This is a genomic window from Mesorhizobium sp. M0048 (genome assembly GCF_040323405.1).
GTDB lineage: Bacteria > Pseudomonadota > Alphaproteobacteria > Rhizobiales > Rhizobiaceae > Mesorhizobium.
In genome coordinates, this window is the sequence record NZ_JAMYUV010000012.1 from 56230 (window position 1) to 113900 (window position 57671).

Genomic DNA, 57671 nt, shown 5'->3' on the forward strand with positions numbered 1-57671 from the left:
TTCCGCCTCCTCCGCCTCGCCTGCGGCCGGCGCCACCAGCAGCACAGCGGCGCCTAGGAGCGCGGCGATGAAGGAGCCGGCGAGGATGCCGACCTTGACCGCGTCCTGCAGGGCGGCGTCGCTGGCGAAGGCGAGCAGGCCGATGAACAGGCTCATGGTGAAACCGATGCCACAGAGCAGCGAAATGCCGACCATGTGCAGCCAGCCGGCATTGACCGGCAGATCGGCGAAGCCAAGCCGGATGGCAAGCGCGGAAGACCCGAACACGCCGACCAGCTTGCCCAAGACGAGGCCGGCGGCGACGCCGAGCGTCAGCGGCTCGGCCAGGGCGGCAGCGCTGAGACCGGCGAGCGAGACGCCGGCGTTGGCAAAGCCGAAAGTCGGGATGACGAAAAAGGCGACGACTTTGTGCAGGCCGTGTTCGAGCCGGTGCAGCGGCGAATGGTCGAGATCATGGCCGCTGCCCGGCGATATCTTCAGCGGTATGGTGAGGGCCAGCGCGACGCCGGCGAGCGTCGCATGGACGCCCGATTTGAGCACCAAAACCCACAGAACGATGCCGAGCAAAATGTACGGCAGCAGCGTCAGCACCCGCATGCGGTTGAGCACCACCAGCAGCGCGATCACGGCGAAGGCGGCGCCGAGATAGGCGAGCGAGAGGCCGCTGGTATAGAACACCGCGATGATGAGCACCGCGCCGAGATCGTCGATGATGGCAAGCGCCGTGAGGAATATCTTCAGCGAACCCGGGACGCGGCTGCCGAGCAGCGACAGCACGCCGAGCGCAAAGGCGATATCGGTGGCGGTTGGGATCGCCCAGCCGGACAGAGCGGCTGGATTGTTGCGGTTGATGGCGACGTAGACCAGTGCCGGCGCTGCCATGCCGCCGGCGGCGGCGATGCCGGGCAGCACGCGGCGCGGCCAGGTCGACAGCTGGCCGTCAAGCATTTCGCGCTTGATCTCGAGACCGACCAGCAGGAAGAACACCGCCATCAGGCCGTCATTGATCCAGTGCGAGACGCTGAGCGGTCCGAGATAGGCATGGAGGGCGGAGAAATAAGCCTCGCCCAGCGGCGAATTGGCGACGATCAGGGCCAAGGCCGCCGCAGCCATCAGGATGAGGCCGCCGGCCGCCTCGCTGTCGAGGAATTCGCGCAGCATGGAGACCAGCCGCTTTTCGTCCTGCATGTCGCCTCCGTCGTATCAGCGGCAAGGTCCGACACCGCCAAGCGATGATGCGCAAACAGCGCTGGCCGGGCAAGCCTGTAATGAGAGCCCTTTAGCGCGGCGCGCGCTTGGCGAGGATGCGTTGCAGCGTGCGGCGATGCATGTTCAGGCGGCGTGCGGTTTCCGAGACGTTGCGGTCGCACATTTCGTAGACGCGCTGGATGTGTTCCCAGCGCACGCGATCGGCCGACATTGGATTTTCTGGCGGCGCTGCGCGTTCGCCCGCGGTGCGGGTCAGGGCGGCAAAAATATCATCGGCATCGGCCGGCTTCGACAGATAGTCGATGGCGCCGAGCTTTACCGCCGTCACCGCGGTGGCGATGTTGCCATAGCCTGTAAGGATTATGGCGCGAGCATCGTCGCGCTTCTCGCGAATGGCAGCGACGACGTCGAGGCCGTTGCCGTCGGCCAGCCGCATGTCGACCACCGCATAGGCCGGCGGATTGGCGCGCGCCTTGGCAACCGCCTCCTCGACGCTCTCCGCCGTCTCGACCACGAAACCCCTGGTTTCCATGGCGCGGGCAAGCCGCGTCAGGAACGGCTTGTCGTCGTCCACGATCAGCAACGAGGTGTCCTCGCCTTCGACCATTGCGCCAATCGTTTCGTCAGTACTCATCGTGCTGAAAATCCTGCTGCCTGATTTTTACGCAAATATAGTTTCGCAACGCTATTGTCCAATTTAGGCCGTGTCGAACATGGTGGCCGAAGCCTGCTCGGGATTAAGGAAGACGCTGCGCGGCCACGATATCTGCACGATAGCGCCCTCGCCGGGCTCGCTCGAATTACGGAAATCGAGCGTCGCGCCGGAGCGTTCGAGCAAGGTCTTGGCGATGAATAGGCCGAGGCCGAGGCCGCCGCCGGCTTCGGTGCCCTGGCGGGTCGACATATAGGGTTCGCCGATACGGTCGATGATCTCCGGTGGAAAGCCCGGCCCGTCGTCGATGATCGAGAAGCTGACGGCGGCCTCGTTCCACCTCCAGCGTATGGTGACGTTCTTGCGGGCGAAGTCGACGGCGTTCTCGACCAAATTGCCGAGGCCGTAAATGACGCCCGGATTGCGCCGGCCCACCGGTTCCGGGCCGATGCGCTCGCCCGGCCGAAGCTTGATCGAAATGCCGAAATCGCGGTGCGGTGCCGTCACTTCCTCGACCAGCGAGGTCAGCGGCAGGCGCGAGAGGTGCACTTCGCTCTCGGAGGAAAGGCTGGTCAGGCGCTTCAGGATTTCGCGGCAGCGCTCGCTCTGCGAACGCAGCAGCTTCACGTCCTCGCCGTATTTCGGATCTTCGCCAAGCGCCTTCTCCATCTCCTTGGCGACAAGCGTGATGGTGGCGAGCGGCGTGCCGAGTTCGTGCGCGGCGGCCGCGGCGAGGCCGTCGAGGGCCGAGAGATGCTGTTCTCGCTGAAGCACCAATTCCGTGGCGGCAAGCGCGTTGGCAAGCAGCCGCGCCTCCTCTGCCACCCGGAAGGCATAGATCGCGGTAAAGGCGATGGAGCAGAACACCGCCATCCACATGCCGGCGACATAGATGAAGGGCATCGCCAATGGCGCCCCCTCATGCCAGGGCAGCGGCAGGTGGTAGAAGACCAGCAGCGTCGCCGCCACGATCACCAGCGCGCCGAGCAGAGCCGTCAATCGCAGCGGCAGCGACGTCGCCGAGACGACGACGGGCACGGTCATCAGCAGCGAAAACGGATTGGTAAGGCCGCCGGTCATGTAGAGCAGGCCGGCAAGCTGCAGGCTATCGAAGGTCAGGATGGCAAAGGCCGAGAACGGGGTAAGCCGATGCGCCGCCGGATAGCGGAAGGTCAGCAACAGGTTCATCCAGGCCGAACAGGCGATCAGCGCAAAACACATGCTGACCGGCAGCGGAAATTTCAGCCCGTAGGCGACGACAAGCACAGTCAGGCTCTGGCCGACAATGGCAAGCCAGCGCAGCCTGATCAGCGTGTTGAGGCGCAGCCGCTGGCTTTGCTGGAAGTCGGGCGCGTGCAGAATGTTTATCATGGCGGGATTATAGAGGGGAAACCGCTGGAGGTCTTTCCGAAAACCGGGACCACCTTCCGCTGACGCGGACCTTCGGGTTGTGATCATGGTCCGGGAAGCATCAGGTACCGCGCGGCTTCGCGCGGCTGGTGGCGGCGGCGAGAAGCGGGTTCTCCGGCCAGACATGCCTGGGATAGCGGCCACGCATCTCTGCCCGCACATCGGCCCAGGAGCCGCGCCAGAAGCCGGGCAGGTCGCGCGTCGTCTGGATCGGCCGGTGCGCCGGCGACAGCAATTCGAGGGTCAGCGGCACAGTGCCGTTGGCGATCGCCGGATGCCGGTCGAGGCCGAACAGTTCCTGCACGCGCGCCGCCAGCACCGGCCATTCGCCGTCATAGCGGATCGGTAGCCGGCTGCCCGACGGCGCGTCGAAATGGGTCGGCGCCAATGTGTCGATCTTGCGCTGCAATTCGTGCGGCACCAGCGTCATCAGGCCTTGCGAAAGCACGCTAGGATCAATCGCCGTAAAGGCTGTGGCACCGGAAAGGAATGGCAGCAGCCAGTCGTCGAGGCGCTCGACGAGCGCGGCATCGGAGACATCGGGCCATGGCGCGCCGAGGCCGCGATGCAGCCAGCCGAGCCGCTGCCGCAACGTCTCCGCCTCCCTGGTCCACGGCAACAGGGACAGACCGTGTTCGCGCAAGGCGTCGAGGATGGCGCGATCCGCGTCGGCACCGGTCGGCGCCGGCAGCATGCGTTCGGACAACGTGATGGCCCCAAGGCGAACCGTTTCGCGCACCCGCACGGCGCGCCTGTCGCGGTCGAAGCTGACCTCGCGGCGCGTCTCGATCCTTTCCGCCAGCGCGGCACGGATATCGGTCTCATCGATGGCTGCCGCCGCGGTGATGCGGGCGTTCTGCGCCTTGCCCTGCAGGTCGGCGACGACGAGCCATGTCTCGCCGGCCAGCGGATCGGAGGCGTCGAGCGTGGCGCCCGAGCCGTTGGCAAGCACGAAGCGGCCACGCTCGCCGCGCGCTTTGGCGACCCGATCCGGCCAGGCATGGATGAGGAGCGAGCCGGCAGTGCTGCCCTTCTCCTTGAGGGGAGGGTTGATCCGCGTAGCGGATCGGGGCGGGGTCGATTCGGGCACGCCATCGGCGACCCCGCCCCGTCTCCCTCGTCTCGCTGCGCTTGGCTCGTTCGCCGACCCTCCCCTGGAGGGGGACGACGAAGCCTGCTTTGCCAACCTCTCGGCCAACTGCCGGGCAGCGGTGGAACGCGGCGATCTGTCGGCGTGAAAGCGCATTAGCTGCCGTTCGAGATCGGCACCCTCGCCGCCAAGGCCACGCTCGGTCAATAGCACGGCGAGCATCGCCGCCTCGAGCGCCTGTCCGGTCCTTGCCGCCTCGGCGACCATGTGGGCGAGCCGCACCGGTAGCGCCAGCCTGCGCATCGCGGCACCGGCATCCGTCAGGCGTCCTGCTGCATCGACCGCATCGAGCGCACGCAGCAGCGCCCTCGCCTCGGTGAGCGCCGCAGCCGGCGGGGGATCGAGGAAGGACAGGCTGGTCGGATCGGCGACGCCGAACGCGGCGCAATCGAGCAACAGGCCGGAAAGATCGGCCTCGAGGATTTCCGGCGGCGTGAAGGCCGGCAGTGCCGTCGTCTGCTCGGCCCGCCACAACCGGATGGCGACGCCGGGCTGCGTGCGCCCGGCACGGCCGGCGCGCTGGTCGGCGGAAGCGCGCGAAGCACGCACCGTCTCCAGCCGCGTCAGGCCGCTCGCCGGCTCATAGCGCGGCAGCCGCGACAGGCCGGAATCGATGACGACGCGCACGCCATCGATGGTGATGGAGGTTTCGGCGATCGACGTCGCCAGCACCACCTTGCGGCGGCCGGGCGGCGCAGGCTTGATCGCCGCATCCTGCCTCTTGTTGTCGAGCATGCCGTAGAGCGGCACGATATCGGTGTCGGCACCGACCTTGCCGGCCAGCCGCTCCGCGGTGCGCTCGATCTCGCGCTGGCCGGGCAGGAAAGCGAGCACGCTGCCCACCTCCCCGGCAAGCGCCGAGCGGATCGCCCTGGCCATCGCGTCCTCGATGGCGATGCCGGCCGGCCGCTCGTCATAGCGGATGTCGACCGGAAAGGCGCGGCCTGCGCTCTCGATCACCGGCGCGCCGGACAGCAATTTTGCGACACGCGCGCCATCGAGCGTCGCCGACATCACCAGCAATCTGAGGTCGAGCCTCAGCGCACTTTGCACGTCGAGCGCCAGCGCCAGCCCGAAATCGCCGTCGAGCGAGCGTTCGTGGAACTCGTCGAACAACACCGCCGCGACACCGGGCAACTCGGGATCGTCGAGGATCATGCGGGACAGCACGCCTTCGGTGACGACGAGAATCCTGGTCTTCGCGGACGTGCGGTTTTCCATGCGCATGGCATAGCCGACAGTTTCGCCGGGCTCTTGGCCAAGCAATTCGGCCATGCGGCGGGCGGCAGCGCGGGCCGCGAGGCGGCGAGGCTCGAGCAGAATGATTTTTCCGGCGCCTAGCCATTCAGCGTCGAGCAGTGCCAGTGGAACCAAAGTCGTCTTGCCGGCGCCGGGCGGCGCCACCAGCACGGCGCTGTTACCATGGCTCAGCGCTTCATCGAGCGCCGGCAAGACAGCGGAGACCGGCAGGTCCGGCAAGAGTTTTGTGGTCATTGTGCTAATGGTGTGCAGCCAGTTGGCGCCGATCGCGTATCAGCGGTGACGGTCGCGGCGCAACCTCGGCGCCGATTCAAAGCCTGGTCCGCGAAAACGGGTTCCAGCGCACCGTGCCGAGCCGCACCTCCTCGCGCACCATCGTCAGCAGGCCGGAACCGCCGACCACGGCGAGCCCGACCAGCGACAGAAAATCCGGATATTCCCTGAAGAACAACGCACCTAGAAGCACCGCCCAGACGATCTGCGAATAATGCGTCGGCGCGATGCGGTTGGCCGGTGCGTATTTGACCGCCAGCAGATGCAGCAGCTGGCCGCCGGCGGTGAAGGCGCCGGCCAGCACCAGCCAGGCCCATTGCCTGCCATCCGGCAGCGAGAACGAGGTGGCCGCCACACCGACGCCGTTGAAGAACAGGCCGTAGCCGATCAGCACGCCGAGCATCGTCGTGCGCTTTTCCTGAGCGGCGAGCGAACGCATCAGGATGACATTGGTGGCGGCTAGGAAAGCGATGATGAACGCCGCCAGATGACCAAGATGCAACTCGCGAAAACCAGGCCTGACGACCAGCATGACCCCGGCAAAGCCAGCGACGACCGCAAGCCACCGCCAGGGGCCGACCTTCTCCTTGAGGACCAGCGTGGCCAGGATGGTGACGAACAGCGGCGCCAGGAAGATCAGCGCATAGACTTCCGCCAGCGGGATGGTGGTGAAGGCATAGACGCTGAGCACGCCCGACGCGATGCCGGCCAAGGCGCGGGCCTGTACCGCCCAGGGCCGGGTCGTGCGCCAGAAATCGCGCCAGCGCTCGCCTGGCGGCCTGGCAAAGAGCAGAAAGCAGCCGGCAAACAATGTCGAGAAGAAGCCGATCTCGAAGACGTTGAACTGCCCGCCCAGGCTTTTGACAACGGCGTCGCTGCACGAATAGCTTGCATAGGCGATGAGAGCGAGCAGAATTCCGTTGGGCACGTTTTTCCGTTTCCGGGAGAGATGAGAGTGAAGATATTGGCGCTTGGCGCGCATCCGGACGACATCGAGATCTTCATGTTCGGTACGATGGCGGCCTATGCCGCGCAAGGCGCAGAACTCTTTTTTGCCATAGCCACGGATGGCACCAGGGGCGGCTATGGCGATCCGGCCGCGCTTGCCCGCACGCGCCGCAAGGAGGCGACCGCGGCGGCCGGTCTGCTTGGCGTGACGCCGCGCTTCCTCGACTTTCCCGATGGCGCACTGGTGGCGGACGCCGCCCTGATCGGAGCGCTGAAAGCGCTGATCGGCGAGATAGGGCCGGATCTGGCGATCACCCATGCGCCGAACGACTATCATGGCGACCACCGCGCGCTGTCGGATGGCATGCGCATCGCCGCATCATTCTCGGTGCCGGTGCTGCATGCCGACACGTTCGGCGGCACCGGGTTTTCGCCAACGCATTACGTCGATACCTCCGGGCATTTCGATCTCAAGGCGGAGGCGATCCGGGCGCACCAGTCGCAGGATCCCGAGCGTTTCGTCGACGCGGCGCGCACGCAGAACGCCTTCCGCGCCGGCCAGTGCAACGGCCTAGCCGGATCATTCGCCGAGGCCTTCCGCTTCGAGCCGGTCTTCCCCTTCGCCGATATCCGCGCGCTGCTGCCGCCGGCCCCAGTGATCCGACCGGTGACGGTCAGCAACAAGACGGTGACCTAGGCAGGCCGCCGCAACTTCTCACGTTGGTTCCTATCCAGCATGCTGCGGTGCAGCAACGAATTCGCTTGCGTTGTTTAGTAAAAATTGCATCACTAAACAAATTACTAAACATCCGGGCGTTGCCGCCACTGTGTTTAGGCCCCGGAGGAGAGGGGTTTAGCGGGCTTTTGAAACCGTCATCCGGACGCGTTTCGCAAATGGGAGGAAGGCATGAAATCGACCTTTAAATTGGCGTTGGGTCTGGCCTCGGCACTCGTTGCGTCGACAGCCGTTTCGAACGTCGCGCAGGCAGAAGATCTGACGCTTTGCTGGGCAGCCTGGGACCCGGCCAACGCGCTTGTGGAATTATCCAAGGACTTCACCAAGGAAACCGGCATCGGCATGAAATTCGAATTCGTGCCGTGGACCAACTATGCCGACCGCTTTCTCAATGAGCTGAATTCGCACGGCAAGCTGTGCGACTTGATCATAGGCGACAGCCAGTGGATCGGCGGCGCCGCCGAGAACGGCCATTACGTCAAGCTGAACGACTTCTTCGACAAGGAGAAGATCAGCATGGACGATTTCGTGCCGGCGACCGTGGTCGGCTATTCGGAATGGCCGAAGAACTCGCCAAATTACTGGGCGCTGCCGGCCATGGGCGATGTCGTCGGCTGGACCTACCGCAAGGACTGGTTCTCCAAGCCGGAGCTGCAGAAGGAATTCAAGGAAAAGTATGGCTGGGATCTCGGCCCGCCGACGACCTTCGACCAGCTGAAGCAGATCGCCGAATTCTTCCAGAAACGCGAGATCGACGGCAAAACCGTCTATGGCGCGTCGATCTATACCGAGCGCGGCTCGGAAGGCATCACCATGGGCGCCATGGACGTACTCTACAGCTTCGGCTTCCAGTACGAAAACCCGAAAAAGCCCTACGAGATGGAAGGCTTCGTCAACTCCGATAAGTCGGTGAAGGGCCTGGAGTTCTACAAGGCGCTCTATGACTGCTGCACCCCTCCCGGCGCCTCGAACAGCTACATGGGCGAAGGCGTCGATGCCTTCAAATCCGGCCAGGTGGCGATGCACATGAACTTCGCCTTCACCTGGCCAGGCCTGCAGAAGGACGAGAATGTCGGCGGCGACAAGATAGGCTATTTCGTCAATCCCAAAGGTCCGGACGGCGACCAGTTCGCCCAGCTCGGCGGCCAGGGCATCTCGGTGGTCTCCTATTCCGACAAGCAGGAAGCCGCGCTCAAATACATCAAATGGTTCGCCAACAAGGACGTGCAGTCCAAATGGTGGTCGCTCGGCGGCTATTCCTGCCTCAACGCGGTCGTCAAGGACCCGGCCTTCCCGGCCAGCCAGCCCTACGCGCAGACCTTCCTCGACTCGATGGCCATCGTGAAGGACTTCTGGGCCGAGCCGAGCTATGCCCCGCTGTTGCAGGCCTCGCAGAAGCGCTTCCACGACTATGTCGTTGCCGGGCAAGGCTCGGCCAAGGATGCGCTCGACGGCCTCGTCAAGGACTGGACCGAGGTCTTCCAGGACGATGGCAAGATGTAACCGGGGCAAGATGTAACCGGCTCCTCCCGAGCCCATGACCGAACCGTCCCGTGCCGCCCTTGGCACGGGACACAGTTCAGATAAATTCCATTGTCGAGACGATCCAAGTGACCGAAGCAGGACTGACCATGCTCAATCGGACTGCGGACAGCGTTGCCCGGGCTACGCCCGAGCCGTTGGCCCGCAAGGTCCGGGGCATCAGCGACAAGGGCCTCGCCTGGCTGTTCATCTCGCCGACGATCCTGTTGCTTTTAGCCATCAACATCTTCCCGCTGTTCTGGGCGATCTATCTGTCCTTCACCAATTTTCGCGCCAATCGTCCCAATGAGGTGGTGAAGAACCTTGGGCTCGCGAACTACAAGCGCATCCTCGCCGACCAGGACATCTGGATCGCCATGCAGACGACAGCGCATTTCGTGTTCTGGACCATCCTGCTGCAGACGCTGATCGGCTTTACGCTGGCCTGGCTGATCGACCGCAAGTTCCGCGGGCACGCCTTCTGGACGACCATCATCCTGGTGCCGATGATGCTGTCGCCGGCGGTGGTCGGCAATTTCTGGCGCTTTCTCTACGAGCCGCAGATCGGGTTGTTCGCCTACGCCGTCTCGTTCGTCACCGGCATTCCGGCAACGCAGATCAGCATGCTCTCCAACGTGTCGCTGGCGCCATGGTCGATCATCATCGTCGACACCTGGATGTGGACGCCTTACGTGATGCTGATCTGCCTCGCCGGCCTGCGCTCGATCCCCGAATACATCTACGAAGCGGCCGAGGTCGACCGCGCCTCCAACTGGCGGCAGTTCTGGTCGATCACGCTGCCGATGGCGCTGCCCTTCATCATGCTGGCGGTGCTGTTCCGCGGCATCGAGAACTTCAAGATGTTCGACATGGTCAATTTGCTCACTGGCGGCGGGCCGGGATCGACCACCGAAGTGGCCTCGATCACGCTGAAGCGGCAGGCCTTCGAAAGCTGGCGGACGGGCTATTCCTCGGCCTTCGCCATCATCCTGTTCGTCGCGGTGTTCGGCCTGGCCAACATCTACGTCAAGGCACTGAACAAGGTGAAGCAGAGATGAGCCTGACGTCAGCCCATTCCGTTGTCGCACCCTCGGCCACGTCGAAGCGCGTCGCCGGCACGATCATCGTTGCCTACGCGCTGATCTCGATCGTGCCGCTGCTGTGGATCTTCGCCACCAGCTTCAAGACGCCGCCGGATTCGATCGCCTATCCGCCGAAGATCCTGTTCCAGCCGAGCCTCGAGGGCTACTGCAACTTGTTCTCGACCCGGACTCGGCAAACCCCGGAATACATCAACTCCCTGGGACCGGCGACGGGGGTCTGCGACGAGACGGTGCGCAAGCGCAATATGGTGATCGCCGGCCCGTCGAACTTCATGCCGCGCTTCGTCAATTCGCTGATCATCGCCTTCGGCTCGACGTTTTGCGCGGTGTTCCTCGGCACGCTGTCGGCCTATGGTTTTTCGCGCTTCAAGGTGCCGCTCGCCGACGACCTTCTGTTCTTCATCCTGTCGACGCGCATGATGCCGCCGATCGCGGTCGCGATTCCCATCTACCTGATGTATCGGGAGCTCGGACTGTCGGACACCGCGCTCGGCATGATCCTGCTCTACACGGCGGTCAACGTGTCGCTGGCAGTCTGGCTGCTGAAAGGCTTCATCGACGAGATCCCGCGCGAATATGAAGAGGCGGCGATGATCGACGGCTACACCAGGCTGCAGGCGTTCTGGCGCACCGTGCTGCCGCAGGCGACCACGGGCATTGCCGCGACCGCCATCTTCTGTCTGATCTTTGCCTGGAACGAATACGCCTTCGCTGCGCTGCTGACCTCGGGCACGGCGCAGACCGCGCCGCCCTTCATCCCGACCATCATCGGCGAAGGCGGCCAGGACTGGCCGGCGGTCGCGGCCGGCACGACGATCTTCCTGGTGCCGATCCTGGTCTTCACTATCCTGCTTCGCAAGCAATTGCTGCGCGGCATCACCTTCGGCGCGGTGCGCAAATGAGCCTGACCGTAAAACGCAAATCGCGCTGGCCCGTCTGGGCCAGGCGCGGACTGATGGAAAACGTCGCCACGGCGATCATCGCCATCGGCTTCCTGATGCTGTTCCAGCCCTTCGCGCTGGCGCTCTACACCTATTCGTTCGTCACCATGCTGGCCGGCACGGCGATGTTCATCATCGTCTCGAAATTTCCGGAGTAGACGATGGCTGAGATCAGGGTCGAACATCTGAGAAAGGCATTCGGCGATTTCGTCGCCGTGCAGGATTCCAACTTCGTCGTCGAGGACGGCGAATTCTTCGTCATGCTGGGGCCGTCGGGTTGCGGCAAGACGACGACGCTTCGTATGATCGCCGGGCTCGAACTGCCGACCGGCGGCAAGATCCTGCTTGGCGGCGAGGACGTCACCATGCGGCGTGCCCGCGAGCGCGACATCGCTTTTGTGTTCCAGCTGTTCGCGCTCTATCCGCACATGAATGTGAGAAAGAACATCGGTTTCCCGCTGCTGGCGCAAGGCATGCCAGGCGCTGAAATTCGGGCCAGGGTGGAAGAGACGGCGAAGCTGTTGCGGATCGACCATCTGCTCAACAAATCGGTCTCCGGGCTAGCCGGCGGCGATCGCCAGCGCGTGGCGCTCGGCCGCGCCATCGTGCGGCGGCCAAAATGTTTCCTGATGGACGAACCGCTCGGCACGCTCGACACCGAATTCCGCGATCTGATGGTCCATGAGCTGCGCGAATTGCACAACCGCATCCACGCCACCACCGTCTATGTCACGCACGACCAGATGGAAGCGATGTCGATGGCCGACAAGATCGCGGTGATGAACCATGGCGTCATCGAGCAGTTCGGCACGCCGCGTGAGATCTACGACCGGCCGGCGACGATGTTCGTCGCCGACTTCATCGGCTCGCCGCCGATGAATTTCCTCGGCTTCGACGGCGGCCTTTCAAAGGGCGCCAGGGAAGTTGTTGTGCAGGGCGCGACGGTGGCCGTGCCGGAGGTGCGCGAGGATGTCGCGCCGGCCGAGATGGCGCTTGGCATCCGACCGGAGCACATCCGCTTCGACGACGCTTCGAAGCTGCGCGGAGCTGTTTACGGCACGGAATATCTCGGCACCACCCAGATCGTGGCGGTGGAGACGGCAGACGGCATCATCAAGGCCAGGGTGCCGGCCGAAATCCGGCTCAATCCGGGCGATCATGTGGGCCTGGCGCTGAACAGCGCGCGGCTGTCGCTGTTCGCAAAAGGATCCGGCCGTGCGGTGCGCACCGAAATCCATGACTCGGCCTCCCAGGGGAGAGCGCATCATGGCTGACGTTCACATCAAAGGCGTGACAAAGGCTTTTGGCGAGCATGTCGCCGTCGACAATCTCGATTTGCATATCGCCGACGGGGAATTCGTCGTGCTGCTCGGGCCGACCGGCGCCGGCAAGACGACAACGCTCAGGCTGATCGCCGGGCTTGAGCGTCCGGAAGCGGGCTCGATCCATATTGCCGGCCACGACACGACGACGCTGTCGCCGGCCGAGCGCGACACCGCTTTCGTGTTCCAGCAATATTCGCTCTATCCGCATCTGTCGGTTTACGACAACCTCGCCTTTCCGCTGCGCTCGCCGGCGAGGAAAATGCCGGAGGATCAGATTCGCCGCCGCGTCGAGGACGTGGCCAAGATGGTGCGCATCCACCACAAGCTGAATAATCGCTCGACCAAACTCTCGGGCGGCGAAATGCAGCGCGTCGCCATCGGCCGCGCTTTGGTGCGCAAGCCGTCGATCTACCTGATGGACGAGCCGCTGTCGTCGCTCGACGCCAAGCTGCGCGCCGATCTCAGGCTCGAGCTGAAGCGTATACAGGCCGAACTCGGCGCCACCATGCTCTACGTCACCCATGACCAGATCGAAGCGATGACCATGGCCGACCGCATCGGCATCCTCGCCGACGGCGTGCTGGTCCAAATCGGTTCGCCGCGCACGATCTATTCTGAGCCGGCAAACCTTCACGTCGCGGCCAGGCTCGGCCAACCGGCAATCAATTTGTTGCCGGTCGGACTGCTGCCGGATGGCGGAGCGCCGGCGGGGACCAGGACAATCGGTGCGCGGACCGAACATCTTTCGATCGCGAAGGCGGCGAACGGCCATGCCGACGGCGTCGTCGATTGGGTCGAGCATCTCGGCGACCAGAACCATCTGCATGTGACGGTGGGGACCAGGAAGCTGGTGACGCTGACCGACCCCGACACCGACCTGGCGCAGGGCGACAGGATCATGATCCGCTATCGCTCGCCGCTGTATTTCGGCGCCGATGGGCGACGGCTGCTGTGAGCGCTGCGCGAGTGTTTTCCTGGCACCTTTCAACCGGCAATTTCGGGCACCGGAGTGGACCAATTCGATGAAGCATTTTTTCAATCGCAGGGATACGATCGTAACTGAGGCCCTGGACGGCTTTCTCGGCACGACCGGCACCGGCGATCTCGCCCGCCTCGACGGCTATCCCGAAATCAAGGTCGTCCTCCGTGCAGACTGGGACAAGAGCAAGGTCAGCATCATCTCCGGCGGCGGGGCCGGGCACGAACCCGCGCATGCCGGCTTCGTCGGCATGGGCATGCTCACGGCGGCGGTATCAGGCGAGATCTTTGCTTCGCCGAGCGTGGAAGCAGTATTGACGGCCATCCGCGCGGTGACCGGTCCCGCCGGGTGCCTGCTGATCGTCAAGAACTATACCGGCGATCGCCTCAACTTCGGCTTGGCCGCCGAGAAGGCGCGCGCCGAAGGCTTCCGCGTCGAGATGGTGATCGTCGCCGACGACATCGCCCTGCCTGATATTGCCCAGCCGCGCGGCGTTGCCGGCACCTTGTTCGTGCACAAGATCGCCGGCCACATGTCGGAAGCCGGCAACGATCTGTCGACGGTTGCCGCTGCTGCGCGGGCCGCGGCGGCGGATATCGTTTCCCTCGGCATATCGCTGTCATCCTGCTCGATCCCCGGTCAGAGCCATGACGAAAGATTTGGCGCCGACGACGCTGAACTCGGCCTCGGCATCCATGGCGAACCGGGCGTTGAGCGGATTGCGGTGCAAAGTGCCGAAAGGCTGGTTGCGATCATGTCGGAGCGCCTTGCCGCGCGGCTCGATCCCGCCAGCGACTACGCCTTGCTGATCAACAATCTCGGTTCGGTGCCACCGCTGGAAATGTTGCTTGTCGCCAATGCGGTGTTGACATCACCGCTGGCACGAAAGGTGACGCTGACGATCGGACCCGGGCAGCTTATGACCGCGCTCAACATGAACGGCTTTTCCTTGTCGCTGATCCGGCTCGATGCGCCGCGCGAAGCGGCGTTGAGGGCGCCGGTAGGCCCTCACGCCTGGCTGCCGGCAAGAGCCGTTCGCCAAGCCAGCGTCGTGCCGATGGCCAAAGCCGCCGGCCGGGGCAACGCGTCGAAAGCCAGCCCGGACGCACGCACCGAGCGGCTGGTGGTCGCCATCTGCGAACGGCTGATCTCGCTTGAAGGCGCGTTGAACGGACTGGACGCCAAGGCGGGAGACGGCGACACCGGATCGACTGTGGCGGCCGGTGCGCGCAGCGTGCTTGGCCGCCTTGCGGCGCTGCCGCTCGCCGACCCTGCCGCCACGCTGGCCGCCGTGGGCGACATCCTGAGTGCCAGCATGGGCGGCTCCAGCGGCGTGCTGTTGTCGATCTTCTTCACCGCCGCCGGGCAGGCGCTGGAGTCTGGCGAAACGCTTCCCAAGGCGCTTCTCGCCGGCCTCGATCGGATGTCCTTCTATGGTGGAGCGAGGATGGGCGATCGCACGATGGTCGATGCCTTGGAACCCGCCTTGAAGGCGCTGGATAGCGGCAGTCTGGAGGATGCGGCGGTCGCGGCGCGACGCGGCGCCGAGGCCACCGCTGCCATGCGCAAGGCCAAGGCCGGGCGGTCCGCCTATATTGGCAGCCAGCTCGACGGCGTGGTCGACCCCGGCGCCTTTGCCGTCGCCGAGGTCTTCACGGCCCTCGCTGCGTTGCTCGAACCCGCTTGACTGGGGAAAAGAATGCTTCAATTGCCGGATATGCAATTTTCTCGTACTGCCGGCAGCGTAGGGGCCAGGAGCATGGGTGATATGGCGGCAGCGGATATTTCCAGGCTGATCGAGGCGGCGGCAAACACCATCGCCGCCCATGCCGAAGAGCTGACCAGGCTCGACCAGGCCATCGGCGACGGCGACCATGGGCTCAACATGAAACGCGGCTTCGAGGCCGTGCGGGCCGAGGCCGGCGTGTTTGCGGCAAAGCCGTTGCCCGAGGCGCTGAAGGCGATCGGCACCAAACTGGTGATGACCGTCGGCGGAGCCTCCGGTCCCTTGTTCGGCACGCTGTTCATGGTGCTCGGCAAGGAGATTCCCGCGGCGCCGGATCGCGCCGATCTGGCGGCGGCCTTCGGCAAGGCGATTGAAGCAGTGGCCGCCAGAGGCAAGTCGCAGGCCGGGCAAAAAACCATGCTCGACGTGCTGCAGCCGGTGCACGAGGCCCTGCTGCAGGGAAAGGCGGCAGCGGACATCGCCGAGATCGCCGACAACGCAGCCGACGCGACTGTGCCGATGAAGGCGCTGCGTGGGCGCGCCTCCTTCCTTGGCGACCGTTCGATCGGTCATATGGATGCCGGCGCACGCTCGACCGCGCTTCTGGTGCGGGCCGTAGCCGAAGCAATCGAGAGGCGCGCATGAGCAATGTCGGCATCGTCATCGTCTCGCATTCGCCGCTGGTCGCCGAAGGCACCGCCGACATGGTGCGGCAGATGGTCGGCAACGAAGTGCCGCTTGCATGGTGCGGCGGAAACGGCCATGGCGGGCTGGGAACCAATGTCGAGGCGATCATAGGTGCCATCGACAAGGCCTGGTCGGAGGCGGGTGTCGCGATCCTCGTTGATCTCGGAGGTGCCGAGACCAATAGCGAGATGGCGATCGAGATGATCGGCGAACCACGCGCCCAGAAGATCGTCGTCTGCAATGCGCCGATCGTCGAAGGCGCGGTGATGGCGGCGACCGAGGCTTCCGGCGGCGCCTCGCTCAGGGAAGTGGTGGCGACGGCGCACGAATTGTCGCCGTCGTGAACGAACGGGAATTTTGACAAGCATGTCCGCAGCAGCCGAAGCCAGCGTCCTGATCACCCATGAGGTGGGGCTGCATGCGCGTCCTTCGGTGAAGTTCACCAAGCTTGCCAAGACGTTTTCGGCCGACGTCGAGATTGCGCTCGCCGCCAACGGGCCATGGTTCGACGCCAAGAGCATCGTCAAGGTGATGGCTGCGAAAGCGCCGAAAGGCACTGTCCTGCACATCAGAGCCAAAGGGGACGGCGCCGGCGAGGCGGTCGGAGCACTGGTCGAGCTGGTGCGCCGCGATTTCGACGAAGGCAAGGACCATGCCCGAACCGCTTAGGCTGCAGGGCATTTCGGCATCGGCCGGCTATGCCGAGGGGCCGCTGTTCGATCTGGACCAGGCTGCTGTGCGTTATGTCCGCAAGGCGACTGCCGCGGGCGAGAAGGCGGCGCTTGAGGCCGCCATCTCCATTGCCGCGGGCCGGCTCGCGACATTGATCGAAAGCAGCGACAGCGAGGCGGCCGCCATCCTCGAATTCCAGCTCGCCATGCTGGAGGACGACGCGCTGACCGGCCCGGCCTTTGCGCGAATTGCCGACGGCATGGCTGCTGATGTGGCTTGGCGAAAAGCGCTCGACGCCGAGATAGCCGGCTATGAAACATCCGAGCAGGACTATTTCCGGGCGCGCGCCGCCGACATGCGCGATATACGCGACCAGGTGCTGCGCGCGCTGACCGGGGGCGGCGACATTGCGCCGCCGGCGGGTGCGATCTTCTACGGCGAGGATATCGCACCGACGCGCTTCCTCGAAACCGACTGGAGTGCAGGCGGCGGCATAGCACTTACGGCAGGAAGTGCCGCAAGTCATGTCGCAATGCTGGCACGCTCACGCGGCGTGCCCATGGTGGTGGGGCTTGGGCTCATGGAGCGTGGGCTGGCCAGGCCAGGTGCTTCGCCGGCTCACCTTACCGGAATCGCACTGCTCGATGCCGAACATGGTGGCATCGTGTTGGCGCCTTCGAAAGCGGAGATCGCCATATTCCGGCGATCGTCGTCGTCTTTCGCGGCGCATCGCGGCAAAGCGGCAGCCTATCTGACAAGGCCGGCGGCAACGAAGACCGGCATAGGGGTCCGCGTGCAGGTGAATATCGCCGATCCGTCCGATGTCGACAGCATCGATGCTGCGGCGTGCGACGGTGTCGGGCTGATGCGGACCGAATTCCTGTTCGGCAAGACGCTGCCGGGCGAGGAGACGCAATATCGCGCCTACCGCAAAGTGCTGGAATGGGCAGGCGAGAGGCCGGTGACGATCCGTACTGTCGATGCGGGCGGCGATAAGCCTGTGCCGGGCCTCACCGTCGAAGAAGGTAATCCGTTCCTTGGCCTGCGCGGCATCAGGCTGTCGCTGATGCGTCCGGAGGTCTTTCGTGTGCAGATCCGCGCCTTGCTACGTGCCGCCATGCACGGCAATTTGAAGGTGATGTTCCCGATGATCGCCGTTCCGGAAGAGTATGAACACGCCACCGCGCTGTTCGCGGAGGAGCAGGCTGACCTTTTGGCGCGCGGCATCGCGCACAAAATGCCGCCGCTTGGCATCATGGTCGAGGTGCCGTCGGTGGCCATCGCACCGGAGGCATTCGCCAAGGCCGCCTTCTTCTCGATCGGTTCGAATGATTTGACCCAATACGTGATGGCGGCCGCGCGCGACAATGCGTCGGTCGCACATCTGAATTCCGTCAGGCACCCGGCCGTGCTCCGGCTGATCGCCTCCGTTGCGGCCTTCGGCCGCGGGCATAATATCCCGGTCAGCCTGTGTGGCGATGCCGGCGGCGACCCCGCCTCGATCCCGGCGCTGCTCGAAACCGGCCTGCGTGACCTCTCCGTCGCTCCCGCCCAACTCGCGATGGCCAAGGCGGCCATCGCGGACGTTTCGATCTAGGCCCCGGCATGGCTGACAAGGCGTCGCAATCCGGCCCCGAAGAGGCGATCCGCGCCTACAAGACGATCCTGTCGCAGGTGATCGACCAGCGCCCGTCCGGCATGCGCCAGCGCCTCGCCGACGCGCTTGGAAAACACCGCAGCTTCGTCACGCAGATTTCAAGCCCAGCCTACTCGACGCCGATCCCGTCGAAGCATTTGCCGGCTATCTTCTCCGTCTGCCATTTCAGCCCGGTCGAACGCGATCATTTCCTTGAGGCCTACCATCGGGCGCATCCGGGAAAGATGTCGCTGGCCGCAGGCATGCGCAAGACACGTCATGTCTCGCTGATCGTTCCCGATTTCGGCGACGACAAGCAGAACGCGGCGCTCGACCGGGCGGTCAACGATTTCATCCAGAAGATCACCAGCATCGCCGGCAAGGGCAGCTGACGCTGGGCTATTTCGGGAGGACAGCCATGAAGAAATTTCTGAATTCGGTCGATACGGTGCTGACCGAGAGCCTCGACGGCTTCGTTGCAGCGCATGCCGATATCCTGGCGCTTGGCGAGGAACACAAATTCATCCGCCGCAAGCTGCTCAAGCCGGGCAAGGTGGCGCTGATCTCCGGCGGCGGCTCGGGTCACGAGCCGCTGCATGGTGGGTTCGTCGGGCACGGCATGCTGGATGCCGCCTGCCCCGGCCAGGTATTCACCTCGCCGACGCCTGACCAGGTGATGGCGGCGGCCGAAGTCGTCAATACGGGCGCCGGCTGCCTGTTCATCGTCAAGAACTACGAGGGCGACGTGATGAATTTCGACATGGCCGCTGAAATGTCGGAAGGCGTGATGCAAATCGTGACCAATGACGACGTCGCGGTCGAAAACTCGTCCTACACAACCGGCCGGCGCGGCGTCGCCGGTACGCTGGTGGTCGAGAAAATCGTCGGCGCGGCGGCCGAAGAAGGCATGCCACTGGAGCCGTTGAAGGCGCTGGGCGAGCGCGTCAACGGCGCGACGCGCTCGATGGGCGTGGCGCTGACCAGTTGCACCGTGCCGGCGGCGGGCAGGCCGACCTTCGATATCGGCGACGGCGAGATGGAGTTCGGGGTCGGCATCCATGGCGAGGCCGGAAGGCGGCGTGACACATTGAAAAGCGCCGACGCCATCACCGACGAGATCTGTACCGCAATCCTGGGTGACCTGGGCGACGGTGCCAGAGGCCAGGCACTGCTCTTCGTCAACGGCTTTGGCGGCACACCGTTGATGGAGCTTTACCTGATGTACAACAGCGCCCGCAAACTCTTCGAGAAGCACGGCGTCACGGTAACCCGGTCGCTGGTCGGGTCCTATGTTACCTCCCTCGACATGGCCGGCTGTTCGATCACGCTGAGCATGCTCGACGACGAGGCGGCTGTTTGGTGGGATGCACCGGTACATACGGCCGCGCTGCGCTGGGGCATGTAGCGGCGGAGAATGCCCTAGAAATAGTCGGTGATAGGACCGACATCGGCAACGCCGCGTACCGTCAGACAGTTGCCCTCCTCACCCTGCGTAAGATAAAGAATCTGCGGGTTTGGGGAGTTCGATCATGCGTTACAATTGGGATCGGGCGCCGACGGGTTTCGAGCGCCATGGAAAGATGCTGGCAGCCGCCTTGCTGATCGTCGGCGGGGTCGGACTTATGCTCGCTGCCCTCCCGCTTTAGGGACAACAACTCGGGTAGCGGACTACTTCCGTGCGCGTTGCCTCAGTGCACCTGGCCTGTCACGGCGAGAAAACGGCGGTCACGCCCTTCAAATCCCTGGCTGAAGCGCTGCACGAGCACGACAACCACGCCCGCTTTGCCGTCTGGGGTGAAGGTGTAGGATTCCGACAGGCTATAGGAGGTCGGGCAATTCCTCGAACCGGGTACAGTCCTGTCCTCGTGCAACACCTTGATCGGATGGCCGTCCTGGCCTGCAGCGTCAGGCGAAAGCCGAGCGCCTTGCCGGTCATCTCGCCCTGCTGTGCCCCGTCGAAACTCGCTGAACAATCCGCCGTGCTATCGGCAAGAATCTGCTCGAGCTGAATGGTCGAGATGCCAAGCTCGTCATAGGTCGGCGAAAGCCATTGTTGCGAAACCTGCTCGAGGCGCGCAATGTCGTTGTAGGCGACCATGTCGTCGGGAAAGGTGAACCTGTCCAAGGCAGTCCGCTCGCCACGCGGCGCTATGTAATACTTGGCCAGCAAGGGCGCCGCCTGCTCCGCGGCCTGTGCCCTTGCCTGCGCAAGTGTCAGCGTCGAATCCTCCGTCTCGTCGACGACGAGGATCGGCTTGCCGCCGACGAACTGATCGGTGCGGGTGTCGATGATGTCGATCTCCGACCAGCCCGAATCCGAAGCACCGGCATCGAGCGTGCCGTACTGTTCGAAGGCGAAGTAGTCGCCGTCTGGCGAAAAGCCGATGACGCGCCGAGCCGCCGCGTCGCCTGCCTGAGCAGCTGAAGCGAGCACCACCGCCAGCGTCGCAACCGCGGCAAACCCAAGCTCATATCGCAATTTCATCGCGCCCTGCCCCTAATGCCGAAAATTCGAACGATACCGGCCCCCAGACCACCATGACCCGCACTTGCGGCCAAGTTAGAACGACAGCAAACGAAACGCACAAATACATGGTTACACAAACCAGCATACGCTATTTCAAGGACAGCAAACATTCCTGGGGAGGAAGCTGGATGGCGTCACGCTACCACGAGATCTATGACGGCTGGAAACGCGACCCGGAAAAGTTTTGGGCCGATGCCGCGGGCGCTATCGACTGGTTCTCGCCCTTCGAGACCGTGTTCGACGCCAATGCCGGCGTCTATGGCCGGTGGTTCAACGGCGCTTCCTGCAACACCTGCTTCAATGCCGTCGACCGCCACGTGGCGGGCGGCCGTGCCGACCAGATCGCGTTGATCCATGACAGCGCGATTTCGGGCACAATCAGAAAATTCACCTATGCCGAGTTGAGGCGCGAGGTGGTCGCGCTGACGTCGGTGCTCAAGAATCGCGGCATCCAAAAAGGCGATCGCGTCATCATCTATATGCCGATGGTACCAGAAGCAGCCTTCGCCATGCTTGCCTGTGCGCGGATCGGCGCCGTACATTCGGTGGTCTTCGGCGGCTTTGCCTCGCATGAGCTCGCCACCCGCATCGACGATGCCAAGCCGAAGCTGATCATCTCGGCGTCCTGCGGCCTGGAGCCAGGGCGCGTCGTTGCGTATAAACCGCTGCTCGACAAAGCGATCGAGATGTCGCGGCACAAGCCCGAAGCCTGCCTCATCCTGCAGCGCGACCAGCTGCGCTGCGAGCTCAGGGAAAATTACGATATCGACTATGCCGACGCCGTGGCGCGAGAGCGGGCCGCCGGCGCCAATGTCGACTGTGTCCCGCTGCTTGCCACCGATCCGCTCTACCTCATCTACACGTCGGGCACGACCGGCCAGCCGAAAGGGATCGTCCGTGACAATGGCGGCCATATGGTCGCGCTGAAATGGTCGATGGAAAACGAGTTCGGCGTCAAGCCGGGCGAAGTGTTTTGGGCGGCTTCCGATGTCGGCTGGGTGGTCGGCCATTCCTACATCGTCTACGGCCCGCTGCTGCATGGCTGCACGACCGTGCTGTTCGAGGGCAAGCCGGTCGGCACGCCCGATGCCGGCACCTATTGGCGGGTGATTGCCGAGCACGGCGTCGTCGCGCTGTTCACCGCGCCAACCGCCTTTCGCGCCATCAAGGGACAGGACCCGAAGGGCGAATTCGTCCCGAAATACGACCTGTCCAAATTCCGCACGCTGTTCCTCGCCGGCGAGCGCGCCGATCCGGAAACCATCAAATGGGCGGAGCAGAAATTGAACGTGCCGGTGATCGACCATTGGTGGCAAACCGAGACCGGCTCGCCGATGACCATCAACCCCGCCGGACTGGGCCTGCTGCCGGTCAAATACGGCTCGCCCGGCGTGCCGATGCCCGGCTATGACATCCGCGTGCTCGACGATGCCGGGCATGAGGTCAAGCGTGGTACGCTTGGCAATGTCGTGGTGAAATTGCCATTGCCCCCCGGCTGCCTGCCGACGCTGTGGGATGCCGACGAGCGGTTTCGCCAAGCCTATCTCGAGGAGTTCCCCGGCTTCTACAAAACCGCGGATGCCGGCATGATGGACGAGGACCGCTATCTCTATGTCATGGCCCGCACCGACGACATCATCAATGTCGCCGGCCACCGGCTCTCGACCGGCGCCATGGAGGAGGTGCTGGCCGCGCATCCCGACGTCGCCGAATGCGCCGTCGTCGGCATTGCCGATGCGATGAAAGGCCAGGTTCCGCTCGGCTTCGTCGTGCTGAATGCGGGCGTCGACCGCGATGCAGGGATCATCGAGAGCGAGGTGGTTACGCTGGTGCGCGAACGGATCGGCCCTGTCGCAGCTTTCAAGACGGTAGTGACGATCAAGCGCCTGCCGAAGACGCGCTCCGGCAAGATCCTGCGCGGCACCATGCAGAAGATCGCCGACAAGGAAGAATGGAGTATGCCCGCGACGATCGACGATCCCGCCATCCTCGACGAGATCACCGCCGCGCTGAAGGGCCGCGGGATCGGCCTGTAAGAACGCCGAAGCCGAGTTGCGTTCGAAGCTCCGGTATGGAACGACCGGTGCCAGACATGGTATCCACGCGCTGCGTCGCCATGTTGTTTCGAGATCGAGGCGCATTCACAGCCATACGGGACGCCATTCGTGACCTTGTTCCAGCGATCGAGAAACACCCGGACCGCGGCGCGCCAGCGGCTCGAGATCGATATCCGGGACTCAGTCGTCTACGCGATCGGCGACGTGCATGGCTGCTATAAGGAGCTTCGCTCCCTGGAGCAGAACATCCTGCTCGATTCTGCGTCTTTCGAGGGGCGCAAGCTCATCATCATGCTTGGCGACTACGTCGATCGTGGCCCGCAGTCGGCGCGCGTGCTCGATCATCTGCTGGCGCCGCCACTCCAAGGCTTCCAGCGTATCTGCCTTGCCGGTAACCACGAAGTCGTGATGCTGAACTATCTCGACGGGATCATTTCGAGAGAGTCGTGGCTGGCGATAGGCGGCCTGCAAACGCTGTTTTCCTACGGCGTCGACCCGGACCGCATGGCCGATCTCTACGGTTCAAACGAGGAGGTCGACGGGCGCATTCGGGAGATCATTCCCGCCGACCACGTCAGTTTCATGCGTGCGCTGCCGGTCATGGTCTGTTCGGCGAAATTCGTATTCGTTCATGCCGGCATCAGGCCGGGCATCGACCTCGCCGCACAAGACGAGGACGACCTGCTCAACATCCGCTCGGAGTTCTTCGAAGCCGCGCATCTTCTCGACCGCTATGTGGTGCACGGGCATACGCCGGTCGAGCTTCCGAAGCTCGAGGGACGCCGGCTTGGCATCGACACGGGCGCCTTCCAAAGCGGCCGGCTGACCGCAGTCAGGATCGCCGACAAACGCGCCAGGCTGATATTTTCCTGAGCGCGATATCCGTCGCTCAGGCGGCCGCCTTTGTGCTCGCTTCCGATTTTTCCAGATAGTAGCTCGAATATTTGTCGAAGAATCTTTCGGAGCCGCCGATCGAGCCATACTTGGCCAGTTTCTTCAATTCGACCTTGTTCAGAACCGCGCCGACGATCTTCTTGGCGATATAGGGTTCTGAGCTCAGCACGGACTGCACCATTGCCCGCGGCGTGCGTCCCCACTCGGCGACCAGCACGAAACCGTCGACAAGTGGGGCGAAGGCCTTGGCGTCGACGACTGGCCCGAGCGGCGGCAGATCGACGATGATGTATTCGAAAGTTTCCTTGGCATTGTCAATGAAGCGCCGCATGCCGGCCGAAGACAGAAGCTCGCTGGTGTGCGAAAAATGGCCACGCAGGACGGCCGGGATGATCGCCAACTTGGTCTGCCGGTCGATCTTGCCGACCGACTGCCAGGTCCGCCCGCTCACCACCGCTTCCATCAGGCCTTGCTCGGCCTCCATGCCAAGGCTGCGGCTGAGGCCGGGGTTGCGCAGGTCACCGTCGATCAGCAGCGTTTTCGATCCGTTGGCGGCAAGCAGCCCGGCAAGATTGGCGGCAACCGTCGACTTGCCTTCGCCGGGCAGCACCGAAATCACACCAATGACCCGGCTGCCCTGGCCTTCCATCACGACATCGAAGGCGATCTTGGCGTTGCGCAGCGTCTCGGAGAACATTGACGCCGGTGCATCGACGGTTACCCGCATGCGCGCACGTTTTTCGGCTGCCGACAATGTCTTGGAGGACTGGGATTTGGAGGACTTGGCAGTCCTGGTTTCGGAGGCCTTGACGTCGGGCTGACCGTCGTCGCGCTGGTCGTCCTTCCCAGCCTTGCCGATGACCGGCAGGTAGCCGAGGAATCTGAGGCCGACGCGGTCGCGCACATCCTCGCCGGTCCTGAAGAACCGTTCCCTGAATTCATTCAGGCCGCCAACCCCGGCCCCCATCATTATGCCAAGCGCCAGCGAAAGCCCCAGCACGATGGCCGTCCGCGGGGTTGCGGCCGACTGCGGCATCGTCGCATCAGAGATGACCCGGATCTTGCCTACCGGGAAGGATTGCTGCTGTGCAGCCTCCTCATAGCGGTTCAGGAATGTCTGATAGAGCGTCGAGAGCGCCGTCGCCTTCTGCTCCAGTTCACGCAGCTTGACCTGCGACTGGTTGTCGATGGAGCTCTTGCCTGCCGCCAAGGCGACATTTGCGCGGAGCGCGGTCTCGCGCGCCAGAGCGACCTCGTATTCGTTGCGGTAGCTTTCGGTGAGCTGCTTCAGCTCGCCGAAAATCTGCGCCGATATGTCGGCCTTCTCCTTGGCGAGCGCGACGGCCTGCGGATGTTGCGGGCCGAAATTGGCTTCGACATCCTGCTGCCGCTTGGCGACGGTGAGATAGCGGTTCTTGAGCGTCGTGATGACCGAGCTGCTCGGCTGGTCGTTCGATATCGCAGCGTCCTTGAACGCATTGTCCGAGCCGCTTTCGACGATCGACTTGTACTGCTGATAGCGGGCGCCGGCACGTGCGGTATCGGCCTGCGCAACGATCAGCTGGGTGTTGAGATCGGACAGTTGCTTGTCGCTGATCAGCTGGCCGTCATTGACGGCCAATCCATGTTCGGCCCTGAACTTTTCGACCGCCAGTGCGGCCGCCTGGGAGCTCTCACGAAGCTCGGTCAGCCGGCCTTGCAGCCAGACCGCCGCCCGCTCGGTCGCGTCGAAGCTGGCATCGAGCTGATCGGCGAGATAGGCGTCGGCATAGGCCTTGGTGATGGCGGTCGCAAGCGCCGGATCCGTCGCCTGGAAGGAGATGCTGATGACAAAGCTTCGGCCGATCCGCTCGGCGTCGAGTTGGTTCTGCAGTTTGAAGATTGCGTAGTCGCGGGGCGACGACGATGCGGTGATCGCGTCACGCGTCGCAGCATCAAGCTGAGTGACGTCGGTCGTGCTAGCGGCGCGCTTGGGGCGGACAGACTGGATGATACCGCGTACAAAGCCTGCGACCTTCGACAGAGCCGACGTCGGAGGGTTCATGAAAGCGTCGTTCTGATCGAGCTTCAGCTTGTCGACGACCACCCCCGCCAGCCTGGCCGACTGCAGAATTTCGATCTGGCTCAGAACGGCGGAGTCGGTCTGCATGCTGACCGACGCCGCCGAAATGTCATCGACGACCTTGTTCAATCCTTCGTCGATCAGCACGCTGCTCGTCGCCACATAGGTAGGAGGCGTCGTCTGTAAGTAGAGGACGCCGAGAAAGAGACCGATGACGGCACAGGCGGCAACCACTTTCGCCTGCCGCGCGGCCATGCCAAGCAGGCGCTCGATGTCGATGAAGTCTTCGGCGTTTGCCGCACTCGAAGCCGGCAATGGCGTCCTCTTCTCGACAGGAAAATTGGCATAGTTCATCTTCGGTCCAATTCTAGTTTGCAGGCGCTACCGCCTCGAAGGTCGGGACATAGGGTGCAAACCTTGCGCCGGACAGTGCGCGTTACGCGCGGCGCAACGGGCCTGTCCTGCGTCATCAGCCGCACCCACAATGCCTCGAAAAAATGGACATTATGCGGCTTCTTCCCGACGCTGATGCGACCGGACGAATTCCTGCAGCATATCGAAGATCGGGCCCTTCATATCCTCCCGCGCCAGCGCGAAAGCGATATTGGCCTGGATAAAGCCCTCCTTCGAACCGCAGTCGAACATGCGGCCGTCGAAAGGCTGGGCAAAGAAGGCTTGCGTCTGTGCGAGGCGCACCATCGCGTCGGTCAGCTGGATCTCGTTGCCGGCGCCGCGTTGCTGGCTGCCCAGCAGCGAGAATATCTCGGGCTGCAGGATGTAGCGGCCGTTGATGTAAAAGTTCGACGGGGCGTTGGCCGGAGCCGGCTTTTCGACCATGGCCGTCACCTCGAAGCCAGTGCCGACATCCGCGCCGCGGCCGACAATGCCGTATTTGCTGGTCTCGGTCGGGTCGCAACGCTCGACGGCGATGACGTTTGCGCCGGTCTGTGCATAAAGATCGGCGACTTCGGCGAGACAGCCGCGCCCGCCAAAGGACACCATGTCCGGCAAAAGCAATGCAAAGGGCTCGTCGCCGATGACTTCGCGCGCGCACCACACGGCATGGCCGAGGCCCTGCGGCGACTGCTGGCGGATGAAACTTGTCGCGCCGGCGACGGGAAGCAGGCTTTCGAGCGCTTCAAGCTGCGCCTTCTTGCCGCTCTGCTCCAGGGTTCCGATCAGTTCAGGATGCAGGTCGAAATAGTCCTCGATCACCGCCTTGTTGCGGCCGGTAACGAAGACGATGTGCTCGATACCTGCCTCGAACGCCTCATCCACCGCATATTGCACGACAGGCCTGTCGACCACCGGCAGCATTTCCTTCGGCATGGATTTGGTCGCCGGCAGGAACCGCGTTCCAAGCCCTGCCACCGGTATGACTGCCTTCCTGACTTTTTTCATTGCATATTCCTTCTGATCGATTTCAACCCGTCGCAGGCGGCGAAAACTATCTTCATTCGCCCGCAGCCCTTCACCTCCCCGCCACCACGGCAAACTGTGCCGCTACCCTTCGCAGCCGGACGGCGATCGGCATGCTCATATGCCGAACCGCCGCCGGATCGCTGAGCGCCGTCCATATCGCCTTAAGCGGGGACCGCGCCTTGATGTGCTGAACCAGCGACAGGAATGACGCCGCCCGCCGCAGGCTGCGAGCGCGCCTGGCAAACGCCGCCGCGGCCGCAGCATCCATGGAATGGGTTCCGGCGAAGATGGCATCGGCCCTGCGCATCGCCTCGACGTGATGAAGCTCCAGCACCCGGGAAATGGAGCCGGTGCGGATGTGGTAGACATAGCCTGTCGTCGGTTCGACCACGCATTTGCCGCCTTTGGCCAGAGCATTGGCCAGGAGGATATAGTCTTCGCCGATGATCAAGCTTTCATCGTAGCGCAGCCCGTTTTCGTTCAGGAACCGGCGCTGGAAGATCGGCTTGAGATAGCCGAGATTGAATCTCGATTCGAAGACCACATTGCCGGCGATGTAATCCGCCAGCGAGATTTCACCGAGCCCTTCCAGATAGTCGGCCGGGAACATCGTCTCTTCGGCAACGCCATCCTCCCGAACGACCTGCAGATTATCGACCGCGATCTCGGCGCCCGCCTTCTCCGCGCGTTCGATCATGGTGCAGATTCGCCCGGGATAGACCGCGTCGTCGGAATCGAGGACCGCGACCCACCTGCCGCGGGCAAGTTCAAGGCCGGCGTTCCTGGCGCCGCCGGGGCCACGGTTTTGCTCAAGCGCGACCACGCGTACGATGCCTTCGGGGTAGGATCTCGCCAGATCGAGCGTCCGGTCGGCCGACCCGTCGTCGACGACGATGACCTCGACGCTGACATTGCGCTGGGCAATGGCGCTGGCGATCGCCCGATCGATGGTCGCCTCGGCATTGTAGGCGGCAATCACGAAGCTCACGTCAGGCTGCACGCTTGCCCCCTTGCTGCGGCGAAGACAGACCGTATTGGCGGATTTCACGAACCCCGACGAGGCCGGTGACGACGCCGACATGCATAATGCCGCGAAGCAGGCTGCGGTTCCGGCGCACGGGGTCGATGGCGACCGGAATTGCCGACAGGAAACTGTAGGCGGCCTTTGCCGCGGCAATGCCGACCTGCTTGAGCCGGGCAAGGCCGTGTACATTGCGCCCCAGAAGATGACCGTGCGTCTGCCCGACGCGGAACCGGCGGCGGCCGAGCCAGTCGAATGCCGCCCTGGCAGGTGGCACCGCTTCGTCGACCCAAGCCTCCGGCGAAAAGGCGATGCGGCCGCCGGCCTTGACCATCTGGTCGAAGAATTCCGTATCTTCGCCACCGGTCTGGCCACGTGCCAGGCTGAAGCGCTGGCCGCGCAGGCTCTCAGCCCCAATCCTGAGCAGGACGTTGCAGGTATAGCCGGTGCGGATCTCGCCGCGGACCCAGACCGGTAGGGTCGAGTGGAAATCACCCTTGCGCATCCAGGCGGGCGCATCCGCCCGGTAACGGGCTCGCACCGGCCCGAGAACGGCCGCAGCACCAGTTGCTTCCGCCGTCGCCACCAGTTCGGCAAGCCAGCCGGCGGTGGCCGTCTCGTCGTCGTCGATAAAGGCGACGAAATCGCTCGCACTGGCATCGAGGCAAGCGTTGCGCGCGATCGAGATGTTGCGGGCCGGGGCGTGCCGATAGGTCACCGGCAGCTTCAACTCCCCCGCCAGCCTGGCGACCAGCGTTTCGGCCGTCGGCGTATCGTCGTTGTCCGCAACGATGACACCGACGTCGAATCCCACGGGCATATCCATGGCCGCTATGGAGCGAAGCGTGTCGGCAAGCTCCGGCCGGCGAAATGTGCAGATGCAGATATCGATGCTTCGATTTTTCCTGACCGGCTCCATCACGCTACCTCGCGCTGCGGTCGCGGTGCGAGCAGTTGCAGCCAGAAACCGACCGACCAGCCGAAATGCATAACCATCGCCGAGACCCCGGCAAGCGCAATGTCGGGTTTGCGCTGGCTGACGGCGGTCAAAAAGCCGTAGCCGAGGCAGACCGACGCCCATAGCAAAAGCGGCACGGCCGCCAGCCAGTGGACGAAGGAAAAGGCGGCGAGAAGAACCACGGGGAACACCAGAAGCGGCACCATTTGCCGGATCTTCGGGATCATGCGGTGCTTGAGAACGTTCTTCGCCCGGCCACGGCCATAGCCGAGATACTGAAAATAGAGGCCCTTTAGCGAGGAGCGCGGGTAGTAGACCATCTGCGTCTTGCCGGTCATCCAGATGCGGTAGCCGGCCTGGCGGAGCCGATAGTCGAGTTCGGCATCCTCATTGTGGCTGAACGTCTCGTCATAGCCGCCGACCGCGGTGAAGGCCGATATCCGCATCAGCGCATGGTGGCCATGATCGACCCATTCCCCCGCCGAAAGGTGCCGGTGCTTGGAGCCGCCGGTGCCGAGCCTGGAATTCTGCGCCGCTGCCGCTGCTTTCTGAACCATGCCGCTGCCACTGGTCAGCATCGAGACGACGACCGAATCCGCGCCGGTGGCCTGCGCTTCTTCGATCAGCCGGTCGCAATAATCCGCGGGATAGCCGCCGTGCGCATCGATGCGAATGAGATAGTCGACGCCTTCCCCGAATCTGGCGACGGCGAGATTGATCGCCGCGCTCTGCAAGCGCTTTTCATTGTGCAGCAGGGTCACCCGCTGATCTTTTGCGGCGATATCCGCGACGATCGTCCTGGTGCCGTCGGTACTGCCGCCATCGGCAACGATGATCACGGCGCCCAGCCTCTCGGCCGCAGGGCGAAGCTCTCGAAGCAATGCGCCGATATGGGCCGCTTCGTTCAGGCACGGAACCACGATCATGCAGGATGGAATGTCGGTTTGCGTCATCGGCAGTCCTTCTATGCCAATGCTTCGGCAGCATATGGACCGGGAGCCGCAGTCAGCCCGCGGAGCTTTTCCACAAACGCCCGGCAATCGGCGCGGTCGTGGCTCCAGGTGCGCGGATTGCGGGCAAGAACACGCGCCCTCAATGTCTCGAACCGATGCTGCTCCATCGTGCCGACTGCGGCTTCGAGCGCCTCGGGGGTGGCTTCTGACAATAGAACCCCGATGCCTTGCCGGTCGAGGAACCGGCCGGTTTCGGTGGTTCCCATCGAAATCGGCACAGCTCCGAAGCGGCAGCCTTCATAGAGCCGGTTCGGCAGCAGCCATTCGGAGTTCAGGCCCTGCTCAAAAAAGTCGATGGCCCAGGAAAAGTGAACCTCGTGGTAGATCGCCGCCATGTCCTCGGGATTGCGGTAGGGCCCGCCAAACGACAGCCAGGGTTCCGATTGAACAAAACCATGGAAATCGGGAAATTCGGACAGCGCCGGCCGGCCTCTGAGGACGATTTCAAAGCGGCCGTCGAGGCGGCGCGAAAATTCGGCCAGAAGCTCCAGGGAGCGACGGCAGCGGAGCGCACCGAACCAGCCGATCCGCCACGGCGGCGCAACGGGATTCTCCGCCGTAATGCGGTCATCCAGCGAAGCTGCGGCCGGCTCGAAATGCTTGTTTTCGAGCAGTTCGACCGGAGCGGCAACCTGTCCGAACGGCTTGAAATAGTTAGCGATGAAGGCCGGAGAGCTGGTCACCAGAAGCTTCACATCCCTGGCTAGGAAGCGTTCCGCACCGCGCATCGCCCAGCCCAGCGAATCGTCGCGAAGCAGCAGGCGATGGATGTCCAGGCACTCGTAGACGATCGGCACTGTTGCCTGGAAAGCCGACCTGGCGCGGCGGGCAAGCGCCAGCATTTCCAGATTGCGCGCGATAATGAGATCGGGCCGTGGCATTGAGCCCAGCTTCGAGCCGGTCGAGACCACCGCCTTCATGATCGCGGCCAGACGTTGGGCGAATCGGCCATCACGAGTCGGGCCGAGATCGATCGGCTGCAAGCCCTCGACATCAGCAACTGCGCTTGCCGTACGACGAAAGCCCGCCAGCGTGACCTGGGCGCCGCCTGCCTTGAGCATTATGATCCGCCGGCGCACTGCCGGGTCGGAGACGTCGTGTACCAAGTACAAGACATGCAGCATGAAAACTCGACCGCTGTTGGCCCGCCCGCGACGATGCTAGTACACCTCTTGCTGCATCGCAACATTTTTGGTTGCAGCGTAGCAAAGATCCACGTTTTTTGTTGCACTGCAAAATCGATGGGTTAATCTCGCTCTGCTTGGGCCGCATGGACCGCGCGCTGGCCTGCCATCGGACTGCGCGCCAATAATCACGACGCGAGGACCATCCTTGGCGTGCAGCATTTTCGGCCAACCCGCCTGCAATTCGCCCCTTCGCGCCCGTCGATGGAAGCACGGGACTACTCACGAAATGAGGTCATTCCATGAAGATCGCGGTTGAAAACACCGTCTGCCTGAATACCGGGGATGCAGCGATTCTCCTGGCGATTCGCCATGTTTTCAAGACGATCGTGCAGGACGATATCCAGTTCTACGTCTTCGACAGCCAGCCGGAGGTGGCGGCGAGGCTCTACACGAAGAAGGACTATCCGGACCTCGAATTCCACAAGCTGCTGTCGGAATCGCTGTTCCGCTACAAATACGGCAGCGGGCTGAAGAACCTGTTCAAGCCGATCTACAATCGGCTCGTCCTCAATGCCCTGCGGCGGTTCGGCATCCGCGGCGTTGTTGGGCGTTTGTTCAGCTCAAGCAATCGCCGTGGTCTCGAGATCTACAAAGACGCCGATCTCGTGGTCACGACAGGCGGAACCTATCTCGTCGAGACCTACAATCTGGAGCGGCGCCTCAATCAATTCAGGATCGACGCGATTCTGGGCAAGGACCCAGTCTTCTTCACACAATCGCTCGGCCCGTTCAACAAAAGTTACAATCGCCAGGAGTTGAGCCCGATCTTCGACCGGAGCCCGCTCATCCTGCTGCGCGACGAACGTTCGCGGGGCCACATTGTGGACATGGTGAAAAACCCCGGCAAATGCCACGTCGTGGCCGACGCCGTCTTTGCCCTGGCCGACACTGACAGGATCGGAAAAATTCTGGCCTCCGGCCAGTCGGCGACCGTCACCGGCCGCGTCGCCATTTCCGTCCGTCACTGGAACTATGTCAGCGACGGCGAGGGCGGCATGCGCCGCTACATCGACTCGATCCGCGAGATCGCGACTATCCTGGTCAGGGACCACGCCAAGGAGGTCACCTTCGTCTCCACCTGCCAGGGCGTGCCGGAATACGCCCATGACGATTCCAAGACGGCGAGGGCGATCGTTGCCGAACTCGATCCGGAGATCGCCAAGCATGTCAGCGTGGACGCTTCGTTCCACACGCCGGAGCAATTGATGGCCCTGGTGAAAGGCTTCGACTTTGTCGTCGCAACACGCATGCATATGATGATCATGTCGCTCTGCGTCGGCACGCCGGTGCTGCCGATCGCCTATGAATTCAAGACCAAGGAGCTTGCCAAGCGGATCGGCGTCGCCGACCTGCTGCTCGACATCGATACGGTGACGCCCGAGGAAGCGAGCGAGAAGCTCGGCAGACTTACCGCCAATCTCGACCTCTATCGCAGGACGAGCCTTCAGGCAGTGCTTGAGGAGCATGCGTCGGCGATGTCGGCAGGTGAGCTTTTGAGGCCGGTGATCGCTCGCCTAGCGGGCGTTGCGCATGGCGCTGGAAAGCGTGGTGAACAGGGCGCTGCGCGACTGGCGAAGGGCAAGCATGAGGATCAGGCCGATCGAATAGTTGAGGGCAACCGCCAGGACCACCGCGAGCAGGTCTGATTGGCCGGTCAGCGATGCCGGCAACTCGCGGTACACGGACCAGGCAAGCAGCGACGATACGATGAAAAGCCCCTGCATGATCAGGAAGTCGGCTGCGGTCACCGGGCCGACCCGGTGGACCAGGACGGCAAGCACCGGGACGCGCAGCACATAGCCGCTGATTGCATAGGCCGCCGCGACACCGACGGCCCCCCAGTGCAATCCGATGATGAAGGCGGCGACCGTCGTCAGCGACGAGTAGATGCCCCAGTGGAACATGGTCTTGGTCTTGCCCTGGCAGATGAAGATCCATCCCGTGGTGCTCGAGACGGACTGGATCAGGCTGGCGATGCCCAGCCAGGCGAAAATCGGCGCCACCGCCGCCCAGCGCTCGCCGAAGAGAAGCCCGACGACCTGGTCCGACGTTAGCGTCAGCGCCGCGATGCCGGGCATGGTGACGGCCGCCAGCATCCAGTTGGTTCGCACATAGATGTCGCGAAACCGCGCCTTGTCCTCATGGATGCGGCTCAGCAGCGGCACCATCACGCGTGTCAGCGGCTGGTTGATGTTCTGCAGCGGGAACAGCAGGAGCTTATAGGCGCGGTCATAATAGCCGAGCTCGATCGCGCCCGAATATTTTCCGATCAGGATGTTGTCGAGATTGCGCGAGAAGAAGTTGGCCAGATTGAAGCCGGTCAGATTGGCGCCGAAGGACAATATGTCGGTATCGACCTTCAGGTCCGGCCGCGACGGCGTCCAGCGCGCCACCTGCCATGCCGCGGCCAGCGCGACAACAGCCGATACCGCCGGGCCGATGACCAGCGACCAGTAGCCCAGCCCCGCATAGGCCGCGGCTGCTGTAGTCGCAAGTCCGGCAGCAGCGGTTATCATGTCGTTCAGCGCGAGCTGGCCAAAGCGCAAGTGACGGTTCATCAGCGCCAGCGGCACCGCGGCGAGGCTGCCAAGCAGCAGCGGCAAGGCAGAGCCGATGGTGATCCCGACCATGCGTTGATCGCCGTAGAAGGCGGCGATGGCGGGCGCCAGGCATGCCACCATCACGGCACTGCCCAGCCCGACCAACGCACTGATCCAGAATACCTGGTTGAGCTGCTCCGTGCTGATATCCTTGCGCTGGACCACAGCCTGCTGCAGGCCAAGGTTTTGAAGCAGTCCGACAAAGGCCACGATCGGCCCGACAGAAGCCACCAGGCCGAAATCCTCGGGCACGAGCAGACGCGCAAGCACGATGACGGAGAGAAACTGGATCGCCATCTTGAAGCCTTGCGCGCCGATCGTCACCACGCCGCCGCGCAGGGCGACACGACCGAACTGGGGGGGCGGGTTGGCGTTCATGCCGGGCGCCCGGCTTCGGCCAGCTGGGCAACGATCTGCGCAAAACGTTCGTTGAGCACGTCCGCGTTGAAATCCTGCTCGATCTTACGGCGCGCCGCACGTGCGATGCGCTCGCATTTGTCCGGGTTTTCGGCCACCCAGACAAGCTTGCGGGCCAACGCCGCAACGTCTCGCTCCGGTGCGAGGAAGCCCGTCTCCTGATCTTCGATCAGTTCGGGAATGCCCGAGTGATAGGTGCTGACGACGATCAGCCCGGCGGCCATAGCCTCCATCAACGCCACCGGAATACCCTCGAGATCGCCGTCTCGCGCGGTAACGCTCGGCAACAGGAATACGTGGGCATCGCGCAGGCGCTGCTTGACCTCGGCGTGCGGACGCGGCCCGAGGAAAGTCACCCGGTCGGCAATGCCGAGATTTGCGGCGAGGTTCTTCAACTCTTGCAGCAATTCGCCGCCGCCAATCACCGAATAGACCCAGTCGCGCCGCGGCAGGCTGGCGAGCGCCCGAAGGGCGAATTCGATGCCCTTCTTTTCGGTCAGCCGGCAGACCGAGATGAAGGACAGTGTGTCCCGTTCCCAGGAACGCCAATGGTAGCCGATCTCACCGGGCCGCACGCCCATATGGTGAACCATGACTTGCGCCGGGGGTGCGCCGACGCCGATCAGGGCGTCGCGGAAAAACGCGTTCACCGGGAGCTGGAGAACACCCTTGTCGAAGACAACCTTGTAGCGCGTGAGTGTGTTGTCATGCAGCGGTTCGCCGACATCGCGGCCGTGGAATATGGTCACCAAAGGAGCGGAAATCCGGCCTCGTTTCATGGCGCGGGCGACGCGCATGCCGTTATTGCCGAAATGCGCGACGATCACATCGGCGTTCTGCAATTTGCGCGCAAAAGCGATGTCGACGGCGGTCGAGAGCTTATCCCAGAACCTGCCCGACCATTTCCTGAGCGTCGGGCGAAAGCGCCCCAGCCCGCCCCACCAGCAGACGACCTTGCCAGGGAGAGCCTGCCAGCGGCGATCGTCGATGTTGCTGTCCTTGCCGAAGGACGTCTCGTTGCAGACGACGCCGACTTGCATGCCGCGCTCGAGGCACCCTTCTATCTGGTCAAGGACGAAGGTCTCCGACAAAGAGGGGAACTTATCAACTACGAAGCAAATCTTCATCGAATGGACGATCTTTCGAGGCCGGTCGGCGATCTGCTCGCGCGGATGAGGGCTGACGCCCGTCGCCGCCGTGCGAGGCGCTTCAAGCGTCTGGTGTTGTGCATGTTGTTGTCCCAAAGCCGCTCACACCCCGGTCAGGCGCAAAAGCGGGCTGTTGGGCGACATAAACGATTTTGGACGAAATGCATCAGGCGGCACGCTCCAGCGCGCCTTGCCTGGCGTTGTCGAGAACGCCGAGGAAGGTCGTGAACTGATTGTCGGGGTTCATTTGCGGCCGCTCCGAAAACAGCTGCGCCGCCGCCGACAGCCGATCGTACTCGGCCTTGTCGCTCCATAGTCGCCTGACCGCGGCGACCCAGTCGTCGAGCGGTGCGTCATAGTCGAGCACAACGCCGCCGGCGCCAATCGCTTCCGGCAGGCCGCCGCGGCGGGATCCGACGACTGGAATGCCGCTGCAATGGGCCTCGGATGCCACCCGCCCCCAAGCTTCTTCCCATTTGCTGGGCGCCAGCAGGATCTTGGTGCGGCCATAGACGGTCTTCATGTCGCTGGTGCGGCTTTCCAGCCTGACGTTGCGTAGCGGCGCGATGATCCGTTCGATCTGCGCCCGGTGGTCGTCGTCGAGCTTCCAGCTTTCGACGAACAGGAACGGGATTTCGGGGCATTGGCCGGCGATGCGCACGGCGAGTTCGAACCCTTTTTCATTGTAAGGATTGATCAGCGTGACGAATTCGCCGGTGGTCGGCGTGCTGTAGAGCCCGGGATTGATGGTCGGCGGGATTACGGTCGAGTCGATGCCGAACTTTTCCTTATAGGTGCGCGCCGTGAATTCGGAGTTGGCGATATAAAGCGCCGAATGCAATTCGCGCAGGTCGCCGGCCAATTCGTGGAATTCGACGTTCCGCAGATAGACCACCAGCGGCACGCCGAGCGCCTGCAGCGCCTTTCCGATCGGCACCGATTTGTGGCACTGCACGACGGCGACATCGGGATCGAGCCGTTCGACGGCGAAGCGGGCCGCCTCCCAGGGAAACCACGCCCGCACGACAGGATAGCCGGGATAGCTGTCGATGACCGCGCGCTGGCGAAGGAGCTTCATCTTGGCGCGCGCCTTGAAACCGAACATGCCGTCACCGAACAGCGCCGCCAGCACCGAGGCGTCATGACCGTGCTCGCGCAGCTGCTCGACCAGATGGTGCGTGCTCGACTGAACGCCACCGCTGAACTGCGGTGTGTAGCCGTTGCCGCCTGCAAACAGAACTTTCATGGACCTGGCTCCTTGCTGGACCGCCCTAGCGTCACGCCGCCATTCTGCCGATGCTGTGGTATTCGATGCCGTGGCGGGCGATGACCTTGGGGTCGTAGAGATTGCGTCCGTCGAAGATGACGGGCCTGGTCAGCGCGTTCTTCAATGCATCGAAGGACGGCGCGCTGAAACTCTTCCACTCGGTCACGATCAAGAGCGCGTCGGCGCCTCGCAGCGCGGCCTCCTTGGTGCCGCACAGTTGCAGGTCGTCGCGCAGCCCGTAGATCGCCTGGCATTCCTGCATCGCCTCCGGATCATAGGCCTGGACATTGGCACCGGCGGCCCAGAGCGCTTCCATCAGCGTGCGGGCCGGGGCCTCGCGCATGTCGTCGGTATTGGGTTTGAAGGCGAGGCCCCACAGCGCAAAGGTTTTGCCTTTGAGATTGCCCTTGAAATAGCGGTGCACCTTCTCGAACAGGACCGACTTCTGCTGGTTGTTGCGCTCCTCGACGGCACGCAGCAGCTTGGCGTCGAACTTGACAGCCTCGGCGGTCTTGATCAGGGCACGCACATCCTTCGGGAAGCACGAGCCGCCATAGCCGAGGCCCGGATAGATGAAGTGGTAGCCGATCCGCGGGTCGCTGCCGATGCCCTTGCGGACCTCCTCGATGTCGGCGCCCAGTTGCTCGGCCAGGTTGGCCATTTCATTCATGAAGCTGATCTTGGTCGCCAGCATGCAATTGGCCGCGTATTTGGTGAACTCGGCACTGCGCACGTCCATCACGATCATCTTTTCGTGGTTGCGGTTGAACGGCGCGTAGAGCTCGCGCATCACCGCCTCGGTGTCCTCGTTGCTGGTGCCGACGATGATGCGGTCGGGCTTCATGCAGTCGCTCACAGCGGACCCTTCCTTGAGGAATTCCGGATTGGAGGCGACGTCGAAAACCAGATCCTCGCGCCCGCGCGCCTTCAGCGTCTCGGCGATCCTGGCCTTTATTCTTTCGCAGGTGCCGACCGGCACGGTCGACTTGCCGACGACGATCTTGGGCGCGTCCATCTCACGACCGATAGCCTCGGCGACGGCCAGCACATATTTGAGGTCTGCCGAACCATCCTCGCCCGGCGGCGTGCCGACGGCGATCATCTGGATCTGTCCATGCTTGATCGCCGCGGCGGCGTCGGTGGTGAACTTGATGCGGCCGGCGGCATGGTTCTCCTTGACCATATTTTCGAGACCGGGCTCGAAGATCGGGACATGGCCCTGGTTGAGCCTTTCGACCTTTTTTGCATCGATGTCGACACAGACCACCTGGTGGCCGACTTCGGCAAGCACCGCCGCCTGTACAAGACCGACATAGCCGATTCCAAAGACAGTCAAATTCATTCGGTTTCATTCCTGTTCAAGGCTTCGGGCGTGTTCAAGCTTCGGTTTTCCGACCACCTTCGGCCCGGCCGGTTCAGATGCGCTTCTAGTTTGTGTTGCATGCCAGCGATTCCGGGAATTGGCAGGGCTGGCCGAGTGCGGTGAACGCAACGCGATCCACCTGCATGGTGAGCTTGCGGCCCGGATCCGAGAACGGCCCCATCCAGCCCTTCATCGTGTCGCTGCCCCACAGGCTGAAATAGATCCTTTGCGAATGGGTGGGCAGCTTCGCCGGATCGGTGATCTCGTGGACAAGCTTGCCGTTGACGTACCAGCGCAGCCGGTCTTTTTCCCAGACGAAGGCGTAGTCGTTGAAGGCCTTGTCGGTGCCGCCGGCGACGTCGACCAGTTTCTCGTTCTTGCCTTTGCCGGCTATGTAGGCGTTGACCTGAACCTTGGACGTGTCCTTGGTCAGCACCTCGAAGTCGATTTCATCATGCGGCTGCTTGTCGGCATCGCCGACGAAGCTGAAGAATGCCGCGTTGACGCCGGAGCCCGTGTCGGTCTTCATCCGCGCCTCGTAGGTGCCGTAGCCGAAGCGCTGCTTGGTCTGGATCTCGGCGCAGGCGAATTCGCGATCCTTCAGCTTGCGCTTCTCGAAACCGAGCGTCAGCATGCCGTCGGAAAGCCCGATCAGGTTTTTGGACCAGGTGCAGTTCTGATGCTTGCCGTTCGTCCAGCCGTCGGAAATGTACCAGCGCGCGCGACTGAGGCTGGTGAAATCATCGACAAAAGACGGCGCGGTTGGCAGATCCTGCGCACGGACGGGTACAAGGCCCGCAACCAGACTGACGAGAACGATCAGCAGAAACGCGCCGTCTGAACGGAGCGGCCGCAGCTTGCCTGAGATCGGGCGCGTGAACGGGGTGCCGCGGGGTGCCGGGGCGGACGTGCTTTTAAGATCTGCATTCATATCAAAACTCACCTTGTGCTGTGCGCCCCCAAAGCGATCGTTCGAACCGTGACGAAACAACCTGATCTTGACCTCTGTCGCTCCCAAGCTCCGTGTTGTGCCTAAACCATTGCGCCGACCCAGGGTGTTCGCTCAGCCCGTGCCGGAATCGGCGGGCTTCACAAAATCAGTCCTCATGTCGGGACCGTTCTGCCGCTTCGGCTCGAAGATTTCATCCAGCGAATGACGGAGATCCTTCATCATCTGCATCTGGCGCGACAGCGCTGTGATGCGCCGCTCGCAATTCAGAATCGACCTGGTCAGTTCGCCGACTTCGGAAGACCTGCGCGAGGAGACCGAACCGTTCTCCATCGCCTCGACCAGAAAGGCGGCATTGGTGGCCGTTGTCCTGTAGCGGTTCTCAAGTCCGCTCTTCTCCGCCTCGACTTCGGCCGCGATCTGGTCCAGCAGCTTTGCCAAGCGATCGAGGCGCGAGGTGTCGGTCTGCGTGTCGCGCGCCGGATCTCTCGATCGGAAGCGAAAGATCGAGGCCATGTAGTCAGCGCCCCGTCATCGTCGAGCTGGTGAACGGCCTTAGAGCCCGTCCACATTCAAAAGACATTTCTTGCATCGTCCAGCTCCTCCGACAGGGTATGTCTCGGGCCAGTTCGGTTGGCCGTCCAAAATTGCTGCACCGCAACATAGATTGCCATTCCCTGCGCGCATAGGCAACCACCTAGATCGTAAACTCATGAATCTCGTTGAAATGGTGCGAGCCGACCTAAGGGTAACGGAGTGGCTACCGCCATCGCACGTTGACGGGCCTAGCTATCGCTGGCCGTGCTGGTTCCGGCCATGAGGAAGCGCAGCGGCGGCACATGCTGACGCTTCGCGGCGAGGCCGGCGCGGCGAAACAGCGCATCCAGCTTGTCGGAGGCAACGCCGCGGACGACGGCTGTGAGGTTGGACGAGCCGGCCAAGGCGTAGGCCGCGGCCGGTGCCAACCCGCGCTCAGCCTTCACGTCTAAAAACTTCCGCAGCCGGTATTTGTCGCGGATGTGCCGCTCGTGCCTTCTCAGCGCAGCCTTCGATGCCTCCGGCAAACTGTCGATCGCAAGCAGTGCCAGGTCGGCATCGGCCAGATGCTTCAGGTCCTGGGTCTTGTGCCGTCCGCTCAGCGAATCGGCGCGCACGATCGCGCCGTAGCCACAGGATTTGATGACCTTGAAGCGCGCGCCATGGGCAACCGCGCGCGCATAGAGTTCATAGTCTTCACCCAGGCGCAGCTTCTCGTCGTAGCGCAGCCCATGCCGATCGAGGAAGGCGCGGCTGATCACTGGCTTGAGGAAGCCCAGTTCCCCTCGTTGCACACGGCGCCTGGAGATATTGCCATCGACGAAGCCCTCGAAATCGAGGAATTCCGGCTCGGGCGAGAACGGTGGAGCAACGATTTTCGAAACGTCGGTTGCCGCGTCATCCCTGACAAGCATGATGTTGTCTGCGGCGAAATCCCAATCGGTGCTGGCGAACAGTCTGTGAAACCTGCCTTCGAAAAAGAAATCATCAGCGTCCAGAATGCTGATGAACGGCGACCTGGAACCGGCTATCGCGGCGTTGCGTGCAAAGGAGGGGCCGCGATTGACGTCGAAGCGGATGACGGACAGGCGGCCCGTGCCGTCGCCGGCTGCGTGGGCGACTTTCGCCGTATCGTCGGTGGACGCGTCATCGACGACGACAACTTCCGCAACCTCAGGTTCGCGTAATGCCGATGCAATGGCAGCCGGGATTGTCCGCGCCGCATTGCGTGCGGCGATGATCACGCAGACCTGGAATGATGTCATGGACATGCCTCTCGATTGCAGAAGTCGTTGCGGATTTCCTCGCCCCGACCGCTCAATGACCCACCGCCCAACCTGAAATGCATCGGCCCAAACGCCTATGCTGCAAGTGCGAAGCAAGCATCGCCAAAATCATCGGCGCCGTCCAGTTTTTCATTCTGCTGGGTGTCATGGCCCGGCTGGGCAGGCGGCGAGCCTCAATCGGGATGGCTCCAGAAATGCGCCGCTTGGCAGAGCCGTTCCTACACGCTCCATCAGAGCGCTCGACTGGCGGAAAACCAGTTGCTGGTCCTGGCCGACCGGACTGCGGCGGGGCGGAGCGAGCGCGTCGAGGCCCGCAGTGTCAAGGAAACGAAAGAACAGGAATGCCGACTGCCGGTGTTGTCGAGGCGAGCAATTCGTCAGAGGACCGGCGAGCTTAACCATAGGTCACATGGACATCGCAGACCCGGCCAGGCCCGAAATCAGTGAAGGCCTCTCCTTGCGCTGAATTTCTCGCCTTCGGCCGCCTCGTTCGAACTCAGCTTTCGTTCAGCGTCGCGAATTTTGTCGGCCGGGGTCGGGGCATTTCTGGCGACCATGGCAAAGACCAGTAGAAAATAACCCATTTGGATGACTATGGCACAGCCGATGACGCGAAACAGCGTCGTACCGAGCGAGGCGCCGCCCAAATAGGACCAGACGATCACGATCGCCAGCGCAAAACACATTCCGATAATGAACTTTGGCAGTGACATACCCGATAGCCCATCCACCGGCTCGGGAAAAAATGTCGACAAGCCCACCCCGAGCACCTCCCTTAAACTCTGCGAGCTTATTTAGGTTGCCCGCTTCTGGCCGGTTGCTTCCGGCCTAGCCCAATCTGTCCATTAGTCCGACAGAAACAATTTGCAACTCTATTGAGCCGCGCAATAGCCGGCAAGGGCAGCTGCGGAATAAATTTTAAACGAATCCTCGGGATCGACTCTGCCATGGTGCAATGCACACGTCGGCATCACCACTGATTGCCGGATATCGACTCGCTCCAGTAAGATTTATGATATCGACTAGTATTTTATCACAACATCAGTCGTTATTTCGAAATTCTAAATGACGACAAAGCTCCACAACAGGGTATAATGAGCGATTCGCCTAAAATCAGCCTCAAAATTGGACTAGCTTTTCCAAAATTGCCCATAATCCGTCTCTTTTGCGACATAAAGGCGAAATTTTGTGCAGGACGAGTTTATTATTTAGTCAGTTCATGACGCGACTATTACAGCCGTCTGGGAAATTGTGTGTTGCGCTGCAGCATTTTTTTGGTATCGTGCGGTAAACCATCCGTTCAACGTATGGAGTTTACGCATGAGGGACGTAGCCAAGCCGGCCGATGCGGATTTTTCGCAGGCCGGTGTCGATTTTCCGCCACCGATCGGCGGCCTGCTCAAACGCAGCTTCGATATTGCCGGTTCGCTGATCGGCCTGGTCGCTCTCAGCCCGCTGTTCGTGATGATAGCGCTGCTTGTCAAGTTTTCCGATGGCGGGCCGATTTTCTATGGTCATAGCCGGATCGGCCGCGGAGGACGGATTTTTCCGTGCCTCAAGTTCCGCACCATGGTTCCAGACGGCGAGCGGGTGCTTGCTGCCTATCTCGCCGCGAATCCGGAGGCCAGCGCCGAATGGATCGCGACCCGCAAGCTGAAGAACGACCCGCGGATCACCCGCGTCGGAGCGGTGCTGAGGAAGCTCAGCCTCGATGAGTTGCCGCAGATCATCAACATCCTGCAGGGGGATATGAGCCTGGTCGGGCCTCGTCCCGTGGTGCGCGACGAGCTGGAGATTTATGGCAATTCGGCCGTCTATTACCTGAAATCGCGCCCCGGCCTGACCGGGCTATGGCAGGTCAGCGGACGCAACGACGTTTCCTACGACAGCCGCGTCGCGTTCGACAGGCACTATGTCGAGAACTGGTCGATGTTCGAAGACATTCGCATCATCATCAAGACCGTACCTGCGGTCTGGATGTCGCGAGGCTGCTACTGACGGCCGCTTGCTGGCCGTACATCGAGGAGCAGCTGTCCAGAATTCGGGCCCGAAACTCAGGCCCCTAACTCAGGCATCGGCAGTTCATCGGGCGGGGCAAACCAGATCGGAAACGCTCAGTTGAAAGCAGATATAATCGATATTTTTTGCACCGGCATTCTCTCCAGACGCATGCGGCGAGTACGACTTTTGACGACTTGCCTTACAGTGGCGACCGGCCTGACGCTGTCGCTAGCCCTGCCACAGTTTGCCTTCGCCGACGACTATCGGCTTGGAGCACAGGACAAGCTGACCATCCGCGTGGCGGAATGGCAGACCGTCGAAGGCACGTTCCGCGACTGGTCGGCCATCAATGGAGAATACACGGTCGGGCCCGCTGGAACCTTGTCGGTTCCCTTCGTCGGCGAGATGCCCGCATCCGGCAAGACGACTTCGGAGATCGCCGCATCGCTCGGCGAGGCGCTGCAGCGCAAGCTCGCTCTGGCCGACAGGCCGGAGGCTTCCGTCGAAATGGCGCAGTACCGGCCATTCTACATCTCCGGCGAGGTGCAAGCGCCTGGCCAGTATCCTTGTGTGCCTGGGTTGACCGTGCTGAAAGCGATGAGCATTGCCGGCGGAGCCCGGCGGACCCCGGAGAGCGGACAGCGCTACGATCGCGACCTGATCAATGCCAAGGGCAATTTCGACGTACTACAAGACCAATTGGTCAGGCTGACCGTCAAGCGCGCCCGCATCGAAGCGGAACTGGCGGACAAGCCGACATTCGCGGTGCCGAAAGAGGTGGCCGACGATCCGAAGCTGCCCAGCATCGTTGCCGATGAGACGGCGATCCTGGCAGCCGACCAGAAGAAACTCAAGCTGCGCTTGCAGGCGCTCGACGATTTGAAGGCGCTGCTGCAGAGCGAGATCGATTCGCTGCAGAAAAAGATCGTCAACCAGCAGAAGCAGGTTGATCTGGCGAAGGAGCAGCTCAACGGCATCGGCTCGCTGGCGCAAAAGGGCCTGGTCGTCAACACGCGGGTTTTGAACTCGCAGCAAACCATCGCCGACCTTGAGGGCCAGATCCTGGATTACGAAACGGCGATTCTCACGGCCAAGCAGTCGATCAGCAAGGCCACCCAGGACGCCATCGATCTCGAGAACACTCAGAACTCCAGCCTCGCGACCGACCGGCAACAGACGGAAGCCGATCTCAACGAGGTGACGCTGAAGCTGAACATGGAAAAGGCCCTGATGTCCGAAGCCTTGTCGGGCAGCCCTATGCCGCAATTCTATGGCAACAACGAACCAGCGGCCTTGTCTTTTTCCCTGGTGCGGGTGGTCGACGGCAAGACCAGCGAAATCACCGCCGATGAAGACACGCCGGTGCTGCCAGGGGACGTGATCAAGGTCAAACCGGCGCCCCTGGCCATCCAGTAGCTTCTTTCCACCGGAGCGAAGCACCAACCCCGTGGGCAGCGGTCTGCGGGGTTTTTGCTGTTTGGGATCCGCCCGCTCTAACCTCGCACGGCGTCCGGTTCCTCCAGATGATTCACGGCGTTCCACCGGGAAGCAGCGACGGCCGGCACCCTCACCAGCTTGAAGTAGCTATAGTACAGCAGGAACGATCCCATGATGTAGGGATTGAGGGTCTCGACCTCGACGAAGGATCGGATGAACAGAAGCACCATGACGCCGGCAAGAATCACGGAGTCGGCTTGCCATGTCCTGAATATCAGCGCCGAGACGTGACCCCAGAGCGTGCGCAGGATAATCAGCGAAAGCAGTGTCGCGCCGACGAAGCCGAGTTCCACCAAGGTCTCGATGTAGGTGTTGTGGAAGTGGAAGCCGCTTCGCGCGGCGATGTAGAATTCGTTCCACAGCCGCTCGGCCTCGGAGAAGCCCTGCACCCAATAGGCGGCGTAGCCGACGCCGAGCATGGGCGATTGCTGCGCGGCATTCCAGCCCTGCTGCCAGAGGTAGGTTCGTCCGGTGAGCGTCGAATCCTTGCCGAAAAGGCCAAGGACAAAGTCCATCAGCCCGAGATTCAGCGCAATCACGGTGCAGGCGACCAGCCCGCCCGCACCGATCATGAAAATCACCCGGCGATGGCGGAGCGAAAGCACCTTGCCGATGGAAAGCAGGGCGACCAGAGCGAGAACCGCCGGGGTCGATGCCATCGAAGTGGCCGAATGCGACACGACCAGTAGATAGCCTGATAGAAGGACAATCGGTACGATCAACAAAAAGCTTGTCCGGCCCCGCCTGAGAAAGGCGAGGTAGACAACGCAGAAATAAATGCCAAGCGATGCGACAAAGCCGATCTGGTTCTTGGAGCTGAACGCGCCGACGAAATTGTACGTCCCATCGAGAACGTCGTAGGAATAACTCGCGACCTTGAGCGAGTAGAGCAGGACGATGAAAATCCCGATCAGGGCGCCTATGGTCAAGGTCCGGACGCTGACGGTGCGTGCGGCAATGTAGGCGCAGGCGATATGGGAACAATATTGGACGGCCGTCCTTGCCGTGGTGCCGGGAGCTGCCGACCAGAACACCGAGAAGCAGACATAGGTTGCAAAGGCCAGCGGAAGCCAGGCGCTGGAAGCGTGCCTTAATATCTTGCGGTAGTCGACCAGGATGAGCGGCAGCCAGACTGCATAGTAGGCCAGGATCATGGCCTGGCCGAAAATGGTCGAGTAGGAGAACGCCCAGATCGAGACGGCAACGGCAAAGCTGCCATAGACCGTGTTCTTGTCCGGATCGATCAACAGAGATTTTGGAATCTTCATCTCGGTATCGGTTTTCCGTCCTTGCAGCTCAATGCCGATTCATGGCCCTATTTCATGGGCCGATTCATCGGATCGATGGGAGCCTCGCCTGCAGGTGCTCGCATTGTGCAGTGCAATATAACGCATCCGGCGCCGCCTGTCACCCGAATGCCAACTGGGCGCGTCGTTCCTGCAGTTCTCGCAATACCGGACGGGACGATTTGGCCAGGAGGCAGTGCCGTCCAATTGCCCGGTGCTGGCCCATCACAAGCTGTTCTGAGGCTGCGAGTCCGTGCTTGAACTTGTCCGCCGTTGACTTCACATTCGCCGCCGATTGGGAGGAAGACGACATGCCGATGAGTTTCGCGGGACGATTTGCCGGACGATCCGCTGTTATCACCGGCGGCGCCTCAGGCATCGGCTTGGCCGTCGCGCAAAGGATCACTGACGAAGGCGGACGTGTTTCGGTCTGGGATCGCGATGCCGCTCAGATCGAACAGGCCAAGGCCATTGTTACAGGCCTGCACAGCGTCACCCTCGACGTCGCCGACCCCATAGCGATCGAAGCCGCCGCAGGAGAGACTATCGAAGCGCTGGGCGCGGTCGACATCCTTGTCACCAGTGCTGCCATCACCGGGCCTAACATGACGACCTGGGAGTATTCCGTAGAGGATTGGCGCCGGGTCATCGACATCAATATCAACGGCGTCTTCTTCTGCAACAAGGCGCTGGTCCCGCATATGCTCGAACGCAATTACGGCAGGATCGTCAACATCGCCTCGATTGCCGGCAAGGAAGGTAACCCGAACGCCTCGGCCTACAGCACCTCCAAGGCGGCGGTGATCGGGATGACCAAATCGCTCGGCAAGGAACTGGCCAAGACCAAGGTGACGGTGAACTGCGTCACGCCGGCGGCTGTGCGCACCGCGATCTTCCAGCAGATGAGCCAGCAGCACATCGACTTCATGCTGTCCAAAATACCGATGGCGCGCTTCGGCGAGGTCGGGGAGGTGGCGGCGCTGATTTGCTGGATCGCCTCCGAGGAATGCTCGTTCACGACGGCTGCCGTCTTCGACGTCTCCGGCGGCCGGGCGACCTACTGAGGCCGGCCCGACGCAAACCGCCCGACGGCATCGCGGCGCCTCAGTCGTGAAGCTCCCGCGAGATCGGCGGGCCGATCGAAAAATCGCTGAATGTCACTTCGAAACCCTCGCGCTGCGGCGAACAGCACATCATGCCGACATCGACCGTTTTCGACGGCGGGAAATAGGCAAGCCGCACCGGTTTCCAGTGCTTGTCGGACGCGTCCAGATACTGGACGCGGATCGTCTCGGCATGGCGGGTCAGGCGGATCCTGACCCCGTCGGGGTCGGCTGGAATGCTGGCCAGCGACCAGTCGGAGGCATCGTTGGTGACGACGACGGAAAAATACGTCAGCCCGTCGGTGTATTCGATGCCGGCCTTTATCCAGTGCGTCTCGCTCAGGCGGACCATAAGCCCGGCCTGATCGTAAAGCACCTCATAGTGCCCCTTGACCGTGACTTCGGCGCTGAAATCGCCCTCGACCTCACGATAGAGGAAATGGCCATTGTCGCGCCAGAAGCCGTAGAATGTCTCGCGCCAGAAGTCGGTCTCCTTGCCGGTCCGTACATGCACCGTATTGTTGCCGAAGGCGTGGTGCGGCGGCGGATTGAGCCAGGTCAGGGCCGTATTCTCAGATGTCATCGATTTGCTCGCCTGCCTGGCTGGTCTGCCGCCTTTTCTTAGCCGGCAAACGTGTAAGCGGTCTTCACCGTGGTGTAGAACTCTGCGGCATAGCGGCCCTGCTCGCGCGGGCCGTAGCTCGATCCCTTGCGTCCGCCGAAAGGCACGTGGAAGTCGACGCCGGCCGTCGGCAGGTTGACCATGACCATGCCGGCTTCCGAATTGCGCTTGAAGTGCGTGGCATGCTTGAGGCTCGAGGTGCAGATACCGGACGTCAGCCCGAACGGCGTGTCGTTGGCCACCGCCAGCGCCTCGTCATAATCCTTGACGCGGATGACGTTGGCGACCGGTCCGAAAATCTCCTCGCGCGAGATGCGCATGGCGTTGGTGGTTTCGGTGAACAGCGCCGGCTGCAAATAGAAGCCGCGGGTTTCACGATCGAGCCGCTCGCCACCGAAGGCAAGGTCCGCACCTTCCTGACGGCCGATGGCGATATAGTCTTCGTCCTGTTTGAGCTGGCTCTGGTCGACAACCGGCCCGATCTGGGTCTTGGCGTCGAGAGCGTCGCCGACGACTAGCTTGGCCATGCGGTCCTTGAGCGCCTCGACGAAGCGGTCGTGGATGCCGTCCGTCACCACCAGCCGGGACGACGCCGTGCAGCGCTGGCCGGTCGAGAAGTAGGCACCGTTGATAGCGCAGTCGACGGCGACGGCAAGGTCGGCATCGTCGAGCACTACAAGCGGGTTCTTGCCGCCCATTTCGAGCTGGAACTTGCGCATGTGCTCGACACTGGCGGCGGCGACGCGTTTGCCGGTGCCGACCGATCCGGTGAAGGTGATCGCGTTGAGGTCAGGACTGTCGAGCATGGCCTGGCCGACCACCGAACCTTTGCCCATGACCAGATTGAGCACACCCTTGGGCAGCCCGGCGCGGTGCAGGATGTCGACAATAGTCCAGGCGCTCTCCGGAACGAGTTCCGCCGGCTTGAAGACGACGGTGTTGCCGTAGGCCAGCGCCGGAGCGATTTTCCAAGCCGGAATGGCGATCGGGAAATTCCACGGCGTGATGATGCCGACGACGCCGACTGCTTCGCGGGTGATCTCGACGCCGACGCCGGGCCGCACGCTCGGCACCAGCTCGCCCGACAGGCGCAACGCCTCGCCGGCGAAAAAATCGAATATCTGGGCGGCCCGCACGGTCTCGCCGATGCCCTCGACCAGCGTCTTGCCTTCCTCGCGCGCCAACGCCCGGCCGATTTCATCTTTCCGCGCGGTGATCTCGTCCGACGTTTTCCTCAACACCGCATGGCGGGCCAGCAGGCCCGATCGAGACCATGCCGGAAAAGCCGCTTTCGCCGCCGCGATGGCCTGCCGAGCGTGCTCCGCGCCTCCCGATGCATATTCGCCGACCACGTCGTCGAGATTGGACGGGTTGATGTTGCGGGAGCCGGCATCGCCTACCCACTCGCCATCGATGAGGTTCTTTCGAAACGGGATCATGTCGCTGTCTTCCTTGTCGTCCTTCGATCGCCGTCTATCTGGACCACCGACCGCCGCACCGCAAGGCCGAAGAAGGCAAACTTCTCCTTCTCGACAGGCATGTGATAGGTGTCGGGGGCGGGAAAAGACGATTCTAGTGTGGTGCGACGCGGATCGCACGGGAGGTGAAGTATCATGTCCGACAGCGCCTTGCCCCTGGTGATCAGCGCACCCGAACCGCGCACGCTCGACCTGATCTTCACGCCGGCTGCGCTGGCGAACTTTCGATCGAAATACCGCATCGTCGAAACATCGCCCGAAGCGGTGGCGGTGCTGCCGGCCGATATCCTTGGCGAGGCGCGCTACATCGTCGGCCAGCCACCTATCGCGCCGGAGACGCTGGAAAAAATGAAGGCGCTGCGCTGCATCTTCAATGTCGAGAGCAACCTCATCAACAACATGCCCTACGAGACGCTGTTTTCGCGCGGCATCCATGTCGTCACCACCGGGCTGGTGTTTGCCGAACCGGTGGCCGAACTCGGCCTTGCCATGGCGCTCAACCTCGCCCGTGACATCGTCGACGCCGACCTCGCCTTTCGACAGAGCAAGGAGCGTTGGGGCGGCGACAGCAACCGGACGGCGCGGCTTCTTTCCGGCGCGGACGTCGGCATCATCGGCTTCGGCGATCTTGGCCGTGCGCTCAACCGGCTGCTGTCGGGCTTTCGCACGCGGACAAAAGTCTTCGACCCGTGGCTGCCGCCGTCGATCCTGATCGAAAACGGCGTCGAGCCGGCCTCTCTCGACGACGTTCTGTCGAACAGCGATTTCGTCTTCGTCGTCGCTTCGGTGACTAGCGAAAACCAGGGCTTCCTCGGCGCCGAGGCGTTTGCCAGGATGCGCAAGGGAGCCGCTTTCATCCTGCTCAGCCGAGCCGGCGTGGTCGATTTCCCGGCACTGATGGACGCCGTCCGCAGCGGCCATATCGTCGCCGCCAGCGATGTTTTTCCTGAGGAGCCGCTTGCCCAGGATCACCCGGTCCGCACATTGCCGGGGTTCCTGCGCTCCGCCCACCGGGCCGGTGCGCTCGACATCGCTTTCAAGCGGATGGGCGACATGGTGCTGGAAGACATGGACCTGGTCGACCGCGGCCTGCCGCCGATGCGTTCGAAGCGGGCCGAGCGTGAGACCGTTTCGCGCATGCGTTCGAAGCCGGTCGACAAGAATTAGGCCGTCTGCCCGACGGGTCGCACATGCTCAGACGGTGAAGGACCAAAACAGGCAAGCCAGTGTCGCTGCGGCGAAGACGACGAAGAACAGGCTTCGCAACAGGATGTTGCGGCGCAGCTCGTTGATGAAGAGATGGCATCCGACGACTGCCGCGACAAACAGGAACCGCCAGTTCAGCAGCGCCGGGAGCATATCGCGCTGACCGAAAGCAAATCTCGCGGCGAGACATCCAACGATGATCGCAAACAGCACGATGACCGTCCAGAAGATCGCGTCGGCGGCATGTGTCAGGACGATGCCGGCGAGCCTGATCGGCAGAACCATCATCAGGAGTGCGCTGAAAAAATAGACCGCCGCGAGCGGAATGAACGTCCCCGCATCGGCAACGTCGCTCAGGCGCTTGGCGCCGATCGCGCCATAGGGATAGCCATGCCTGGCCACCGTCAGGCTGAGCGCCATCAGCAAGGCCGTCAGCACGGCGGCAAGCGCGAATGAGGTCAGGGCTTTGCTCATGAGGCTCCCGTTCCGAGCGAATCGAAGTCAGAACGTTGGTAGCCCATGGTTTGTAAATTGCTAGTAAGCATCATGCAGCGGCGCGGCAGAGTTCCTCGGCGCATCACTCCGCAGCTTGCAGACGCCGCCCGTCGATAATGGTCTTGATCTCGGCGCGGCAAGAGCCGCAATTGGTGCCGGCGTGAAGGGCGGCGCCGATTGCCGCGACGCTGGTACAGCCGCCGCGTACCGCTTCCGCGATCTGGTTGGCACCGACCCCGAAACAGGCGCAGACGATGGCACCGCGGTCGACGCCGTTGCCGCCCGGGCGCCCGGCGACAATCGCCAGTCGCGCCTGCCGATCGGCATGGTCAGCACCAAGTTGTTCGACCGCCCAGCCGCGCGACACCGCTACCGGCGTAGGCGCAAGATAGAGCGCGCCGACCAGCCGATTGCCTGCGAAACGGGCGAAGCGATGGTGCCCGCCGGCGATGTCGTGATAGGCGAGCGTCTCGCCTTCCATGCCTAACAGCGCGGCGGCCAACCCGGTCCAGTCGCGGCTGTCCTGCAGCGCAATTTCAAGCCGCCAGCCGGCGGGGCTGCGGGCGAGGCTCCAGTAATCGGCGTCGATCGATGCGGGCCGTTCGGCAAGCACGGCGAAGCCGAAGGCTGTGGCGGCGAACCGCTCGATGCGAGCGGCAACATTCTTTGAGGCCGGTTGGCCTGAAATCGCATCGGTCGTCGGCGCGACCAACGCATCGACACGCGCGCGGGCGGAGAACTGATCGGTCCAGTGCATCGGTACGAATACAGAGCCTTGGCGTTGACGCGCCGTCACCAGGGCGCGGACCAGCACCTCGCCATGGGCGGTCGAGACGCGGACGATCTCGGCATCGCCGATGCCGAAGTGCTGCGCATCCGACGGGTGGATTTCGACGAACGGTTCGGCCATGTGCTGCGACAAGCGCGGGCTCTTGCCGGTCCGCGTCATGGTGTGCCAATGGTCGCGCACGCGCCCGGTGTTGAGCACTAGCGGGTAGTCCGGGCTGGTGCGGGTTTGTGCGGCTGGGCGGATAGCAATGAAGCGCGCCCTGCGGTCGGGCGTGTAGAAGCTGCCGTTGGCGAAGAAGCGGGTGGTAAGTGAGGCTCGTCTTGCCTGAACCCCCAAGTCTTTTTCACTTTCAGCCTGAGCACCCCCCTCTGGCCTGCCGGCCATCTCCCCCGCAAGGGGGGAGATTGGCAGCTTTGGCGCCGGCTCTCCCCTTGCGGCATTGGAGATTAGCGAAGGCCGTGATGATAGCCGATCTCCCCCCTTCCGGGGGAGATGGCCGGCAGGCCAGAGGGGGGTGGCTTGGCTCGGCGCTGGCCACTGGAATGGCGCCAACTCCTCATAGGTCTCTGCATCCACATCGGCATAAGCGCCGATGTCGAAATCGCGAGCACTATCATTCTCGAATGCCGACAACGCCGCGTGCTCGGCGAAGATGTCGGCCGGCGACACATGCGAAAACGCCTCGCCAAAACCCATCCGCTTGGCCACTTCGGCGATGATCCACCAGTCGGCTCTTGCCTCGCCGGGCGTAACCAAAAAGGCGCGCTGGCGCGAGATGCGGCGTTCCGAATTGGTGACGGTGCCGTCCTTCTCGCCCCATGCCGCCGCCGGCAGCCGGACATGGGCGTGGCGGACCGTGTCGGTCTCGCCCAGCACGTCCGACACCACGACAAACGGGCAGGCCTTGATCGCCGCTTCGACGGCATCGGCATCCGGCATCGAATCGACTGGGTTGGTCGCCATAATCCACAGCGCCTTGATGCGTCCGTCGGCCACCGCGTCGAACATCTCGACCGCTTTCAGGCCGGGTTTTTCGGCGACAGCCGGCGCGTGCCAGAAGCGCTGCACGCGGTTCCGGTGCTCGGGGTTTTCGATCTCCATGTGGGCGGCCAGCATGTTGGCCATGCCGCCGACCTCACGGCCGCCCATGGCGTTGGGCTGGCCGGTCACCGAGAATGGCCCGGCGCCGGGCTTGCCGATGCGGCCGGTGGCTAGATGGCAGTTGATGATGGCGTTTACCTTGTCGGTGCCCGAAGACGACTGGTTCACGCCCTGGCTGTAGACGGTCACCGTCTTCGCCGTCGCGGCAAACAGACTGTAGAAGCGGCCCAGTTCATCCTCGCCAAGGCCGGTGGCCGCAGCGATGCCGGCCAGGTCGAGCTCCGAGGCGGCGAAAAGCGCTTGCCCGAAGCCGGTCGTGTGTGCCGTGATATAGGTGCGGTCCAACGCGTTGTGCTGGCCGAGATAGGCGAGCAGACCGGTGAACAAAGCGACGTCGCCATCGGGCGCGATCGCCAGATGCATGTCGGCGATGTCTGACGTCATGGTGCGGCGTGGGTCGATCAGCACCACCTTCATCTCGGGCCGCTTTTCCCGGGCCGCGGCGATGCGCTGGTAGAGCACCGGATGGCACCAGGCGAGATTGGAGCCGACCAGCACGATCAGGTCGGCAAGTTCCAGATCCTCGTAATTTCCCGGAACGGTGTCCGAGCCAAAGGCGCGGCGGTGGCCGGCGACGGACGATGCCATGCACAGGCGCGAATTGGTGTCGATATTGGCCGAGCCGATGAAGCCTTTCATCAGCTTGTTGGCGACATAATAGTCTTCGGTCAGCAACTGGCCGGAGACGTAGAGGGCGACCGCGTTGGGGCCGTGTTCGGCAATGGTTTGCGAGAAGGTCGAAGCGACAAGGTCGAGCGCTTCGTCCCAGCCGGTGCGGCGACCGTGAATCTCCGGATGAAGCAGCCTGCCTTCGAGATCGGTGGTCTCGGCCAGCGCTGAGCCTTTGGAGCAGAGCCGGCCGAAATTCGCCGGGTGGTCCGGGTCGCCACGAACGGTTATTTCACCGTCCGCGGCGACCTTCGCCAGCACGCCGCAGCCCACCCCGCAATAGGGGCAGGTGGTCCTCACCTCGCGCGCTTCATCAATCTGCATGGTTCACGCCGCGCGGCTGGCCAGCGCTTCCAGCGCAATGAACAGCCGCTCACCGTCGATCCGCACCGCGATGGTGCGCACCGCGCCCTCGTCGGCGCCAAGCGCCTTGCCTGTCTCCAGCGAGATCACCCAATTGTGCAAGGGACAGGTCACCGCCGTGCCATGGACGATGCCCTGGCTGAGCGGCCCACCTTTGTGCGGGCAATGGTCATCGATCGCAAAGACCTGATCGTCAGCCGTACGAAAGACGGCGATCTTGCCTTCGGGCGTTGCGACGCAGCGCGCACCGCGACGCGGAATGTCAGACAGGGAGCCGATCGATACCCAATTCATGTGGCTATTCCTCTTTTGCGCGTATTCTTGTCCGAAAACCGCATTCCACTTTTCGGGGACACGCGCCTACTCCGCCGCCTGCGGAAAGCCGACCGAAGCCAGCGGCCGGAATTCATGCTTGTCCTTGCCGGAAACGCGTTCCGACCATGGGTCAACCTGCGCGAATTTCTGCGAAAAGACGAAGCGGTCGAAATAGGCCTTGCGCTTCTCGCCATCGTCCATGATCTGACGCTTGATCTCGGCGATGCCAATGCGCTTGGCCCATTTGTAGATGCGCTCGAGATAGCGGCCCTGCTCGCGATACATCTGCGTCAGCGCCACGATATGCTCCAGCGCCTCGTCCTCGGTCTTGACCAGGCCAAGCACTTCGGTGCCCTTGATGTCGAGGCCGGCGGCGCCGGCGAAATGGATCTCATAGCCGCTGTCGACGCAGATCACGCCGACATCCTTGCAGGTCGCCTCGGCACAGTTTCGGGGACAGCCCGACACCGCCATCTTGACCTTGGCCGGCGTCCAAGAGCCCCACATGAATTTTTCGATACGGATGCCCAAGCCGGTCGAATCCTGCGTGCCGAAGCGGCACCAGTCGGAGCCGACGCAGGTCTTCACTGTGCGCAGTCCCTTGGCATAGGCCTGGCCGGAGACGAACCCGGCCTGACCGAGATCGGCCCACACTGCCGGCAGGTCTTCCTTGCGGATGCCGAGCATGTCAATGCGCTGGCCGCCGGTGACCTTGACCATCGGAATGTCGAACTTGTCGACGACATCGGCGATGGCGCGCAATTCGGCGGCGTTGGTGACGCCGCCCCACATGCGCGGCACTACCGAATAGGTGCCGTCCTTCTGGATGTTGGCGTGGACGCGCTCGTTGATGAAGCGCGACTGGTAATCGTCGGCGTATTCGTCGGGCCAGTCGCAGACGAGGTAATAGTTGAGCGCCGGCCGGCATTTGGCGCAGCCGCAAGAGGTCTTCCACTCCAGCTCCTGCATGACGGCGGGAATGGTCTTCAGGCCCTTGGCTTTGATCAGCCGGCGGACCTCGTCATGGCCAAGCGAGGTACAGCTGCACATCGGCTGGACCGCCGCGGGGTTGTATTTGTCGCCGATGGTCAGCACCATCAGCTTTTCGACCAGCCCGGTGCAGGAACCGCAGGACGCCGACGCCTTGGTGTGGGCGCGCACATCGTCGAGCGAGGTCAAGCCCTTGGCCGTGATCGCGCCGGTGATCTTTCCCTTGCATACGCCGTTGCAGCCGCAGATTTCCGCATCATCCGGCAAGGCTGCAACGGCCGCCATAGGGTCCAGGGGGGCGCCTCCCTGGTAAGACTGGCCGAAAATGAGCGTGTCGCGCATCTCGGATATGTCGGTCTGCTTCTTCTTGAGATCGTTGAACCAGGCGCCGTCCGTCGTCTCGCCGTAGAGCACGGTGCCGATGATGCGGTCGTCCTTCAGCACCAGGCGTTTGTAGACGCCGGCGGCGGCATCGCGCAGCACGATCTCCTGGCGGTCCTCGCCCTCGGCGAAGTCGCCGAGCGAGAACAGGTCGATGCCGGTGACCTTGAGCTTGGTCGGCGTGTCCATATGGACGAAAGCTGCCGCCTCGTTACCAGCCAGCTGGCTGGCGGCGACGCGCGCCATCTCATAGAGCGGCGCGACCAGCCCGTAGACCTGGCCGTTGACCTCGGCGCATTCGCCGATTGCGTAGATGTCCGGGTCGTTGCTGCGCATGCCGGCGTCGACGACGATGCCGCGATTGACGGCAATGCCGGCTTCCTTCGCCAGCACCGCGTTCGGCCTGATACCCACCGCCATGACGACGAGCGTTGCGGGAATGACGGTGCCGTCGGCAAGCTCCACCCGCTCGACCTTGCCGTTGCCGGTGATCGCCTGCGTGTTGGCCTTGGTGATGACCTTGATGCCGCGCTGCTCGACGGCACGCTGCAGGAGATAGCCTGCGGCCGGATCGAGCTGACGCTCCATCAGCGTCGGCATGACGTGCAGCACGGTGACGTCCATGCCTTGCGAGTTCAAGCCCGCTGCCGCCTCGAGCCCGAGCAGGCCGCCCCCAATGACGACAGCCTTGGCCCGCGACTGGGCGGCAAGCATCATGGCCCGGACGTCGTCCAGATCGCGATAGGTGAGCACGCCCGGCAGGTCATGGCCGGGCACCGGAATGATAAACGGCACCGAGCCGGTGGCGATGACGAGTTTGTCATAAGGCTCGGTCACGCCATGATCGGAGGTGACGGTCCTTGCCTGCCGGTCGATGGCGACGATCTTGTGGCCCTTGTAGAGGGTGATGCCGTGCTTGATGTACCAGCCGTCGCCATGGATGATGATCTCCTCATAGGCCTTTTCGCCCGACAGAACCGGCGACAGCATGATGCGGTCGTAGTTCACGCGCGGCTCGGCGTTGAAGATGGTGACCTGGTAGCGCCCAGGCGCCTTTTCCAGGAGATGCTCCAGCATGCGCCCGGGGGCCATGCCGTTGCCGATGATGACGAGTTTTTCGGTCATGTCCTGATCCACTCCGCTCTCACTCAGCCGCGTAGGAAAGGCCTGAAGCTTCGGCAGACGCCGTGCGCTCCATCCGCCGGATGGAAAAATGCATCCAGGCAAAGCACGTGGCGACGATGACGAAGAGCAGCATGAAGCAGCTCGACCAGACGCCGGTGAGGTCGTTGAGCACGCCGAAGGCGATTGGCAGGATAAAGCCGCCGAGCCCGCCAATCATGCCGACAACGCCGCCGACCGCGCCGACACTCTGCGGATAATAAGCCGGGATGTGCTTGTAGACGGCGGCCTTGCCAAGGCTCATGAAGAAGCCGAGCACACAGGCCACGGCTATGAAGGCGAGCGGGCCGATCTCGAAATGGAAGGCGATCGGCCCGCTGATACCGCGCACGACGTAGTCTGCCGAGGGGAGAGACAGAACGAGAGTCGCGACGGCACTGACAGCGAAGGTGCAGTAGAGCACGGTGCGGGCGCCGATCCGGTCGGAAAGCACGCCGCCATAGGCGCGGAAAATACTTGCCGGAATTGAATAGGCCGCGCCGATCATGCCGGCGGTCGCAAGTCCGAAGCCGTAGACGCCGATCAGGTAGCGGGGCAGCCACAGCGACAGCGCCACGAATGCACCGAAAGCGAAGAAATAATACAAGGCGAAACGCCAGACCTGCAGGTTCTTGAGCGGCGCGAATTCCTGCAAGAAGCTTCTCGCGGGTGCAGCCTTGCCGTCGCGGCGCTCGCGAATGACCGGATCGTCGCCGGTCGTGAACCAGAAGACGGCGGCCATGACGACAAGTGCTGCCGCCCAGATCAGCGCGACCGACTGCCAGCCCCAGGAGAGAAGCACGAACGGTGCCAGGAACTTGGTGACCGCGGCACCGACATTGCCGACACCGAAAATGCCAAGCGCCGTACCCTGCTTGCCGGCCGGGAAGAAGCGCGAGACATAGGCGACACCGACGGCGAAGGAACCGCCGGCGAGCCCAACGCCTAGCGCAGCGGCCAGCATCTGCCCGTAGGTGTGCGCAAACGCGAGCAGGAAGGTCGCGACTGCCGCCGCAAGCATGGTCGCGGTGTATACCAGCCGACCGCCAAAACGGTCGGTCCAGACACCGAGCACCATGCGCACAAGCGAGCCGGTGAGGATCGGCGTGCCGACGAGCAGGCCGAACTCCGTCTCGTTCAGCCCCAGTTCCTGCTTTATGCGCACGCCGATGATTGAAAAGATCGTCCACACCGCGAAGCAGACGGTGAAGGCGATG

At 62.9% G+C, this 57671-nt stretch carries 48 protein-coding genes and 2 pseudogenes (2 of these 50 only partly in view); 21 read left to right on the plus strand and 29 right to left on the minus strand.

Translation table 11 applies throughout. From position 1 onward, the window contains the following. The 5 genes from nhaA to NKJ84_RS14245 all read right to left on the minus strand — a co-directional run. Positions 1 to 1188, minus strand: partial view of a Na+/H+ antiporter NhaA gene (nhaA, locus tag NKJ84_RS14225; RefSeq protein WP_352506957.1) — the 5' portion only. It extends 6 nt beyond the left edge of the window; only the first 1188 of its 1194 coding nucleotides appear in the window; its start codon is at positions 1186 to 1188; its stop codon lies beyond the left edge, outside the window. Between the two features lie 91 nt (positions 1189 to 1279). Further along, positions 1280 to 1843, minus strand: coding sequence for an ActR/PrrA/RegA family redox response regulator transcription factor (locus tag NKJ84_RS14230; RefSeq protein WP_023676342.1), 564 nt, complete (start codon positions 1841 to 1843; stop codon positions 1280 to 1282). Positions 1844 to 1906: 63 nt separating this feature from the next. Next, on the minus strand, positions 1907 to 3232 hold the full coding sequence (locus tag NKJ84_RS14235; RefSeq protein ID WP_352506958.1) for an ActS/PrrB/RegB family redox-sensitive histidine kinase: 1326 nt from the start codon (positions 3230 to 3232) through the stop codon (positions 1907 to 1909). Positions 3233 to 3332: 100 nt separating this feature from the next. Beyond that, a complete protein-coding gene (gene hrpB / locus NKJ84_RS14240; protein ID WP_352506960.1) occupies positions 3333 to 5915 on the minus strand; it encodes an ATP-dependent helicase HrpB in 2583 nt (860 codons plus the stop codon). Positions 5916 to 5991: 76 nt separating this feature from the next. Next, positions 5992 to 6882: a DMT family transporter gene (locus NKJ84_RS14245; RefSeq protein ID WP_352506961.1), complete on the minus strand. Its 891-nt coding sequence runs from the start codon at positions 6880 to 6882 to the stop codon at positions 5992 to 5994. A gap of 27 nt (positions 6883 to 6909) precedes the next feature. Here NKJ84_RS14245 and NKJ84_RS14250 point away from each other — a divergent pair, with 27 nt between their 5' ends. The 14 genes from NKJ84_RS14250 (at position 6910) to dhaK (ending at position 19633) form a co-directional block, all read left to right on the plus strand. Continuing rightward, positions 6910 to 7599: a PIG-L deacetylase family protein gene (locus NKJ84_RS14250; RefSeq protein ID WP_352506962.1), complete on the plus strand. Its 690-nt coding sequence runs from the start codon at positions 6910 to 6912 to the stop codon at positions 7597 to 7599. Between the two features lie 210 nt (positions 7600 to 7809). Beyond that, positions 7810 to 9141: an ABC transporter substrate-binding protein gene (locus NKJ84_RS14255; protein ID WP_254816117.1), complete on the plus strand. Its 1332-nt coding sequence runs from the start codon at positions 7810 to 7812 to the stop codon at positions 9139 to 9141. Positions 9142 to 9269: 128 nt separating this feature from the next. After that, on the plus strand, positions 9270 to 10217 hold the full coding sequence (locus tag NKJ84_RS14260) for a carbohydrate ABC transporter permease (protein WP_302893612.1): 948 nt from the start codon (positions 9270 to 9272) through the stop codon (positions 10215 to 10217). Beyond that, complete coding sequence (locus NKJ84_RS14265) at positions 10214 to 11164, plus strand: carbohydrate ABC transporter permease (RefSeq protein WP_254816115.1); 951 nt, start codon at positions 10214 to 10216, stop codon at positions 11162 to 11164. The genes NKJ84_RS14260 and NKJ84_RS14265 overlap by 4 nt, the downstream gene beginning before the upstream one ends. Beyond that, a complete protein-coding gene (locus NKJ84_RS14270) occupies positions 11161 to 11361 on the plus strand; it encodes a hypothetical protein (RefSeq protein WP_352479849.1) in 201 nt (66 codons plus the stop codon). Before NKJ84_RS14265 ends, NKJ84_RS14270 begins: the two co-directional genes overlap by 4 nt. 3 nt (positions 11362 to 11364) lie before the next feature. Next, a complete protein-coding gene (locus NKJ84_RS14275; RefSeq protein ID WP_352506963.1) occupies positions 11365 to 12477 on the plus strand; it encodes an ABC transporter ATP-binding protein in 1113 nt (370 codons plus the stop codon). Then, on the plus strand, positions 12470 to 13483 hold the full coding sequence (locus NKJ84_RS14280) for an ABC transporter ATP-binding protein (protein WP_352506964.1): 1014 nt from the start codon (positions 12470 to 12472) through the stop codon (positions 13481 to 13483). Before NKJ84_RS14275 ends, NKJ84_RS14280 begins: the two co-directional genes overlap by 8 nt. 67 nt (positions 13484 to 13550) lie before the next feature. Next, positions 13551 to 15194, plus strand: a complete 1644-nt coding sequence (locus NKJ84_RS14285) for a dihydroxyacetone kinase subunit DhaK (protein WP_352506965.1) — start codon at positions 13551 to 13553, stop codon at positions 15192 to 15194. Between the two features lie 81 nt (positions 15195 to 15275). Beyond that, positions 15276 to 15878 carry a dihydroxyacetone kinase subunit DhaL gene (dhaL, locus tag NKJ84_RS14290; protein WP_352506967.1) on the plus strand — a complete coding sequence of 201 codons (603 nt, stop codon included), beginning with the start codon at positions 15276 to 15278 and terminating at the stop codon, positions 15876 to 15878. Continuing rightward, positions 15875 to 16264 carry a dihydroxyacetone kinase phosphoryl donor subunit DhaM gene (dhaM, locus tag NKJ84_RS14295; protein ID WP_352506968.1) on the plus strand — a complete coding sequence of 130 codons (390 nt, stop codon included), beginning with the start codon at positions 15875 to 15877 and terminating at the stop codon, positions 16262 to 16264. The genes dhaL and dhaM overlap by 4 nt, the downstream gene beginning before the upstream one ends. A gap of 22 nt (positions 16265 to 16286) precedes the next feature. Further along, positions 16287 to 16589, plus strand: a complete 303-nt coding sequence (locus NKJ84_RS14300) for an HPr family phosphocarrier protein (RefSeq protein WP_023676329.1) — start codon at positions 16287 to 16289, stop codon at positions 16587 to 16589. Beyond that, a complete protein-coding gene (gene ptsP, locus NKJ84_RS14305; RefSeq protein ID WP_352506969.1) occupies positions 16573 to 18189 on the plus strand; it encodes a phosphoenolpyruvate--protein phosphotransferase in 1617 nt (538 codons plus the stop codon). The genes NKJ84_RS14300 and ptsP overlap by 17 nt, the downstream gene beginning before the upstream one ends. Positions 18190 to 18197: 8 nt before the next feature. Next, positions 18198 to 18620 (plus strand): hypothetical protein, encoded by a 423-nt coding sequence (locus NKJ84_RS14310; RefSeq protein ID WP_352479842.1) that lies wholly within the window; start codon positions 18198 to 18200, stop codon positions 18618 to 18620. A gap of 26 nt (positions 18621 to 18646) precedes the next feature. Beyond that, positions 18647 to 19633 (plus strand): dihydroxyacetone kinase subunit DhaK, encoded by a 987-nt coding sequence (gene dhaK, locus NKJ84_RS14315; protein ID WP_352506970.1) that lies wholly within the window; start codon positions 18647 to 18649, stop codon positions 19631 to 19633. 283 nt (positions 19634 to 19916) lie between these two features. Here dhaK and NKJ84_RS14320 read toward each other — a convergent pair whose 3' ends face one another. Both NKJ84_RS14320 and NKJ84_RS14325 read right to left on the minus strand, forming a co-directional pair. After that, positions 19917 to 20102, minus strand: a complete 186-nt coding sequence (locus NKJ84_RS14320; RefSeq protein ID WP_352506971.1) for a DUF2259 domain-containing protein — start codon at positions 20100 to 20102, stop codon at positions 19917 to 19919. A gap of 86 nt (positions 20103 to 20188) precedes the next feature. Continuing rightward, a pseudogene (locus NKJ84_RS14325) lies at positions 20189 to 20713 on the minus strand (DUF2259 domain-containing protein); the annotation flags it as partial. Between the two features lie 170 nt (positions 20714 to 20883). Between NKJ84_RS14325 and NKJ84_RS14330 the strand changes: the two are divergent. Both NKJ84_RS14330 and NKJ84_RS14335 read left to right on the plus strand, forming a co-directional pair. Then, positions 20884 to 22791, plus strand: coding sequence for a propionyl-CoA synthetase (locus tag NKJ84_RS14330; RefSeq protein WP_352506972.1), 1908 nt, complete (start codon positions 20884 to 20886; stop codon positions 22789 to 22791). Positions 22792 to 22920: 129 nt separating this feature from the next. Next, a complete protein-coding gene (locus NKJ84_RS14335) occupies positions 22921 to 23685 on the plus strand; it encodes a metallophosphoesterase family protein (RefSeq protein WP_352506973.1) in 765 nt (254 codons plus the stop codon). Positions 23686 to 23701: 16 nt separating this feature from the next. On the opposite strand, the gene NKJ84_RS14340 is transcribed toward NKJ84_RS14335, so the two are convergent. From NKJ84_RS14340 to NKJ84_RS14365, 6 genes are all read right to left on the minus strand, one after another. Further along, positions 23702 to 26122 (minus strand): polysaccharide biosynthesis tyrosine autokinase, encoded by a 2421-nt coding sequence (locus NKJ84_RS14340; RefSeq protein ID WP_352506974.1) that lies wholly within the window; start codon positions 26120 to 26122, stop codon positions 23702 to 23704. Between the two features lie 150 nt (positions 26123 to 26272). Beyond that, entirely contained in the window at positions 26273 to 27169 is an 897-nt protein-coding gene (locus tag NKJ84_RS14345; RefSeq protein WP_254816102.1) for a UTP--glucose-1-phosphate uridylyltransferase, read from the minus strand. Between the two features lie 70 nt (positions 27170 to 27239). After that, positions 27240 to 28190 carry a glycosyltransferase family 2 protein gene (locus NKJ84_RS14350; RefSeq protein WP_254816101.1) on the minus strand — a complete coding sequence of 317 codons (951 nt, stop codon included), beginning with the start codon at positions 28188 to 28190 and terminating at the stop codon, positions 27240 to 27242. Beyond that, a complete protein-coding gene (locus NKJ84_RS14355; RefSeq protein ID WP_352507004.1) occupies positions 28180 to 29130 on the minus strand; it encodes a glycosyltransferase family 2 protein in 951 nt (316 codons plus the stop codon). The genes NKJ84_RS14350 and NKJ84_RS14355 overlap by 11 nt, the downstream gene beginning before the upstream one ends. Continuing rightward, positions 29130 to 30122, minus strand: coding sequence for a glycosyltransferase family 2 protein (locus NKJ84_RS14360; RefSeq protein WP_352506975.1), 993 nt, complete (start codon positions 30120 to 30122; stop codon positions 29130 to 29132). The genes NKJ84_RS14355 and NKJ84_RS14360 overlap by 1 nt, the downstream gene beginning before the upstream one ends. An 11-nt stretch (positions 30123 to 30133) precedes the next feature. After that, positions 30134 to 31306: a glycosyltransferase family protein gene (locus tag NKJ84_RS14365; protein WP_352506976.1), complete on the minus strand. Its 1173-nt coding sequence runs from the start codon at positions 31304 to 31306 to the stop codon at positions 30134 to 30136. Positions 31307 to 31608: 302 nt separating this feature from the next. On the opposite strand from NKJ84_RS14365, the pseudogene NKJ84_RS14370 reads away from it, so the two are divergent. Further along, a pseudogene (locus NKJ84_RS14370) lies at positions 31609 to 32661 on the plus strand (polysaccharide pyruvyl transferase family protein); the annotation flags it as partial. Between the two features lie 222 nt (positions 32662 to 32883). Here the strand turns inward: NKJ84_RS14370 and NKJ84_RS14375 are convergent. The 8 genes from NKJ84_RS14375 to NKJ84_RS14410 form a co-directional block, all read right to left on the minus strand. Further along, positions 32884 to 34347: a lipopolysaccharide biosynthesis protein gene (locus NKJ84_RS14375; RefSeq protein WP_352506977.1), complete on the minus strand. Its 1464-nt coding sequence runs from the start codon at positions 34345 to 34347 to the stop codon at positions 32884 to 32886. After that, positions 34344 to 35513 carry a glycosyltransferase gene (locus tag NKJ84_RS14380; RefSeq protein WP_352506978.1) on the minus strand — a complete coding sequence of 390 codons (1170 nt, stop codon included), beginning with the start codon at positions 35511 to 35513 and terminating at the stop codon, positions 34344 to 34346. The genes NKJ84_RS14375 and NKJ84_RS14380 overlap by 4 nt, the downstream gene beginning before the upstream one ends. Positions 35514 to 35700: 187 nt before the next feature. Then, complete coding sequence (locus NKJ84_RS14385) at positions 35701 to 36780, minus strand: glycosyltransferase (RefSeq protein WP_352506979.1); 1080 nt, start codon at positions 36778 to 36780, stop codon at positions 35701 to 35703. Positions 36781 to 36811: 31 nt separating this feature from the next. Continuing rightward, entirely contained in the window at positions 36812 to 38143 is a 1332-nt protein-coding gene (locus NKJ84_RS14390) for a UDP-glucose dehydrogenase family protein (RefSeq protein ID WP_254816094.1), read from the minus strand. An 85-nt stretch (positions 38144 to 38228) separates the two neighbouring features. Continuing rightward, positions 38229 to 39095: an endo-1,3-1,4-beta-glycanase ExoK gene (gene exoK / locus NKJ84_RS14395; RefSeq protein ID WP_352479829.1), complete on the minus strand. Its 867-nt coding sequence runs from the start codon at positions 39093 to 39095 to the stop codon at positions 38229 to 38231. A 132-nt stretch (positions 39096 to 39227) separates the two neighbouring features. After that, on the minus strand, positions 39228 to 39629 hold the full coding sequence (locus NKJ84_RS14400) for a hypothetical protein (RefSeq protein WP_352506980.1): 402 nt from the start codon (positions 39627 to 39629) through the stop codon (positions 39228 to 39230). 269 nt (positions 39630 to 39898) lie between these two features. Beyond that, complete coding sequence (locus tag NKJ84_RS14405) at positions 39899 to 40921, minus strand: glycosyltransferase family 2 protein (RefSeq protein ID WP_352506981.1); 1023 nt, start codon at positions 40919 to 40921, stop codon at positions 39899 to 39901. Between the two features lie 455 nt (positions 40922 to 41376). Beyond that, positions 41377 to 41697 (minus strand): exopolysaccharide production repressor protein, encoded by a 321-nt coding sequence (locus NKJ84_RS14410; RefSeq protein WP_352506982.1) that lies wholly within the window; start codon positions 41695 to 41697, stop codon positions 41377 to 41379. A 559-nt stretch (positions 41698 to 42256) separates the two neighbouring features. Here NKJ84_RS14410 and NKJ84_RS14415 point away from each other — a divergent pair. Together NKJ84_RS14415 and NKJ84_RS14420 are read left to right on the plus strand one after the other, a co-directional pair. Continuing rightward, the gene (locus NKJ84_RS14415) at positions 42257 to 42934 is read left to right on the plus strand and encodes a sugar transferase (RefSeq protein WP_352479827.1); all 678 of its coding nucleotides are present in this window, start codon (positions 42257 to 42259) and stop codon (positions 42932 to 42934) included. 171 nt (positions 42935 to 43105) lie between these two features. After that, the gene (locus tag NKJ84_RS14420) at positions 43106 to 44353 is read left to right on the plus strand and encodes a polysaccharide biosynthesis/export family protein (protein ID WP_254816387.1); all 1248 of its coding nucleotides are present in this window, start codon (positions 43106 to 43108) and stop codon (positions 44351 to 44353) included. Between the two features lie 77 nt (positions 44354 to 44430). Here NKJ84_RS14420 and NKJ84_RS14425 read toward each other — a convergent pair whose 3' ends face one another. Beyond that, positions 44431 to 45702: an O-antigen ligase family protein gene (locus NKJ84_RS14425; protein ID WP_352506983.1), complete on the minus strand. Its 1272-nt coding sequence runs from the start codon at positions 45700 to 45702 to the stop codon at positions 44431 to 44433. A gap of 329 nt (positions 45703 to 46031) precedes the next feature. Here NKJ84_RS14425 and NKJ84_RS14430 point away from each other — a divergent pair, with 329 nt between their 5' ends. Continuing rightward, positions 46032 to 46784: an SDR family NAD(P)-dependent oxidoreductase gene (locus tag NKJ84_RS14430; protein ID WP_352506984.1), complete on the plus strand. Its 753-nt coding sequence runs from the start codon at positions 46032 to 46034 to the stop codon at positions 46782 to 46784. Positions 46785 to 46824: 40 nt separating this feature from the next. Here the strand turns inward: NKJ84_RS14430 and NKJ84_RS14435 are convergent, their stop codons facing one another. Next, positions 46825 to 47406 (minus strand): DUF1349 domain-containing protein, encoded by a 582-nt coding sequence (locus tag NKJ84_RS14435; protein WP_352506985.1) that lies wholly within the window; start codon positions 47404 to 47406, stop codon positions 46825 to 46827. 38 nt (positions 47407 to 47444) lie between these two features. After that, positions 47445 to 48881 carry an aldehyde dehydrogenase family protein gene (locus NKJ84_RS14440; RefSeq protein ID WP_352507006.1) on the minus strand — a complete coding sequence of 479 codons (1437 nt, stop codon included), beginning with the start codon at positions 48879 to 48881 and terminating at the stop codon, positions 47445 to 47447. Positions 48882 to 49058: 177 nt separating this feature from the next. Here NKJ84_RS14440 and NKJ84_RS14445 point away from each other — a divergent pair, with 177 nt between their 5' ends. Further along, entirely contained in the window at positions 49059 to 50090 is a 1032-nt protein-coding gene (locus NKJ84_RS14445) for a hydroxyacid dehydrogenase (RefSeq protein ID WP_352506986.1), read from the plus strand. 27 nt (positions 50091 to 50117) lie between these two features. Here NKJ84_RS14445 and NKJ84_RS14450 read toward each other — a convergent pair whose 3' ends face one another. The 5 genes from NKJ84_RS14450 to NKJ84_RS14470 form a co-directional block, all read right to left on the minus strand. Then, on the minus strand, positions 50118 to 50603 hold the full coding sequence (locus tag NKJ84_RS14450; protein ID WP_352506987.1) for a hypothetical protein: 486 nt from the start codon (positions 50601 to 50603) through the stop codon (positions 50118 to 50120). Between the two features lie 103 nt (positions 50604 to 50706). Next, complete coding sequence (locus tag NKJ84_RS14455; RefSeq protein ID WP_352506988.1) at positions 50707 to 53568, minus strand: nitrate reductase; 2862 nt, start codon at positions 53566 to 53568, stop codon at positions 50707 to 50709. Between the two features lie 3 nt (positions 53569 to 53571). Beyond that, positions 53572 to 53901 (minus strand): nitrite reductase small subunit NirD, encoded by a 330-nt coding sequence (gene nirD, locus NKJ84_RS14460; RefSeq protein ID WP_254816082.1) that lies wholly within the window; start codon positions 53899 to 53901, stop codon positions 53572 to 53574. A gap of 66 nt (positions 53902 to 53967) precedes the next feature. Continuing rightward, the gene (nirB, locus tag NKJ84_RS14465) at positions 53968 to 56418 is read right to left on the minus strand and encodes a nitrite reductase large subunit NirB (protein ID WP_352506989.1); all 2451 of its coding nucleotides are present in this window, start codon (positions 56416 to 56418) and stop codon (positions 53968 to 53970) included. A 19-nt stretch (positions 56419 to 56437) separates the two neighbouring features. After that, on the minus strand, positions 56438 to 57671 hold the 3' portion of the coding sequence (locus tag NKJ84_RS14470; protein WP_352506990.1) for an MFS transporter. It continues 68 nt past the right edge of the window; 1234 of the gene's 1302 nt are visible here — the last part of the coding sequence; the start codon falls outside the window, past its right edge; it ends in the stop codon at positions 56438 to 56440.

What these genes read in the sequence shown, in the direction of transcription:
- NKJ84_RS14235 (WP_352506958.1), bottom strand. Translation starts at nt 3,232, where the DNA reads ATGATAAACATTCTGCACGCGCCCGACTTCCAGCAAAGCCAGCGGCTG.
- nirD (WP_254816082.1), bottom strand. Translation starts at nt 53,901, where the DNA reads ATGAATTGGGTATCGATCGGCTCCCTGTCTGACATTCCGCGTCGCGGT.
- NKJ84_RS14265 (WP_254816115.1), top strand. Translation starts at nt 10,214, where the DNA reads ATGAGCCTGACGTCAGCCCATTCCGTTGTCGCACCCTCGGCCACGTCG.
- NKJ84_RS14430 (WP_352506984.1), top strand. Translation starts at nt 46,032, where the DNA reads ATGCCGATGAGTTTCGCGGGACGATTTGCCGGACGATCCGCTGTTATC.
- NKJ84_RS14425 (WP_352506983.1), bottom strand. Translation starts at nt 45,702, where the DNA reads ATGAAGATTCCAAAATCTCTGTTGATCGATCCGGACAAGAACACGGTC.
- NKJ84_RS14310 (WP_352479842.1), top strand. Translation starts at nt 18,198, where the DNA reads ATGGCTGACAAGGCGTCGCAATCCGGCCCCGAAGAGGCGATCCGCGCC.
- NKJ84_RS14390 (WP_254816094.1), bottom strand. Translation starts at nt 38,143, where the DNA reads ATGAATTTGACTGTCTTTGGAATCGGCTATGTCGGTCTTGTACAGGCG.
- NKJ84_RS14375 (WP_352506977.1), bottom strand. Translation starts at nt 34,347, where the DNA reads ATGAACGCCAACCCGCCCCCCCAGTTCGGTCGTGTCGCCCTGCGCGGC.
- exoK (WP_352479829.1), bottom strand. Translation starts at nt 39,095, where the DNA reads ATGAATGCAGATCTTAAAAGCACGTCCGCCCCGGCACCCCGCGGCACC.
- NKJ84_RS14300 (WP_023676329.1), top strand. Translation starts at nt 16,287, where the DNA reads ATGTCCGCAGCAGCCGAAGCCAGCGTCCTGATCACCCATGAGGTGGGG.
- NKJ84_RS14400 (WP_352506980.1), bottom strand. Translation starts at nt 39,629, where the DNA reads ATGGCCTCGATCTTTCGCTTCCGATCGAGAGATCCGGCGCGCGACACG.
- NKJ84_RS14435 (WP_352506985.1), bottom strand. Translation starts at nt 47,406, where the DNA reads ATGACATCTGAGAATACGGCCCTGACCTGGCTCAATCCGCCGCCGCAC.
- NKJ84_RS14420 (WP_254816387.1), top strand. Translation starts at nt 43,106, where the DNA reads ATGCGGCGAGTACGACTTTTGACGACTTGCCTTACAGTGGCGACCGGC.
- NKJ84_RS14345 (WP_254816102.1), bottom strand. Translation starts at nt 27,169, where the DNA reads ATGAAAAAAGTCAGGAAGGCAGTCATACCGGTGGCAGGGCTTGGAACG.
- NKJ84_RS14275 (WP_352506963.1), top strand. Translation starts at nt 11,365, where the DNA reads ATGGCTGAGATCAGGGTCGAACATCTGAGAAAGGCATTCGGCGATTTC.
- NKJ84_RS14385 (WP_352506979.1), bottom strand. Translation starts at nt 36,780, where the DNA reads ATGAAAGTTCTGTTTGCAGGCGGCAACGGCTACACACCGCAGTTCAGC.
- dhaM (WP_352506968.1), top strand. Translation starts at nt 15,875, where the DNA reads ATGAGCAATGTCGGCATCGTCATCGTCTCGCATTCGCCGCTGGTCGCC.
- NKJ84_RS14450 (WP_352506987.1), bottom strand. Translation starts at nt 50,603, where the DNA reads ATGAGCAAAGCCCTGACCTCATTCGCGCTTGCCGCCGTGCTGACGGCC.
- NKJ84_RS14260 (WP_302893612.1), top strand. Translation starts at nt 9,270, where the DNA reads ATGCTCAATCGGACTGCGGACAGCGTTGCCCGGGCTACGCCCGAGCCG.
- NKJ84_RS14230 (WP_023676342.1), bottom strand. Translation starts at nt 1,843, where the DNA reads ATGAGTACTGACGAAACGATTGGCGCAATGGTCGAAGGCGAGGACACC.
- NKJ84_RS14330 (WP_352506972.1), top strand. Translation starts at nt 20,884, where the DNA reads ATGGCGTCACGCTACCACGAGATCTATGACGGCTGGAAACGCGACCCG.
- NKJ84_RS14285 (WP_352506965.1), top strand. Translation starts at nt 13,551, where the DNA reads ATGAAGCATTTTTTCAATCGCAGGGATACGATCGTAACTGAGGCCCTG.
- hrpB (WP_352506960.1), bottom strand. Translation starts at nt 5,915, where the DNA reads ATGACCACAAAACTCTTGCCGGACCTGCCGGTCTCCGCTGTCTTGCCG.
- NKJ84_RS14280 (WP_352506964.1), top strand. Translation starts at nt 12,470, where the DNA reads ATGGCTGACGTTCACATCAAAGGCGTGACAAAGGCTTTTGGCGAGCAT.
- dhaK (WP_352506970.1), top strand. Translation starts at nt 18,647, where the DNA reads ATGAAGAAATTTCTGAATTCGGTCGATACGGTGCTGACCGAGAGCCTC.
- NKJ84_RS14360 (WP_352506975.1), bottom strand. Translation starts at nt 30,122, where the DNA reads ATGACGCAAACCGACATTCCATCCTGCATGATCGTGGTTCCGTGCCTG.
- dhaL (WP_352506967.1), top strand. Translation starts at nt 15,276, where the DNA reads ATGGCGGCAGCGGATATTTCCAGGCTGATCGAGGCGGCGGCAAACACC.
- NKJ84_RS14415 (WP_352479827.1), top strand. Translation starts at nt 42,257, where the DNA reads ATGAGGGACGTAGCCAAGCCGGCCGATGCGGATTTTTCGCAGGCCGGT.
- NKJ84_RS14405 (WP_352506981.1), bottom strand. Translation starts at nt 40,921, where the DNA reads ATGTCCATGACATCATTCCAGGTCTGCGTGATCATCGCCGCACGCAAT.
- nirB (WP_352506989.1), bottom strand. Translation starts at nt 56,418, where the DNA reads ATGACCGAAAAACTCGTCATCATCGGCAACGGCATGGCCCCCGGGCGC.
- NKJ84_RS14380 (WP_352506978.1), bottom strand. Translation starts at nt 35,513, where the DNA reads ATGAAGATTTGCTTCGTAGTTGATAAGTTCCCCTCTTTGTCGGAGACC.
- NKJ84_RS14255 (WP_254816117.1), top strand. Translation starts at nt 7,810, where the DNA reads ATGAAATCGACCTTTAAATTGGCGTTGGGTCTGGCCTCGGCACTCGTT.
- NKJ84_RS14340 (WP_352506974.1), bottom strand. Translation starts at nt 26,122, where the DNA reads ATGAACTATGCCAATTTTCCTGTCGAGAAGAGGACGCCATTGCCGGCT.
- NKJ84_RS14365 (WP_352506976.1), bottom strand. Translation starts at nt 31,306, where the DNA reads ATGCTGCATGTCTTGTACTTGGTACACGACGTCTCCGACCCGGCAGTG.
- ptsP (WP_352506969.1), top strand. Translation starts at nt 16,573, where the DNA reads ATGCCCGAACCGCTTAGGCTGCAGGGCATTTCGGCATCGGCCGGCTAT.
- NKJ84_RS14455 (WP_352506988.1), bottom strand. Translation starts at nt 53,568, where the DNA reads ATGCAGATTGATGAAGCGCGCGAGGTGAGGACCACCTGCCCCTATTGC.
- NKJ84_RS14270 (WP_352479849.1), top strand. Translation starts at nt 11,161, where the DNA reads ATGAGCCTGACCGTAAAACGCAAATCGCGCTGGCCCGTCTGGGCCAGG.
- NKJ84_RS14355 (WP_352507004.1), bottom strand. Translation starts at nt 29,130, where the DNA reads ATGGAGCCGGTCAGGAAAAATCGAAGCATCGATATCTGCATCTGCACA.
- NKJ84_RS14445 (WP_352506986.1), top strand. Translation starts at nt 49,059, where the DNA reads ATGTCCGACAGCGCCTTGCCCCTGGTGATCAGCGCACCCGAACCGCGC.